The 56,373-nt window shown below is 65.7% G+C and carries 56 protein-coding genes and 1 other RNA gene (2 of these 57 running past the window's edge); 24 read left to right on the forward strand and 33 right to left on the reverse strand.

The features are described 5' to 3' along the window. On the reverse strand, positions 1-1,456 hold the 5' portion of the coding sequence (locus tag SJY41_RS08200) for a replicative DNA helicase (protein WP_056050676.1). It extends 35 nt beyond the left edge of the window; only the first 1,456 of its 1,491 coding nucleotides appear in the window; the start codon lies at positions 1,454-1,456; the stop codon falls past the left edge of the window. 118 nt (positions 1,457-1,574) lie between these two features. On the opposite strand from SJY41_RS08200, the gene SJY41_RS08205 reads away from it, so the two are divergent. From SJY41_RS08205 to SJY41_RS08215, 3 genes are read left to right on the forward strand one after another with little or no spacing between them, the layout of a single operon-like run. After that, positions 1,575-2,057, forward strand: coding sequence for a UPF0262 family protein (locus SJY41_RS08205; protein ID WP_380780692.1), 483 nt, complete (start codon positions 1,575-1,577; stop codon positions 2,055-2,057). A 7-nt stretch (positions 2,058-2,064) separates the two neighbouring features. Further along, positions 2,065-2,742: a glycoside hydrolase family 25 protein gene (locus tag SJY41_RS08210; RefSeq protein WP_380780694.1), complete on the forward strand. Its 678-nt coding sequence runs from the start codon at positions 2,065-2,067 to the stop codon at positions 2,740-2,742. Further along, on the forward strand, positions 2,739-3,188 hold the full coding sequence (locus SJY41_RS08215; protein ID WP_380780697.1) for a cytidine deaminase: 450 nt from the start codon (positions 2,739-2,741) through the stop codon (positions 3,186-3,188). The genes SJY41_RS08210 and SJY41_RS08215 overlap by 4 nt, the downstream gene beginning before the upstream one ends. A 7-nt stretch (positions 3,189-3,195) precedes the next feature. Here the strand turns inward: SJY41_RS08215 and SJY41_RS08220 are convergent, their stop codons facing one another. From SJY41_RS08220 to SJY41_RS08255, 8 genes are all read right to left on the reverse strand, one after another. Continuing rightward, entirely contained in the window at positions 3,196-3,903 is a 708-nt protein-coding gene (locus SJY41_RS08220; RefSeq protein WP_380780700.1) for an HPP family protein, read from the reverse strand. A gap of 105 nt (positions 3,904-4,008) precedes the next feature. After that, the gene (locus tag SJY41_RS08225) at positions 4,009-4,854 is read right to left on the reverse strand and encodes a CheR family methyltransferase (RefSeq protein WP_380780701.1); all 846 of its coding nucleotides are present in this window, start codon (positions 4,852-4,854) and stop codon (positions 4,009-4,011) included. Further along, on the reverse strand, positions 4,851-5,918 hold the full coding sequence (locus SJY41_RS08230) for a chemotaxis protein CheB (protein WP_380784087.1): 1,068 nt from the start codon (positions 5,916-5,918) through the stop codon (positions 4,851-4,853). Before SJY41_RS08230 ends, SJY41_RS08225 begins: the two co-directional genes overlap by 4 nt. Before the next feature lie 76 nt (positions 5,919-5,994). Continuing rightward, positions 5,995-6,360 (reverse strand): response regulator, encoded by a 366-nt coding sequence (locus tag SJY41_RS08235; RefSeq protein WP_380780703.1) that lies wholly within the window; start codon positions 6,358-6,360, stop codon positions 5,995-5,997. An 86-nt stretch (positions 6,361-6,446) separates the two neighbouring features. After that, positions 6,447-6,872 (reverse strand): chemotaxis protein CheW, encoded by a 426-nt coding sequence (locus SJY41_RS08240; RefSeq protein WP_380780705.1) that lies wholly within the window; start codon positions 6,870-6,872, stop codon positions 6,447-6,449. After that, complete coding sequence (locus tag SJY41_RS08245) at positions 6,869-9,169, reverse strand: chemotaxis protein CheA (protein ID WP_380780707.1); 2,301 nt, start codon at positions 9,167-9,169, stop codon at positions 6,869-6,871. Before SJY41_RS08245 ends, SJY41_RS08240 begins: the two co-directional genes overlap by 4 nt. Positions 9,170-9,246: 77 nt before the next feature. Next, entirely contained in the window at positions 9,247-9,891 is a 645-nt protein-coding gene (locus SJY41_RS08250; RefSeq protein WP_380780708.1) for a histidine phosphotransferase family protein, read from the reverse strand. A gap of 183 nt (positions 9,892-10,074) precedes the next feature. Further along, the gene (locus tag SJY41_RS08255) at positions 10,075-10,467 is read right to left on the reverse strand and encodes a M67 family metallopeptidase (protein WP_380780710.1); all 393 of its coding nucleotides are present in this window, start codon (positions 10,465-10,467) and stop codon (positions 10,075-10,077) included. 17 nt (positions 10,468-10,484) lie between these two features. Here SJY41_RS08255 and SJY41_RS08260 point away from each other — a divergent pair, with 17 nt between their 5' ends. Genes SJY41_RS08260 through mtgA form a run of 4 tightly spaced genes read left to right on the forward strand, consistent with a single transcriptional unit; the run spans position 10,485 to position 14,346 of the window. After that, a complete protein-coding gene (locus tag SJY41_RS08260; RefSeq protein ID WP_380780712.1) occupies positions 10,485-11,432 on the forward strand; it encodes an RluA family pseudouridine synthase in 948 nt (315 codons plus the stop codon). A gap of 57 nt (positions 11,433-11,489) precedes the next feature. Then, the gene (rpoH, locus tag SJY41_RS08265) at positions 11,490-12,392 is read left to right on the forward strand and encodes an RNA polymerase sigma factor RpoH (RefSeq protein WP_380780714.1); all 903 of its coding nucleotides are present in this window, start codon (positions 11,490-11,492) and stop codon (positions 12,390-12,392) included. A 1-nt stretch (position 12,393) separates the two neighbouring features. Beyond that, complete coding sequence (locus SJY41_RS08270; RefSeq protein ID WP_380780716.1) at positions 12,394-13,665, forward strand: flavin monoamine oxidase family protein; 1,272 nt, start codon at positions 12,394-12,396, stop codon at positions 13,663-13,665. A 9-nt stretch (positions 13,666-13,674) separates the two neighbouring features. Continuing rightward, positions 13,675-14,346, forward strand: a complete 672-nt coding sequence (gene mtgA, locus SJY41_RS08275; RefSeq protein WP_380780718.1) for a monofunctional biosynthetic peptidoglycan transglycosylase — start codon at positions 13,675-13,677, stop codon at positions 14,344-14,346. A gap of 249 nt (positions 14,347-14,595) precedes the next feature. On the opposite strand, the gene SJY41_RS08280 is transcribed toward mtgA, so the two are convergent. The 9 genes from SJY41_RS08280 to SJY41_RS08320 form a co-directional block, all read right to left on the reverse strand. Next, entirely contained in the window at positions 14,596-14,838 is a 243-nt protein-coding gene (locus tag SJY41_RS08280) for a hypothetical protein (RefSeq protein ID WP_380780720.1), read from the reverse strand. A 152-nt stretch (positions 14,839-14,990) separates the two neighbouring features. Continuing rightward, on the reverse strand, positions 14,991-15,314 hold the full coding sequence (locus SJY41_RS08285) for a YbaB/EbfC family nucleoid-associated protein (protein ID WP_380780722.1): 324 nt from the start codon (positions 15,312-15,314) through the stop codon (positions 14,991-14,993). Beyond that, positions 15,311-17,008, reverse strand: a complete 1,698-nt coding sequence (locus tag SJY41_RS08290) for a DNA polymerase III subunit gamma/tau (protein ID WP_380780724.1) — start codon at positions 17,006-17,008, stop codon at positions 15,311-15,313. The genes SJY41_RS08285 and SJY41_RS08290 overlap by 4 nt, the downstream gene beginning before the upstream one ends. 353 nt (positions 17,009-17,361) lie before the next feature. After that, positions 17,362-17,459, reverse strand: an RNA gene (gene ffs / locus SJY41_RS08295) — signal recognition particle sRNA small type. 51 nt (positions 17,460-17,510) lie between these two features. Continuing rightward, the gene (locus SJY41_RS08300) at positions 17,511-17,750 is read right to left on the reverse strand and encodes a hypothetical protein (RefSeq protein ID WP_380780726.1); all 240 of its coding nucleotides are present in this window, start codon (positions 17,748-17,750) and stop codon (positions 17,511-17,513) included. A gap of 94 nt (positions 17,751-17,844) precedes the next feature. Beyond that, the gene (locus SJY41_RS08305; RefSeq protein WP_380780728.1) at positions 17,845-18,156 is read right to left on the reverse strand and encodes a hypothetical protein; all 312 of its coding nucleotides are present in this window, start codon (positions 18,154-18,156) and stop codon (positions 17,845-17,847) included. Between the two features lie 112 nt (positions 18,157-18,268). Further along, positions 18,269-18,574, reverse strand: coding sequence for a 2Fe-2S iron-sulfur cluster-binding protein (locus SJY41_RS08310; protein WP_380780730.1), 306 nt, complete (start codon positions 18,572-18,574; stop codon positions 18,269-18,271). Continuing rightward, on the reverse strand, positions 18,571-19,656 hold the full coding sequence (locus SJY41_RS08315; protein ID WP_380780732.1) for a cysteine desulfurase family protein: 1,086 nt from the start codon (positions 19,654-19,656) through the stop codon (positions 18,571-18,573). Before SJY41_RS08315 ends, SJY41_RS08310 begins: the two co-directional genes overlap by 4 nt. Then, positions 19,653-20,672 carry a cysteine desulfurase family protein gene (locus SJY41_RS08320; RefSeq protein ID WP_380780734.1) on the reverse strand — a complete coding sequence of 340 codons (1,020 nt, stop codon included), beginning with the start codon at positions 20,670-20,672 and terminating at the stop codon, positions 19,653-19,655. Before SJY41_RS08320 ends, SJY41_RS08315 begins: the two co-directional genes overlap by 4 nt. Before the next feature lie 81 nt (positions 20,673-20,753). Here SJY41_RS08320 and SJY41_RS08325 point away from each other — a divergent pair, with 81 nt between their 5' ends. Continuing rightward, positions 20,754-21,410 carry an alpha/beta hydrolase gene (locus tag SJY41_RS08325; protein ID WP_128453102.1) on the forward strand — a complete coding sequence of 219 codons (657 nt, stop codon included), beginning with the start codon at positions 20,754-20,756 and terminating at the stop codon, positions 21,408-21,410. 146 nt (positions 21,411-21,556) lie between these two features. On the opposite strand, the gene SJY41_RS08330 is transcribed toward SJY41_RS08325, so the two are convergent. Together SJY41_RS08330 and SJY41_RS08335 are read right to left on the reverse strand one after the other, a co-directional pair. Next, a complete protein-coding gene (locus SJY41_RS08330; protein WP_380780736.1) occupies positions 21,557-21,736 on the reverse strand; it encodes a hypothetical protein in 180 nt (59 codons plus the stop codon). After that, the gene (locus tag SJY41_RS08335; protein WP_380780738.1) at positions 21,733-22,695 is read right to left on the reverse strand and encodes a threonine/serine dehydratase; all 963 of its coding nucleotides are present in this window, start codon (positions 22,693-22,695) and stop codon (positions 21,733-21,735) included. Before SJY41_RS08335 ends, SJY41_RS08330 begins: the two co-directional genes overlap by 4 nt. Before the next feature lie 137 nt (positions 22,696-22,832). Here SJY41_RS08335 and SJY41_RS08340 point away from each other — a divergent pair, with 137 nt between their 5' ends. The 4 genes from SJY41_RS08340 (at position 22,833) to SJY41_RS08355 (ending at position 26,999) form a co-directional block, all read left to right on the forward strand. Then, on the forward strand, positions 22,833-24,068 hold the full coding sequence (locus SJY41_RS08340) for a type III PLP-dependent enzyme (protein WP_380780740.1): 1,236 nt from the start codon (positions 22,833-22,835) through the stop codon (positions 24,066-24,068). Between the two features lie 148 nt (positions 24,069-24,216). Then, a complete protein-coding gene (locus tag SJY41_RS08345) occupies positions 24,217-25,272 on the forward strand; it encodes a deoxyhypusine synthase (RefSeq protein ID WP_380780742.1) in 1,056 nt (351 codons plus the stop codon). A gap of 210 nt (positions 25,273-25,482) precedes the next feature. Further along, complete coding sequence (locus tag SJY41_RS08350; protein ID WP_380780744.1) at positions 25,483-25,908, forward strand: MAPEG family protein; 426 nt, start codon at positions 25,483-25,485, stop codon at positions 25,906-25,908. A gap of 86 nt (positions 25,909-25,994) precedes the next feature. Next, positions 25,995-26,999 carry an alpha/beta hydrolase gene (locus tag SJY41_RS08355; RefSeq protein WP_380780747.1) on the forward strand — a complete coding sequence of 335 codons (1,005 nt, stop codon included), beginning with the start codon at positions 25,995-25,997 and terminating at the stop codon, positions 26,997-26,999. 104 nt (positions 27,000-27,103) lie between these two features. Here SJY41_RS08355 and SJY41_RS08360 read toward each other — a convergent pair whose 3' ends face one another. The 3 genes from SJY41_RS08360 to thiS all read right to left on the reverse strand — a co-directional run bounded on the left by SJY41_RS08360 (position 27,104) and on the right by thiS (position 29,332). After that, complete coding sequence (locus tag SJY41_RS08360) at positions 27,104-27,769, reverse strand: HAD-IA family hydrolase (protein ID WP_380780749.1); 666 nt, start codon at positions 27,767-27,769, stop codon at positions 27,104-27,106. A gap of 262 nt (positions 27,770-28,031) precedes the next feature. Then, positions 28,032-28,214, reverse strand: a complete 183-nt coding sequence (locus SJY41_RS08365; protein WP_380780751.1) for a CsbD family protein — start codon at positions 28,212-28,214, stop codon at positions 28,032-28,034. Positions 28,215-28,324: 110 nt separating this feature from the next. Then, positions 28,325-29,332 (reverse strand): sulfur carrier protein ThiS, encoded by a 1,008-nt coding sequence (thiS, locus tag SJY41_RS08370; RefSeq protein ID WP_380780754.1) that lies wholly within the window; start codon positions 29,330-29,332, stop codon positions 28,325-28,327. 117 nt (positions 29,333-29,449) lie between these two features. Here thiS and aroQ point away from each other — a divergent pair, with 117 nt between their 5' ends. The 7 genes from aroQ (at position 29,450) to SJY41_RS08405 (ending at position 36,380) form a co-directional block, all read left to right on the forward strand. After that, entirely contained in the window at positions 29,450-29,884 is a 435-nt protein-coding gene (gene aroQ, locus SJY41_RS08375) for a type II 3-dehydroquinate dehydratase (protein WP_056062978.1), read from the forward strand. Positions 29,885-29,898: 14 nt separating this feature from the next. Continuing rightward, positions 29,899-30,384, forward strand: a complete 486-nt coding sequence (accB, locus tag SJY41_RS08380; protein ID WP_380780757.1) for an acetyl-CoA carboxylase biotin carboxyl carrier protein — start codon at positions 29,899-29,901, stop codon at positions 30,382-30,384. Continuing rightward, entirely contained in the window at positions 30,384-31,736 is a 1,353-nt protein-coding gene (gene accC, locus SJY41_RS08385) for an acetyl-CoA carboxylase biotin carboxylase subunit (protein WP_380780759.1), read from the forward strand. The genes accB and accC overlap by 1 nt, the downstream gene beginning before the upstream one ends. A 102-nt stretch (positions 31,737-31,838) precedes the next feature. Then, positions 31,839-32,174 (forward strand): arsenate reductase family protein, encoded by a 336-nt coding sequence (locus SJY41_RS08390; RefSeq protein WP_380780760.1) that lies wholly within the window; start codon positions 31,839-31,841, stop codon positions 32,172-32,174. Positions 32,175-32,355: 181 nt separating this feature from the next. Further along, positions 32,356-32,694 carry a P-II family nitrogen regulator gene (locus SJY41_RS08395; protein ID WP_055875939.1) on the forward strand — a complete coding sequence of 113 codons (339 nt, stop codon included), beginning with the start codon at positions 32,356-32,358 and terminating at the stop codon, positions 32,692-32,694. A 146-nt stretch (positions 32,695-32,840) separates the two neighbouring features. Continuing rightward, positions 32,841-34,253: a type I glutamate--ammonia ligase gene (glnA, locus tag SJY41_RS08400; protein WP_056062965.1), complete on the forward strand. Its 1,413-nt coding sequence runs from the start codon at positions 32,841-32,843 to the stop codon at positions 34,251-34,253. Between the two features lie 789 nt (positions 34,254-35,042). Further along, positions 35,043-36,380, forward strand: coding sequence for an ABC1 kinase family protein (locus tag SJY41_RS08405; protein WP_380780763.1), 1,338 nt, complete (start codon positions 35,043-35,045; stop codon positions 36,378-36,380). 3 nt (positions 36,381-36,383) lie between these two features. Here SJY41_RS08405 and SJY41_RS08410 read toward each other — a convergent pair whose 3' ends face one another. Both SJY41_RS08410 and SJY41_RS08415 read right to left on the reverse strand, forming a co-directional pair. After that, positions 36,384-37,418 carry a phytase gene (locus tag SJY41_RS08410; protein WP_380780765.1) on the reverse strand — a complete coding sequence of 345 codons (1,035 nt, stop codon included), beginning with the start codon at positions 37,416-37,418 and terminating at the stop codon, positions 36,384-36,386. Continuing rightward, positions 37,418-40,459: a TonB-dependent receptor gene (locus SJY41_RS08415; RefSeq protein WP_380780767.1), complete on the reverse strand. Its 3,042-nt coding sequence runs from the start codon at positions 40,457-40,459 to the stop codon at positions 37,418-37,420. The genes SJY41_RS08410 and SJY41_RS08415 overlap by 1 nt, the downstream gene beginning before the upstream one ends. A 250-nt stretch (positions 40,460-40,709) precedes the next feature. Between SJY41_RS08415 and SJY41_RS08420 the strand changes: the two genes are divergently transcribed. Next, entirely contained in the window at positions 40,710-43,250 is a 2,541-nt protein-coding gene (locus SJY41_RS08420; RefSeq protein WP_380780769.1) for a TonB-dependent receptor, read from the forward strand. 63 nt (positions 43,251-43,313) lie between these two features. On the opposite strand, the gene SJY41_RS08425 is transcribed toward SJY41_RS08420, so the two are convergent. The 3 genes from SJY41_RS08425 to SJY41_RS08435 all read right to left on the reverse strand — a co-directional run bounded on the left by SJY41_RS08425 (position 43,314) and on the right by SJY41_RS08435 (position 46,363). Next, on the reverse strand, positions 43,314-44,639 hold the full coding sequence (locus SJY41_RS08425; RefSeq protein WP_380780771.1) for an ATP-binding protein: 1,326 nt from the start codon (positions 44,637-44,639) through the stop codon (positions 43,314-43,316). Next, positions 44,636-45,316, reverse strand: a complete 681-nt coding sequence (locus SJY41_RS08430; protein ID WP_380780773.1) for a response regulator transcription factor — start codon at positions 45,314-45,316, stop codon at positions 44,636-44,638. The genes SJY41_RS08425 and SJY41_RS08430 overlap by 4 nt, the downstream gene beginning before the upstream one ends. Positions 45,317-45,388: 72 nt before the next feature. Then, positions 45,389-46,363: a quinone oxidoreductase family protein gene (locus SJY41_RS08435; RefSeq protein ID WP_380780775.1), complete on the reverse strand. Its 975-nt coding sequence runs from the start codon at positions 46,361-46,363 to the stop codon at positions 45,389-45,391. 106 nt (positions 46,364-46,469) lie between these two features. On the opposite strand from SJY41_RS08435, the gene SJY41_RS08440 reads away from it, so the two are divergent. Then, positions 46,470-47,930, forward strand: a complete 1,461-nt coding sequence (locus SJY41_RS08440) for an aldehyde dehydrogenase family protein (protein WP_380780776.1) — start codon at positions 46,470-46,472, stop codon at positions 47,928-47,930. A 149-nt stretch (positions 47,931-48,079) separates the two neighbouring features. Here the strand turns inward: SJY41_RS08440 and metH are convergent, their stop codons facing one another. From metH to SJY41_RS08460, 4 genes are all read right to left on the reverse strand, one after another. After that, entirely contained in the window at positions 48,080-50,794 is a 2,715-nt protein-coding gene (metH, locus tag SJY41_RS08445; protein WP_380780778.1) for a methionine synthase, read from the reverse strand. A gap of 122 nt (positions 50,795-50,916) precedes the next feature. Further along, positions 50,917-51,975, reverse strand: a complete 1,059-nt coding sequence (locus SJY41_RS08450; protein ID WP_380780780.1) for a homocysteine S-methyltransferase family protein — start codon at positions 51,973-51,975, stop codon at positions 50,917-50,919. A gap of 115 nt (positions 51,976-52,090) precedes the next feature. Next, entirely contained in the window at positions 52,091-53,032 is a 942-nt protein-coding gene (gene metF, locus SJY41_RS08455) for a methylenetetrahydrofolate reductase (RefSeq protein WP_380780782.1), read from the reverse strand. After that, entirely contained in the window at positions 53,029-53,982 is a 954-nt protein-coding gene (locus SJY41_RS08460; protein ID WP_380780784.1) for an ArsR/SmtB family transcription factor, read from the reverse strand. The genes metF and SJY41_RS08460 overlap by 4 nt, the downstream gene beginning before the upstream one ends. A gap of 194 nt (positions 53,983-54,176) precedes the next feature. Between SJY41_RS08460 and SJY41_RS08465 the strand changes: the two genes are divergently transcribed. The 3 genes from SJY41_RS08465 (at position 54,177) to SJY41_RS08475 (ending at position 55,843) form a co-directional block, all read left to right on the forward strand. Further along, positions 54,177-54,548 (forward strand): hypothetical protein, encoded by a 372-nt coding sequence (locus SJY41_RS08465; RefSeq protein WP_380780785.1) that lies wholly within the window; start codon positions 54,177-54,179, stop codon positions 54,546-54,548. 111 nt (positions 54,549-54,659) lie between these two features. After that, the gene (locus tag SJY41_RS08470) at positions 54,660-54,899 is read left to right on the forward strand and encodes a hypothetical protein (protein ID WP_380780787.1); all 240 of its coding nucleotides are present in this window, start codon (positions 54,660-54,662) and stop codon (positions 54,897-54,899) included. After that, complete coding sequence (locus SJY41_RS08475) at positions 54,896-55,843, forward strand: aldo/keto reductase (protein ID WP_380780788.1); 948 nt, start codon at positions 54,896-54,898, stop codon at positions 55,841-55,843. Before SJY41_RS08470 ends, SJY41_RS08475 begins: the two co-directional genes overlap by 4 nt. A 26-nt stretch (positions 55,844-55,869) precedes the next feature. Here SJY41_RS08475 and SJY41_RS08480 read toward each other — a convergent pair whose 3' ends face one another. Further along, positions 55,870-56,373, reverse strand: the 3' portion of a protein-coding gene (locus SJY41_RS08480; RefSeq protein WP_380780790.1) for a short-chain fatty acyl-CoA regulator family protein. Its footprint extends 894 nt past the window's final position; 504 of the gene's 1,398 nt are visible here — the last part of the coding sequence; its start codon lies beyond the right edge, outside the window; it ends in the stop codon at positions 55,870-55,872.

Consider the following 56,373-nt stretch of genomic DNA (forward strand, 5'->3'; position numbering starts at 1 on the left):
TCGGATCGAACTTCATCCGGACCTTGCCCGTCGCGCCGTGGCGCTGCTTGGCGATGATCAGCTCCGCCAGGCCGTAGACCCGCTCCATCTCCGCCGCCCACGATGCGTGGTCCTCGAAGATCTTCGAGCTGTCACCCTCCGCGGGTCGCTTGGGCTCCTTCGACGCGACGTAATAATCCTCGCGGTACACGAACCAGACCATGTCCGCGTCCTGCTCGATCGACCCCGACTCGCGAAGATCCGACAGCATCGGCGTCTTGTCCTCGCGCGATTCCACCGCACGCGACAGCTGCGACAGCGCCAGCACCGGCACGTTCAAGTCCTTCGCCAGCGTCTTCAGTCCACGCGAAATCTCGGAGATTTCCTGGACGCGGTTGCCGTCCTTGCTCTTGCCCGATCCCGACAGCAGCTGCAGGTAGTCGACCACCACCAGCCCGATCTCGTTGTTATGCCGACGTTGCAACCGGCGCACGCGCGTATGCAGCGCGCCGATCGAGAGACCGCCCGTGTCGTCGATGAACAGCGGCAAATTCTCCAGCTCGGCCGCAGCCGCCGCCAACTGCGCGAACTCGGTCCGGCTGATCTTACCCATGCGGAGCGACTCGGACGAGATCTGCGACTGCTCGGCCAGAATACGCGTCGCCAGCTGATCGGCGGACATTTCCAGCGAGAAGAACGCGACCTTCGCGCCAACCGAATCCTTCGGCGCGATCCCGTCGGCCATGTCGCGCATCCAGCGCCGCGCGGCGTTGAACGCGATATTGGTGGCGAGCGAGGTCTTGCCCATGCCCGGACGACCGGCGAGGATCATGAGATCGCTGTGATGCATGCCGCCGATCTTCGCGTTGATCGAATCGATGCCGGTGGTAACGCCCGACAGATTGCCGCCGGAATTCAGTGCACGTTCGGCCATCTTCACCGCCGCCGTGGTTGCCTGCGCGAACGACTTCACCGTGTTCTCGGAGCCGCCATCCGCCGCGACCTTGAAGAGCTCCTCCTCGGCCAGTTCGATCTGCGCGCGCGGATTGACCTCCTCGGAGGTGTCCATCGCGCGATCAACCAAGGTCCGCCCGACCGACACGAGCGCGCGCAACATTGCCAGGTCATAGATCTGCTGCGCGAACTGGCGCGCGCCGATCAGGCCCGCGCCGCTGCCGGTCAGCCCGGCCAGATACGCCGGGCCGCCGAGCTCGCGCATGCCTTCGTCGGCATCGAACATCGGTCGCAGCGTGACCGGCGTCACCAGCATGTCGTTGCCGCGCAGCGTCTTGATCGCCGCGAAGATGCGTCCGTGCACGGGTTCGAAAAAGTGACCCGGTTCGAGCTTGTCGACGAGATCGTCGGCGAGTCGGTTGTCGATCATCATCGCGCCGAGCATCGCCGCCTCGGCCTCGACGTTGCGGGGAAGCTGCTGTGGTTCGGGAACAGCGGGAACGGGGAATGCGAGAGTTGCCATGGGCGGCGTGTACGCGATGCGGACCGCGCGGTCCAAGCGACGTGCGACGGAATGCTGGGGATAAGTGACGAGACTCACGACAAGTGACAGGCGATACGACCGCCGCTATCGAGCGATGATGGCCGACCCGCGGATCATCGACGTGCAACTCGACGAGACCAGTCTCGGCTGGCGCTCGGCCGATGTCGAGCAGGAGCGGCGGATCGCGATCTTCGACCTGATCGAGGGCAACCATTTCGCGCCGCAGCGCGCCTATGCCGATGGGTATGCAGGGCCGTACCGGATCAAGCTCCAGTCGGAGGAAGGGCGCCTCGGCATCCACATTCACCGCGAAGACGATACCCATCTCGAAACGCTGGTACTCGCGCTCGGACGCTTCCGTCGGCCGATCAAAGACTATTTCGCGATCTGCGACAGCTATTATCAGGCGATCCGGCAATCATCGCCAGCGCAGATCGAGACGGTGGACATGGCGCGGCGCGGCATCCACAACGAAGCGGCAGAGCTTCTGAAAGACCGTCTCGACGGCAAGATCGAGGTCGATTTCGACACCGCGCGGCGGCTGTTCACGCTGATCTGCGTCCTCCACATCCGCAACTAGAAGACACATGGCTTACGGACTTCTGAAATTCGCCGGCGCGCTGGCCGCCGCCGGCTTCGTCGGCATTTGCGGCTGGACCGCCGCGACCGGCTGGCATCCCGACGTGAAGCGCTATCCGCTGCAGGGCATCGACCTTGCCGAGAATGCAGGACCGATCGAATGGGGCACGGTCCGCGCGAGCGGCGCCGACTTCGCCTATATCGTCGCGACCTCGGGCACCGACCGGCGCGATCCCGGGTTCGAGGCGAACTGGGCAGCGCTCCCCGAAGCCGGCCTGCGACGCGGCGCGGTCCACGTCTTTTCGCTGTGCCAGCGCGCGGACGAACAGGCGAACGCGTTCAACACGTTCGTCCCACGAACCTCGGATGCGTTGCCGACCGCCGTGGACATCGCGTTCCATGACGATTGCACCGCGCGACCCGATCGGGCCACACTGATCGCCGAAGTCTCGGAGTTCGTGACGATGGTCGAAACCCACACCGCCCAACCGGTGATGCTGCGAATCAGCAAGGCGGTCGAATCGCGATACGACCTGTCGGGCGCCATTCCGCGGCCGGTATGGGCGGTGGAGAACATCCTGAAGCCCGACTATACGTCGCGGTCGTGGCGAATGTGGCGCGCCAGCGATTTCCGCCGCATCGACGGGATCGAAGGACCGGTTAACTGGGACGTGGTGGCATCATGACTGAACAAGCAACGCGACTCGTGACTGCAGCACGCGAGGCCGCGCGCAACGCCCACGCCCCCTATTCGCGCTTTGCCGTCGGCGCCGCGGTGCTGCTCGACGACGGCACGGTCATAACCGGCGCGAACTTCGAGAATGCGAGCTATGGCCTGTCGCTGTGCGCCGAGACGGTCGCGATCGCCACCGCGAGCGCGGCGGGACGATTGCGCGATATTGTCGCGATCGGCGTGATCGGGGGCGCGATGGACGCGGACGGACGCGCGACGGGCACGCATCCGGTCAGCCCCTGTGGTCGTTGCCGCCAGGTCATCAACGAAGCCGGCCAACTGGGCGGGCGCGATCTTCCGGTTCATTGTGGCGCAGCCGACGGGGATGCGATCCGCACGTATCGCCTGTCCGAGTTGTTGCCCGATGCGTTCGGCCCTGCAGACCTCGGTATCCGCTAGTTCAGAGTCAAACTGGACGGGGACGCTGCCCGGGACGGGCATCGGCCGAGCGGCGTCGTGCAGCGTGATGCTCGATACGCTCCACGAGCATGTCGAGATCCTCGCGACTGACGTCCAGCGTATCGCCGAGATCGATCAACGCGTTATCGAGATCTTCCGGCTCGTGTCCGATGGCCGGGGGCGCCTGCGCAGCAACGACGCGGGTACGATGCGGGTAGCTGTGGCCGGTAAGTTTGTGGAAGAGGACGCCGAGCGTCATCAGGATGACGGCATTCAAAGCTACAGGCACGACGGCGAACGCATAGCCTGCGTGGAGCACCGCAGGCCCACCGACGACCGCCGTCAGCGCGACTGCGCCGGCAGGCGGATGTAGCGACCGCGTTACCGACATTGCGAGGATCGCCGCGGCGACTGCGATTCCGGCTGCGATTTCGGGTGCGGGTACGAGCTTTGCGACGGTGACGCCGACGATCGCGGCGATGACGTTCCCGCCGACCACCGGCCAGGGTTGCGCGAGCGGACTGGCCGGTACGGCGAACACCAGGACGGCTGCCGCTCCCATTGGCGCAGCGATCAACAGAAACGCGCCGTCCGGATGGATCAACGACGCGCTGATCGCACTGGTCAGGCCGATGCCGAACAGCGCCCCGACACAGGCCAGGACGCGATCCCGGAGGTTTCCCCCCGCAAGAATGGGAACGAAGAATGCACGCATGAGAGATCCGATTGGTGAACGCCGTCCATTATGGATGCTGGTTCACAATGTCACTGCGATGGTGCGTGGACGCAGAGAACACTCACGCGTTACGGCCGCGTATCGTTAGCGCGAGAGACCTTTGCCGAGTGGTTCGTAACAGCCTCGGAAGCGCTTGCTTGGCTCGAACAGGCGGGTCTGGCCAATGACGGTTTCGCCGGCGCCCATCACGAACACGCCGTCGGGTTTCAACGCAGCTGCGATCTTCGGAAACACCTCGTTCTTGGTTTCGGCCGACAGGTACAACAAGACGTTGCGGCACAGGACGACATCGAACTGCCCCGGCGGGGGCTGGTCGGCGACCAGGTTCATCCGGCGAAAAGCAACCATCGCCAGCAGATCGGGTTTCGCCACCCAGTCGCTTCCGGTCGTGTCGAACCACTGGACCATGCGCCGCACCGGAAGTCCGCGTTGTATCTCGAACTGCGAGAAACGGCCGGACCGCCCGCGCGCGATCGCGGCGTCGGAAACGTCGGTGGCGATGATTTCCGGTATCGGGGCGCCGGTCGCCTCCTTGCGCTCCGCAAACTGCATCGCCAGCGACAAGGGCTCCTGGCCTGTCGAGCATCCAGCGCACCAGATGCGTGCGCGGCGGCGATCGGACTCGGCTTCGGCAACGACCTCGGCCAGCGTCTGGAATACCTGCGCGTCGCGGAAGAACGAAGTTTCCTGGTTGACGAGCGCATCGACGATGGTGTCGCCGATCGACCTGTCGCTTCCCTGCAGCAATTGGGTCACCAACTGATCGAGCGTATCGAGCTTGCGCGCGCGCAACAGCGGTTTCAGCGCCGTATCCACCCGCCACGAGCGATAGGCACCGATCTGCTGCCCGGTCCGCGCCTCGAGTAACGCGCTCAGTACGTTGATCGCGGTCTGCGACACGCCCAGCGGGGGAACGGGGGCCAGCGTCATGGCCGACGTCGCGTTGCGATCAGCTGCCCGATGGCGTCCGGGGACAGCACCGCGTCCGCAATGCCCAATGCCGCAACCGCACCGGGCATTCCCCATACGACCGAGCTTTGCCGGTCTTGGACGACGACGCAGCCGCCGCTGTCGTGGACGCGCCGTGCGCCTTCCGCGCCATCGCGCCCCATGCCGCTCAGCACGACGGCGAGCAGGCGGGCGCCGTACACATCCGCAAGCGAACTCAGCATCGGATCGACCGACGGCATGCACCCGCTGGCGGCATCCTCGTGCGTCAGTCGCAGCGCGGCACCGCCGTCAGACAGCTTAACGCATTTGAGGTGGGCATCGCCCGGCGCGACGATGATCCGGCCCGGGCGAATACGCAACCGGTCGACGGCGACATCGCACGGGCGCCCGGCAAGCAGAGCAACCTGCGCTGCGAAATACGGCATGAACGACGTCGGCAGATGCTGGGTAATGATCATCGGCAGACGAAACGCCTGTGGCACCGCGCGGAACATCTGGCCGAGCGCGTGGATACCGCCAGTCGATGCGCCGATCGCGACGATGTCATACTCCTCGCTCGCCGAAACCGGGCGAACCAGCGGCCGCTGCTCGATCACCGTCGGAGCCGCCAACGGCCGTACGATCGGTTGTGGCGGCGTCGGCGACGGCGGCGGCGGCGCTGGATACTCGCTGAGCTTTTCGAGTTTGCCGACGAGCGCGGTCGCGAACACCTGCGAAAGCGCGCCGGTCGACGGTTTGATCAGCGTCTCCGCCGCGCCGAGCGCCATCGCCTGGATCGCGGTCGCGCCCCCCTCGTCTGCAGAGGAGGACACGATGAGTATTTTCGCACCCTGCCCTGCCGAAATCAGATCCGGGAGTGCGCTCAACCCGTCGATACCCGGCAGCGCTATGTCGAGCAGGATGAAATCCACGGATGCCCGACCGAGAAACTCGAGGGCCGCAGCGACGTTACCGACGGCACCGACGACCGAGAAACGGTCGCTGCCATCGACCATCCGCGCGATGACCGCCCGAGCGACGACCGAATCGTCGACGATCAGCACACGTGCCGTGTCGACGTCATCGCGGTCGAGGTGCCGCGATACAGGGACGGAGCGAGTCGTCACCGAAGCGTTCGGATCAGACCAGGCCGACGATCTGGAGCTTCGATTCCAGCGTGTCGCGGTCGAACGGCTTCATCACATATTCGTCCGCTCCGGCTTCGATCGCGGCGCGAATATAGGCCATCCCGTTCTCGGTGGTGCAGAACACGACCTTGGGCCGACGCGGCACGTCGGCTTCGCGCAGGGCACGGAGGAAATCCATGCCGCTCATGACCGGCATGTTCCAGTCGAGCAAAATCACATCGGGCATCGACGCGAGACAGGCGGCCAGCGCTTCGCGGCCATCGCAAGCTTCGGTAACGGTGAAGTCTAGCGTCTCCAGGATATGGCGTGCGACCTTGCGGATCACCTTGGAGTCATCGACGACGAGACAGGTCTTCATGAAAAGCCTTCCGGGGGGAAATCGTGCGACGAGTGTACCTTCAAAAGGGTAAGCGACGCGTTAAGCGCCGCCTGGATACGATGGCCTCACGGAACCGCCGTCGTGTGCAGGACAGCCGACAGGTCGATCACCAGCAAGGGTTCACCGTCACGCTCGACGATGCCGGTACCGACCGAGGCCCAGCCGTTGCGCAGGGCCAGCCCCGACGACAATGGCTGGCGTGCGAACGGCGCGACATCCTCAACCGAGTCGACGAGGATGGCGTAATGATGCCCCTCGATGATCGTGATCACGGCGCGGCGAACGCCGTCGGGCGTTGGCGATAGCCCAAGGGCGATACCGGTATCGATGACCGTCACGACTCGGCTGCGGAGCGCTGCGACGCCGCGAACGAACGCTCCGGCGCGCGGCGCTGCGACGATCTCGCCGATATCCACGACCGATTCGACCTGCGACGCATCGATTGCGACGCCGCGGCCGGCAATGTGCGCGACCAGGAACAACTCGGTCACAATCCCCTCCGTGCCGCGATCGCCGCGATCAGCGCGGGGCGATCGTAGCGATAGATGCTCGCGTCGTCGTCACCGCCGGCCGTCAGCGAGCGTCGTAGCGTCACCACTGGCGCCGCTGTATCGCAGGCCGGCGAATCTTCCATCGCCAAGGCGACCGCGGCCGTCTCGCCGGCTGCCAGCACCGTAACGCAGCGATAGCCGGACGCCTCCAGTGCAGGCTTCAGGAACGTCTCCATCCACCCCGACCCATCGACCTGCATCAGGCAGACGGGCGGGCTTGCGATCGTCACCGGTTCGCCAGCGAACAAGGCGTGCGGATCGACCAGTTCGATCTGTTCGCCGGCAATCAGCACGACGCCGGCGATCGGGCCACCGCCACCCTCGACCGATCTGCGCGGCGGGGCGATCTCCGCCGGTAACGTGACGATGTCGATCGCGTCGGCAATCGCATAGGCCATCTCGCTCTCGCCGTCGGTCAGCCGCAGCACCGCGACTTCGGTCCTTTCGCCGAACGTGCCGACCGCGTGCAGCGGAATGATCGCATCGCCGATCGACAGCCGCATTGCGCCCGCGGTCCAGCGGATCGCGCTCGTAGGCACGGGTTCGACCCGATCGATCACCGCCAACGCGATCGCCCGGCGTTGGCCGTCGAGATCGTCGAACAGCAACGCGGACACTCCAGGAACGACGATGTCGTCGTCCTCGCTATCGTCGACGGCGGCCGCGAACCGCAAACCGGCGACGATGGCGATCCCCGCCCCGTCCAACAGCAACATCGGGCGACCATTGTCCGGCAGCGTCATGCCCGCATACACACCCGTCGCCATCAGCGCGGGCGATGCCGGTTTGACGACGAGTTCCTCCGTGTCGATCACGGTATCGACGCCGAGCGCATACGCGCCTTCGCGGGTCGAGACGATCACCAACGTCGGCGGGGCGGCGGTGCCAAGTCCGAACATGCTGGCGAGCGAGACGAGCGGCATGCGGCGCCCCCGCACGAGAACGGCGGCCGCATCGCCGATGGTCTCGATCCGAACCTGGTCACCGCGCACCATGACGATCTCCTCGATCGACTGGCGCGCCACGGCGAAACGCTGAGACCCGACGCCGACGATCAGCGTCGACAGGATCGATAGCGTCAGCGGGACATGCACGACGATCCGCAACCCACGCCCCGGATCGTTGACCAATACGATACGTCCGCCGATCTGCTCGATGTTCGCGCGCACCACGTCCATGCCGACACCGCGCCCCGAGGTTGCGGTCACCGTATCCCGGCTCGACAGGCCTGCTGCGAAGATCAGGTCGAGCTTCGCGGTGTCGCTCATCCCGGCGAGTTCGGCGGCGCTGTGGAGTTTCTGCTCGGCGGCCTTGGCGACGATTCGGGCGACGTCGATACCTTTGCCGTCATCGCTGATCTCGATCAGGATCTGGTTACCCGACTGCCGCGCAGAGATCACCAAGCGCCCGGTTTGCGGCTTGCCGGCCGCACGGCGCGCCATCGGGCTCTCGATCCCGTGATCGATCGCGTTGCGGACGATATGGAGCAGCGGATCGCGCATCAACTCGATCATCTCGCGGTCGAGTTCGACATCGGCGCCCTCGATCACGAGATTGACCGCCTTGCCCAGTTCCGCGCTCGTGTCGCGCACTACCCGCGGCAGTGCGGAAAACAGCGCATCGACCTTCTGCATGCGAGTGCGCGTCACGGTATCGCGCATGTCGGCCACGGTCAGCGACAGCCGTTCGAGCGCCGCCTCGACTTGCGGATCGACGTCGCTATCGCGCAGTCGACGGGCGAGTTCGTTCCGCGCCAGCACCATTTCGGACATGCCGCTCATCATGTGATCGAGCAGGTCGACGTTGAGCCGGACGCTCCGACTGGTGCTACGGCTGACCGGCGAACCCGCGATCGCTGCGATCGGCCGCGCATCCGGGGCCAGCGCTGCGATCAACGCGTCTTCTTCCGAATCGTCGAGCGAGGACCCGGCATCGATCGCCTCGACGATCGCGGCGATTCGGTCGACGATACCGAGCACCGCGTTGACGAGCGCTGTATCCGGCGTCCGCTTGCCGTCGCGTACTGCAGCCAGCACGTCTTCGGCGGCGTGGCTCAGCCGGGCAAGTCGAGGCAGGTCGAGGAACCCGCAGCTACCCTTTACGGTGTGGACAAAGCGGAAGATCGCGTCGAGCCGGGCTCGATCCGTCGGATCAGCTTCCCACGCGACGATCTCGCCGGAGATCGCCTCCAGCGTTTCGCGCGTCTCGGCAATGAATTCCTGTAGCAGATCGTCCATGCCAGCCCCGAGTTCCGGACTTGTCATGCATGGCGGAGGTTAAGGGCGCGTTTAGGTCCAGCGCGGGCGCAAACGCCTTACCGTGCGTTGAACACCGCGCCGAAGATCATGATGCCGTCCGCAGGTTCGGATACGATCACCGTACCACCTGCGTCCTTCACCAGCGTGTTGATCATATACGCCGCCGCGGCGCGCGGCGTGACGTCTTGTACCCCTTCGCCGTCGACCAACGTACGGCGAATCTCCGGGTCCAGGACGATCCGTCCGCCCTCGATCTTCACGACGATTTCGAGCTGGCCGTCATTCTCCTCGCCACCAACCTCCATCGTGCCGCCACGAACCAACGATTCGGTCGCGACCAGCGCGAGGTTCAGCAGGACCTTCACGGCCGACTTGGGCATCGCGGGGGTCTCGACGCCCCAGACGAACGTGATCCGCTTGTTCTCGGCGACCAGTCCCTCGATCGCGTTGCGAGCCTCGTGCGTGTCGACGTGTTCGCCGAACCCGCCGGCCGCGCCAAATGCCAGGCGAAAGAATTTCAACTTGCTGGCGGACGCGCGTGCGCTGTCGGCGAGCAACTGCATGACGCGCTCGCGCATTGCCGGATCGGTCTCGTCGGCGAGCAACTCCAACCCGTTATTGAGCGCACCGACCGGTGACATCAGGTCGTGGCACAGGCGCGAACAGAGCAGGCTCGCGAAGTCGACCGGGCTGACCGTCATGAAAATCCCCTAATTACAGCGCGTCTTCTGGCGGTGGCGCGGCGGCGACGCAAGGGTAGTGGTTTGATCAGGTCACGGCTTGGCTGAAATGCTGTCCGGCTACCTTGTTCTCCGGCGAAGGCGGGAGCGCAGTCTGGGTCCCCGCCTTCGCGGGGAAACAGTCTGAGCCGGCTCGTAATCCGTTCAAATCTGGCTGATCGCCTCTTCGACGAACGCGCCAACTTCCACCGATCGCCATGCCCGCGCGATCCCGCTAGCAAGGATTACCCAGACCGCTCCATCCCCCATCGCCTGCGCCGCGTCTCTTGGGGACGGCACCGGTAAGCCCGACGGATGCGAGTGATAGTGCCCAATCACCGGCGCCCCGCCAACCCGCGCCCGACGGTACGCCGCAAACAACGCTACCGGATCGATCTCGAACGCCCGCGCCGGATCATCCGCCACGTTCGCGCACGCCTCCGCCGCCTCGATCCGCCGCGCCGTCCCGAACAGCAGCCCGCAAACCTCGGCATTTGGCGAGGCGTCCGCCGCTGCGACCAGCCGTGCCAGTAATTCGCTTGAAATCGTCACGCTCATCGCCACATCGCTACGACATGGACCGGGGGGTTTCCATCGTCGAAGCATCGATCACGCCGGCCACGGATGGCTGGAGGCTGGACCGTGCGCTGGCCGAAGTGCTTCCCGACATGTCGCGCGAGCGGCTCAAGGCGCTGATCGCGGCCGGTCAGGTGACTTTAGCGGGCAAGGAATGGCGCGATTCGGCGAAGAAAGCCGCCGCGGGTCAGGTCTTCGCGGTGGCGATCCCGCCGCCGACGCCGCTCCACAACGAAGCGCAGGATATCCCGCTCGTCGTCGCGTACGAGGACGACGACCTGATCGTGATCGACAAACCTGCCGGTCTCGTCGTCCACCCGGCCGCGGGCAATTTCGACGGCACGCTCGTCAACGCGCTACTCCACCACTGCGCCGGCAATCTGTCGGGCATCGGCGGCGTCGCGCGACCCGGCATCGTCCACCGCATCGACAAGGACACGTCGGGGCTGATGATCGCTGCCAAGACCGATCGCGCCCACGAAGGTCTGGCGAAGCAGTTCCACGACCACAGCATCGACCGCCGCTACAAGGCGATTGTCGGCGGCATCCCGCGCCCGCCTAGCGGGACCGTTAACGCGCCGCTCGCCCGCAGTCCGCAGAATCGCAAGAAGATCGCGATCGTCGAGGGCGGCAAACGTGCGGTCACGCACTTCTCGACGATAACGACGCTGCGAAATGCAGCGCTGATCGAATGCCGGCTGGAGACAGGCCGCACGCACCAGGTCCGCGTGCACATGGCGTCGATCGGCCACGCGTTGCTCGGCGACCCGGTCTATGGTAGAACAAAGCAAGTTCAGAAGTCGCTGCTCGATACGCTCGGTTTTCGCCGGCAAGCCTTGCACGCGGCGCATCTGGGGTTCATCCATCCGGTGAAAAGCATCGCTTTGGCGTTCGAAAGCGAAATGCCGGCAGACATGCAGGAACTGTTCACCCAGCTTCACGTATAGATAATCGATCCCATGCCGCAGCGCGGCAATCGGGGTCAGCAGAAAGGGATTACGACCATGGCAGCCCGTTCCAACGTTCCAGCGACGATACCTGCGCTCGGCAGCGAGGCGGGTCTCAATCGCTATCTCGCCGAGATCAAGAAATTTCCGCTCCTGAAGCCCGAGCAGGAATACATGCTCGCCAAGCGCTTCCAGGAGCATGGCGACACCGACGCCGCGGCGCAGCTGGTGACGTCGCATCTTCGTCTCGTGGCGAAGATCGCGATGGGCTATCGCGGCTACGGCCTGCCGACGTCGGAGCTCATCTCCGAGGGCAATATCGGCCTGATGCAGGGCGTGAAGAAGTTCGAGCCCGAGCGTGGCTTCCGCCTCGCCACCTATGCGATGTGGTGGATTCGCGCCTCGATCCAGGAGTACATCCTGCGCTCGTGGAGCCTCGTGAAGATGGGCACCACGGCTGCGCAGAAGAAGCTGTTCTTCAACCTTCGCCGAATGAAGAGCCGCCTCGACGCGTTCGAGGACGGTGATCTGCGCCCCGAGCACGTCACCAAGATCGCGACCGACCTGGGCGTCGCCGAGACCGACGTCGTCAGCATGAACCGCCGCATGGCGATGGGCGGCGATACGTCGCTGAACGTGCCGATGCGTGAGGACGGCGAAGGCCAGTGGCAGGATTGGCTGCAGGACGACGCGCCGTTGCAGGACAAGATCGTCGCCGATGCACAGGAGGCGGACGTTCGCCACTCGATGCTGGTGTCGGCGATGGACGATCTCAACGAGCGTGAGCAGCACATCCTGACCGAGCGTCGCCTGACGGACGACCCGAAGACGCTCGAGGAATTGTCGCAGGTCTACGGCGTCTCGCGCGAGCGCGTGCGGCAGATCGAGGTGCGCGCATTCGAGAAGCTGCAAAAGGGCATGATGCGGATCGCCGGCGAAAAGCGCCTGCTGGCAGCGTAAAGTGACGCGCACCGTCGTCATTGGCGGCGGTGCGGCCGGTATTGCAGCGGCGCGAACGCTGCATGATGCCGGGCAGGAGGTGTTGTTGGTCGAGGCGGGCGATCGCCTAGGCGGCCGAGCCCACAGTCTCCCCCTCGCCTCCCTGTTCCCTCACGAAGGCGGGGGCCCAGACTGGATCCCCGCCTTTGCGGGGAAACATGTCGACGCCGGTTGCGGCTGGCTACACTCAGCCCAACGCAATCCTTGGACTTCAATCGCAGAGGCCACCGGTTTCACCGTCGATCGCTCCGACGCGAACTGGCGCACCCAATGGCGGGACCTCGGCTTCCCGCCCGAAGATCAGGCCGCCTCCTCCGCAGCCTACCAAGCCTGGAACACGCGCGCCCTAGCCGCGCTCGACGGCCCCGACCGCCCCCTCTCCGACTTCATCGACGCTAGCGATCCCTGGCGCGCAAAGATCGACGCGATCTCCGGCTACGCCAACGGCGCGAACCTGACCCAGGTCTCGCTCCACGACTGGGCGGCCTACGAAAACGCATCCACCGACGACAATTGGACCGTCAAGGAAGGCTATGGCACGCTCGTCGCGAGCCACGCCGCCGGCTTGAACATCCGCCTCTTGACCCCGGTCACCCGCATTGACCACGGCGGCCGACAGCTAAGGCTCGACACGCCGGCAGGAACGATCGAAGCGGACCACGTCATCGTCTGCGTCCCAACGACCGTTCTTGCCAAATTGCAGATCGTGTTCGACCCGCCGCTCCCCGACAAGCACGTCGCCGCCGACGCGCTGCCGCTCGGTCTGGCGGACAAGGTGTTCCTCCACGTCGACCGGCCCGAATGGCCGACCAACGCGCATCTCGTCGGCAACCCGTACAGCGCGTGTACCGCCAGCCACCGCCTGTCGCCGTTCGGCTGGCCGATCGTCGAGAGCTTCTTCGGCGGCGATTGCGCGGAAATGCTCGAAGACCGCGACGCCGCACAGTTCGCGATCGACGAACTCGTTGCACTGCTCGGCAGCGACTGGCGCCCGCGCTTCACGCCGCTGGCGGCGACCCGCTGGCGCCACGAACCCTATATCGGCGGCAGCTACAGCCACGCCCGGATCGGTCAGGCCGACCAGCGCGCCGTCCTCGCCGCATCCGTCGACGGCCGCATCCACTTCGCCGGCGAAGCGTGCCACGTATCCGACTTCTCCACCGCCCACGGGGCATACGAGACCGGCGTCGCGGCGGCACGCGCGGTGATTGGCGAGGCCGGCACGATCGCATAAGGAACGCCGATGGGCATCCTCCGCATCTTCGCCAAGATCGTCTTCGCGTTCGTCCTGATCACGGTCGCGTGGGTCGGCATCTACCGCTTCGTGCCGGTGCCGTTCACCTGGACGATGATGGGCGACGTCATCAACGGCCACGGCGTGACCAAGGACTGGATGCCGCTGTCGGAAATGGATCCGGACATGGCGCGCGCCGCGATCGCCGGTGAGGATTCGCGGTTCTGTTCGCATCACGGCTTCGATTTCAAGGCGATGGCGGGGGCGGCGGCGCGCAATGCGCAGGGCGGACGCATCCGCGGCGGCTCGACGATCAGCCAGCAGACCGCGAAGAACGCGTTCCTGTTCCAGGGAGGCGGCTATGTGCGGAAGGCGTTCGAGGCGTACTTCACCGTGTTGATCGAGACGCTATGGGGCAAGCGACGGATCATGGAGGTATACCTAAACATCGCCGAGACCGGGATCGGGACATACGGCGCGAATGCGGGAGCGATCCGGTACTTCAACCACGACGCGTCGACACTGTCGCCGACCGAGGCGGGGCGGATCGCGGCAGTCTTGCCGCTGCCGAAAAAGCGCGCGGCGATCGACCCGCACGGGTTTGTCCGGCAGCACGGAAATACACTGTCGCGGCGGGTCTCGGTGGTGCGGAACGACGGGCTTGATAGCTGCCTGCGGTGATCCCGAGTCGCCCCGGCACCCCGGACTCGTTCAGGGGTCCACTGTCCCTACATCCCCACACCCGTCGCCCCAGCGAAAGCTGGGGTATCCCCGTGACGACGGGTTCGCTCCGTCGAGGAAGATCCCAGCTTTCGCTGGGATGACGTTTGGGCTGGTCGATGTCGGGGCTACGTTTGAGCGGTGCGGGATATCAACGGACCGATCGATGTTGGCGCCGGTCGAACCGCCGCTACGCGCCGCACCGAGCTATTACTGCGTCGACTTCTCGACCGCAGCGCCGGCCTTGTCCGCAGCACCACCGACGCTTTTCGCGGCAGACGTGATCGCAGCATCCTTGCTGTTCTGCGCGCCCTGGCGGCTGAACAGGTAGAAACCGCCGATCAGCACCGCGATCAGCAGCACGACGGCGATCAACGTGCCGCCACCGCCGCCGCGGCGTTCGATCACGGTGGTGTGGGTGGTCGGTGTTTCGACGATGCGCTCTTCGGCCATTTTACTCTCCCTAATTACTGAAGAGCGCAACGCGGACCGAAGAGCGATTGTTCCCGCGCCGAAACGAGCGGAAATGGCCGGGAATTACCTGCGCCACGGGCAAAGCCCGCGTCGGTCGTGGGCAGGGCCCACGCCGGCCGGGCTTGCGCGTCTCAGAACGGCAGCTTGAAGCCCGGGGGCAGCTGCAACCCGCTGGTCATCTTCGACATTTCGGTGCCCGACACAGCATCGGCCTTCGCGCGCGCGTCGTTGAACGCGGCCGTCAGCAAATCTTCGAGCATCTGCTTCTCGCTCACCTGCATCAGCGAATCGTCGATCGCGATGCCGATGATGCGGCCCTTGGCGGATGCCTTCACCTTGACGAGGCCACCGCCGGACGCGCCCTCGACCTCGATCGTGTCGAGATTGGCCTGCGCCTTTTCGAGCTCGCTCTGGACGTTCTGCGCCATCGCGAGGATTTCATCGATATTTTTCATGCGTTGCTCCTTTGGCCGGGCCACGATTCGAGCTGAGCGTCCGGAAACGCAGCCACCGCGGCCTTCATGATCGGGGATTCGAGAATAGCTTGGCGCACCGCGGCGTCGGCGGCGTCCTGCACCTCGCGCAGCGTCGGCTCACCGGGTGCGTCGACGATCGACACTTTCCACGCGGTCCGCGTTACGGTTTTCAACAGCGTGTTGAGTTCGGCCAACGTGTCGGCCGAGACCGGGCGGCTGCCGCTCAGCACGAATTCGGGCGGCGCATAGCTTACGACGCGCGCGCCGTGGCGAAGGCGCGCAGCGATCGCGAGCCCGCCCGATTCGTCGAGCAGATCGACCAGCGCCTCGAACGTCGGCGGCAGGATCGGTCCGGTCGCCGCGGGCTCGGGCGCCTTGATGGCCGATCGGGCGTTCCAGGGCGGTGCTTCGCCGGACGGGGTCGCAGACGACGGCAATGGCGAGGGCGGTGCAGTCGCGGGGGCCGCACCGCTGGCAATCTGACGCGCGAGCTCGCCGGGATCGGGCAACGTCGACGCGTAGATCGCGCGCAGCAGCGCCATCTCCGCCGCCTCGATCGGCAGCGCGGCCTTGGCCACTTCGTCATGACCCTTGAGGAACAGCTGCCACAGGCGGTGTAGCGCGGGATAGCCGAGCGACGTCGCCCATTCCTCGCGCGCCGCGCGTTCCTCCATCGGCTGCGCGGCATCGGCGGGCGTACCGACCTTGGTCAGCGTGATGCCGTGCACGGTTTCGAGCAGCGAGCGGAGCACCGACAGCGGATCGACGCCATAATCATATTGGCGGCGCATCGAGGCGAGCGCCCCTGCCCCGTCGCCCGCCAGGATCAGCGTCAGCAGGTCGCGGACCGCACCGCGATCGGAAAGGCCGAGCATCTGGCGCACCGCGTCCGCGGTCACGCCGCCGCCTTCGAGCCCGGCATGCGCGATCGCCTGGTCGAGGATCGACAGGCCGTCGCGGGCGGAGCCCTCCGCTGCACGGGCGATCAACATCAGTGCTTCGGGGTCGGCCACGACGCCTTCTTCGGCCGAGACCCAGGCGAAATGCTTGGCGAGCTGTTCAGCGGAGATCCGGCGCAGGTCGAATCGCTGGCAGCGCGAGAGGACCGTCACCGGCACCTTGTTCACTTCGGTCGTCGCGAACAGGAATTTCACATGGGGAGGTGGCTCCTCCAGCGTCTTCAGCAGCGCGTTGAATGCGTTCTTCGACAGCATGTGGACTTCGTCGATGATGTAGATCTTGAAGCGCGCGGTGACCGCCGAATAGCGCGACGCATCGATGATCTCGCGGACATCGTCAACGCCGGTGTGGCTCGCGGCGTCCATCTCGATCACGTCGATATGGCGGCCCTCGGCGATAGCGCGGCACGGCTCGCAGACGCCGCAGGGGTCGATCGTCGGGCCGCCCTCGCCGTCGGGACCAATGCAGTTGAGCGCCTTGGCGATCAGGCGTGCGGTCGACGTCTTGCCGACGCCGCGGACGCCGGTCATCAGGAAGGCGTGGGCGAGCCGGTCGCGCTTGATCGCGTTACCGAGCGTCTGGACCATCGCGTCCTGCCCGATGAGCTCGGAAAAGGTCTGCGGCCGGTATTTGCGCGCGAGCACGCGGTAGGCGGGGGCATCCAGTGTTTTAACCGGCTGCGGGGGTTCGCCCAAGTCGAAGGAATCTGACATTGCGGGCTATATAGGCGGTTTGGCGGCGCTGTCGAAGGGGCAGACGCGCGACGAATTGCCTCTTGCACGAGACTGGCCAAGATCAGTCCGTCACCTCGAACTCGTTCCGGGGCCCACCGTCCCGCGTATTCCAAGCCGTCGAGCGTGCGGCAAAGTGGATGCCGGAACGAGCCCGGCATGACGAGGGAGGTAGATCGTCGGGTCGAAACCTCTTCTGCTGCCGCGCGAACGTCAGAGCCCAGGGAGGGGAGCGCTTCGAAGGATTATTGCGTTGAGAAGTGCGCTGCGGCTGAGCCGCATCGTCAGTCGGCGCTTTGCGCCGCTGGCCGCGCTCACATTTGCTTGCAAACGTTCGCGGTGGGAGCCGGGACGACCCGCGGCGAAATCGTTGTGGCTGCTTCCTTCCGGATCTGACCAAGTTGGCGACGACCACGTCCGCCCGACTCCCGCGGCGCATATGGCGGGGTCGGGCGGGATGATCAAGCCTTAGCTTCGATAAGCCTTAGCGGTTGTAGCGGACCGTCCGGCAGACGCGCTGGCGGTGATGGTTGCGGTACACGTTGCGGCAGACCTGGCGGGTGCGGACCGCATGATGGCGATAGCCCGGACGGTTGTCGTTGTGACGAACGACGGTACGCTCATGAACGACGGTACGCTGGGCGGACGCTTCGGCAGCGATGCCGACGGGCGCGAGGCCGGTGAGCGCGACGAGACCGGCGGCGGCGAGGGTGAACAACTTCATGGGACTTCTCCTGCTGGGCGCGGGTCCTGATGGACTCTGCGACCCGGATGATGAAACTCGGACCGCGTCGTTACGGTTCCGTATCAGGGCCAAGTTAGCGGCGGAAACAGCGACGAACCGGGCCATAATAGCCACGCTCGATTCGGCACACGACGCGCGACCGGCCGTAACCGCGCGGTCCGCGATAGCCGTATCCGCCGCCACCATAGCCGCCGCGATACCCACGATAGCCGCGGTCGCCATGGTCGCCGCGATAGCCGTGACGCGGGCCGTTCCAACCGCGATGGCCGTACGCGCCGCCACCACGCTGGCCGTCCCAACCGGGACGCTGCGCGTCCGCGGGCGCCGCGGCAAACGAGGTTCCCGCGGCCAAGGCGCCAGCGGCGAACATTGCGATGATCTTCATGTCCGGTACTCCTCTCAAGGCCTCGTACATTGAGGCGATGAGGGGATAATCCGCTTACGGCCGTGGACGTTCCCTGAACCGGCCGTTGTGATCCTGTAAGGTTTGCTGCCGTTTATTTCGGGATGCGGACCGTCAGGCCGTCGAGTGCTTCGGTAAGGCGTATCTGGCAGGCCAGGCGGCTGGTGCGCGTCGCATTCGGCGCGAGATCGAGCATGTCCTCCTCTTCCTCCGTCGCCGGGGGTAAGCGAGCGAAGTCCGCGGGCTCGACGATGACATGACAGGTGGCGCAGGCGAGTTGCCCTTCGCACGTTCCTTCGAGCGGCTGATTATCGGCTTGTGCTGCGTCTAGCAGGCGGTCGCCGGGGTTGGCAGCGATGCTGCTGGCAGTACCGTCGCGGGCGATGAAGCGGACGATCATGGCCATTGCGTCCCGACTGCGGCGACGATCGCATCGATGGCCTCATTGAGTTCGGTCTCAATTGTGTAGCGGCCGAAGCCCAGACGGATGCTGGAACGCGCCTGCTTCTCGGTGAGGCTGATCGCACGGAGGACGTGGCTCGAGCGACCCGACCCGCTGGCGCAGGCCGAGCCTGCCGAGAAAGCGATATCGCGCAGGTCGGACATCAGGCGGTTCACGTCGAGACCGTCGCGACGAATGTTGAGGTTGCCGTGGTAGCGGTGTTCGGTCGCGCCGTTGATCGTCCAGCCGGGGCCAAGGCAGCCGAGCGCCAGTGCCCAGAGGCGGTCGATGTGCGCTTTGTCCTGCTCGCTGCGATTTGCCATAAGGAAGGCGGCGGCACCGAAGCCTGCGCACAGAGCCGGGGATAGCGTGCCGGATCGACCGGGAGCTTCCTGCCCCCCTCCGTGCATCAGCGGCGCGAGATCGACGCCGTCGCGGATCCAGAGCGCGCCGATGCCCTTCGGGCCATGGAGCTTGTGGGCGGAAATGGCGATGACGTCGACCGTGTCGGGGATCTCCACCCGACCGTAACCCTGGACCGCGTCGCACAGCATCAGCGCACCGGCCGCGTGGGCGATGTCGGCGAGTGCGGCGATCGGCTGGATCACGCCGATCTCGTTGTTCACGAGCATCGCGGCAACGAGACCGGCGCCGGCTGGGATCGCGGCGCGGGCTGCGTCGAGGTCGACCACGCCGTCAGGGCCTACCGAGAGGATCGTTACTTGGCGTCCCCGCACCGCTTCGGCAGCAACTGTATCGAGCACCGCTGCATGCTCGGTCGCAAGCGTCACGATCGGGCCCGTTGTGCCCTTGATTGCCCAGTTGAGCGCCTCGGTCGCGCCGCTGGTGAAGGCAACGCGGCCGTCGGGCGGGAGCAACGCGGCGACCTGATCGCGGGCGACTTCGACCGTGGCTTTGGCGCGGCGGCCTTCGCGGTGGGACGAGTGCGGGTTGGCGTGCTGCGATTCGAGCCACGGCAGCATCGCAGCGAGCGCCTCGGGCGCGAGCGGGGTAGTCGCCTGGTAATCGAGATAGGTCATGCCCCCAGCCTAGTAGGGCGCTTTATATCGGCGGCGATGCGCGTCCATGCCTCGGCGAACTTGGCGACATCGTCGGCCGTCGTCGTCCAGCCGAAGCTGACGCGGACGACTTCGGCCGCGGCTTCGGGCGAGTAGCCCATAGCCGCGAGGACGTGGCTCGGGCGCATGCTTCCCGACGAACAGGCACTGCCGGCGGAAACGGCGAACCCGGACATGTCTAGGCGGATCAACTGTGCGGCGGAGCTTACGCCGGGCATGCGGTAGGAGGCGATCGTTGGAACGCGGGGGGAGTGCCGCGCGACGATCTCGCCGCCGCCCGCGAGAATGGCGGCGTCGAGCGTGGCGCGCAGCTCGGCCGTGCCGGCGAACCAGTCGCGCGGGGCTTCGAGTGCGGCGGCGAGACCCAGCGCGCCGGGAAGGTTTTCGGTGCCGCCACGATAGCCGCGTTCCTGGCCGCCAGTGGGGTCGAGCAGGCCAAGATCGCGGACGAACAGCGCGCCGATGCCTGGGGGGCCGCCTAGTTTGTGGGCGGAGACGATGATGAGATCTGCGTCGGGGAGAGGGAGCTTGCCTGCGGTTTGCGAGCAGTCGGCGATCCAGAACCCGGTGGGTCGCGTCTGGATGACCCCGGTTTCGCTGTTTGCGGACTGCAATGCGACAGCGTCTCCCTGAACGATTCCACCCGCGTCGACCTCCAGCATCACGGGCTGTTCGGCCGCTCGGAGGACAGCGTCGTGCTCGACCGCTGCCACCCCGACGCCGGGCCGTCCTCGCAAAGCGAGCGCCGCGGACTCGCTTGCGCCGCTCGTCAGGATGACGTGATGCGGCCAGTCCAGCGCCTGCGCGATCCGCTTGCGCGCGCCCTCCAGCGCCGCACGCGCCGCGCGCCCCTCGGCATGCGGCGAGGACGGGTTCGCCCAGCGCGCCATGCCCTCGTTCACCGCCGCGACGGCCTCCGGGCGCATCGGCGTGGTGGCGGCGTGATCGAGGTAGATACGGGCCAGGGTCGGTTCCAATTGCGAAAAGGGGCTCCTGCCCTATATAGCGTGCACAGTTCGGCACTCCACCCGAGTGCGTATCCCAGCTCGCGAGTGCCCATGCCAGAAGTCATTTTTCCCGGTCCCGAAGGCCGTCTCGAAGGTCGTTTTGCGCCGGGCCCGCGTCCGCGCGCACCCGTCGCGATGATCCTGCATCCGCATCCGTCGGCCGGTGGCACGATGAACAACGCGATCGTGCAGCAGCTCTACAAGACCTTCCAGCGCCGCGGTTTCGCGACCCTGCGGTTCAACTTCCGCGGGGTCGGCAAGAGCCAGGGCGTGTTCGACAACGGCGTCGGCGAACTCAGCGATGCGGCGAGCGCGCTCGACTGGGTCCAGAGCTTTCATCCCGAAGCGCAGACGACCTGGATCGCAGGTGTAAGCTTCGGTGCTTGGATCGGCATGCAGTTGCTGATGCGCCGTCCGGAGATTCGTGGGTTCATCTCGGTGGCGCCGCCGGCCAACCTGTACGACTTCACGTTCCTCGCGCCGTGCCCGTCGAGCGGGATCATCATCCAGGGCGAGGGTGACGAAGTCGCGACGCCGGGTGCCACGCAGAAGCTGGTCGACAAGCTGCGCACGCAGAAGCACATCACGATCCATCACGACACGATCCCGAAGGCGAACCACTTCTTCGAGCACGAGATGCCAGAGTTGATGGGAAGCGTGGACAAGTATCTCGACATGCGCCTCGACCCGAACTCGCCGATTAGGTGACACTGTCCTTCTCCCCTCGGGGAGAAGGTGGCGCGCCAGCGTCGGATGAGGGGGAGTTGGGGATCGATACGCTCTCCCCAACGCCCCTCTCCCTTCCCACCGCAAGCGCGGCGGGCCCCTTCCCTCTCCCCGCGGGGGCGAGGGAGTCAGAGCGTCCAGATCGCGACGTTGGCCAGCAAAACGGCGGCCATCACCAGCATCAGTACGCCCTTCTTGCGATCACGCCTCTTCACGATCAGAACCACCCCGCCGATCAGGCACGCGAACATGCCCAGCATGGCGACTGCCGGTGCCGCCGCGGCGATCGAGGTCAGTGCGGCGTTCATGCGGCCATCGCCTTTGCATACGCGGCAATGTCGACGTTCCCACCCGACAGGATGACGAGCAGCCCCGGTTCGAGCTTCACCTTGCCGGCCAGCACCGCCGCCAGTCCGACCGCGCCGCCCGGCTCTACCACCAGCCGCAGCTTCTCCGCCGCCCAACGCTGCGCCGCGGCGATCTCCGATTCGCTCACAGCCACGCCGGTCGCATCCCGCCTCGACAGGACGTCGAAGGTCAGCGGCGACACCCGCAACGTCTGCAGCGAATCGCATGCGGTCGGCGGCGGGTTGGGGCCGACCGGTTCGATCCACGACGCTTCCAGGGATCGCCGCATGTCGTCCCAGCCCTCGGGCTCGACCACGGTGATCGCGCTGTCCTTCAAAGCGAGCGCGACACCCGCCGCCAGCCCGCCACCACCACAGGGGATCACGACGCGGCTCGGCACGCCCATGCCCAACGCCGCCATCTGCGCCGCCGCCTCGATTCCTGCGCCCCCCTGCCCCTCGATGATCCACGGATCGTCGAAGCTCGGCACCAAGGTCGCGCCACGCGCCTCTGCCAGCCGCGCGGCGATCGACTCGCGGCTTTCGGTGGCGCGGTCATAGGGCACCACTTCCGCCCCGAGTGCCAGCGTCGACTCGCGCTTCAACCGCGGCGCATCCGCCGGCATGACGATCGTGGCAGCGATCCCTAATCGCTTAGCCGCCCACGCAACCCCCTGCGCATGATTGCCCGACGAGAACGCCACGACTCCCCGCGCCCGCGCCTCATCGTCCAACGCGGTGAGTCGATGCCACGCTCCACGGATCTTGAACGCGCCCACCGGCTGCAGCGATTCCGCCTTGAACGCGACCGATACCCCCTTGATCTCACTGACGAAAAGCGGTGTCGGCGGCAGGATCCGCGCGATCTTTTCCGCGGCATCGCGCACGCCCGCCCGTGTCGGCTGTCGCAAAATCGTCACACGTCGTCTCCTGTGGTGCGGATGCTATTTACATGGGGGGCAAGCGACCCTAAATCGCCCTTCCGCTGCCCCATGGGACTTCCAACCGCAAGGCAGTGTTTTCGTAATTTGTCTCAGGACATTGGAGGTCCCTTGAATTGCACAAGCATCATAACGCGCTGGGGCTAGCGAAAGCCCATTCGACCGCCGTCTCCCCCAACGCAGGGCGCGGCATCAACATCGCTAAGGGGCGCCCGGTTGATCCGGTCACGCTCGTTCGCCCCCACGCCGCCGCGCGTGCCGCCCGCTTCTTCGTCGAGAAGTTTCCGGGCCGCTCGATGTATGCGGTGAAGGCGAACCCTAGCCCCGAGCTCCTGCAGATCCTGTGGGATAACGGCATCACGCATTACGACGTGGCGTCGATCGCCGAAGTGCGCCTGGTCGCGCGAACGCTGCCTGAGGCAACCCTGTGCTTCATGCACCCGGTCAAGGCCGAGGAAGCGATCGCCGAGGCGTATTTCACGCACGGCGTACGGACCTTTAGCCTCGACAGCCTGGAAGAGCTGGACAAGGTCGTCCGCGCGACCCGCGAGGCCACCGACCTGACGCTCTGCGTCCGATTGCGGGTGTCGTCGGAGCATTCGAAGCTGAGCCTCGCGTCGAAGTTCGGCGCGGCCCCGCATGAAGCCAAGGAATTGCTGTTCGCGGCTCGCCAGGCAGCGGACGCGCTCGGCATCTGCTTCCATGTCGGCTCGCAGGCGATGACCCCGGAGGCGTATTCGAACGCAATGGAGCGCGTCCGTGCGGCGATCGTCGAGGCGGCAGTCACGGTCGACGTCATCGACGTCGGCGGCGGCTTTCCGTCTTCGTATCCCGGCATGGAGCCCCCGCCGCTCGAGCATTTCTTCGAAACGATCCACCGTGCGTTCGAATCGCTGCCCGTCAGCTATTCGTCCGAGCTGTGGTGCGAGCCGGGCCGGGCATTGTGCGCGGAATATTCGTCGATCATCGTGCGTGTCGAGAAGCGTCGCGGGACCGAGCTGTACATCAACGACGGTGCGTATGGCGCGCTGTTCGATGCAGCGCATATCGGCTGGCGTTTCCCGGTCGAGCTGCTGCGCGAGCCGGACAGCCGTGCGAAGGACATGGAGTTCAGCTTCTACGGTCCGACGTGCGACGACATGGACTACATGGTCGGCCCGTTCATGCTGCCTGCGGACACGCAGGCCGGCGATTACATCGAGATCGGCATGCTTGGCGCGTACGGCTCGGCGATGCGGACCGCGTTCAACGGGTTCGGATCGGACGAGACGGTGATCGTCACCGACGAGCCGATGGTCTCGTTGTACGGCGAGCGCTTCCAGGACCTCGCGTCGAACGTCGTCAAGCTGTAACTAGGCTTTAGTACCGCGCCCTTCTTCCTCCCCTCCCGTTTACGGGAGGGGTCGGGGGAGGGCTTGTCCGCGAGCGTGGCGTTCGCGGATATTTCAGTCCCTCCCCTAACCCCTCCCGCAAGCGGAAGGGGGATTTATGGAGCATGTTATGACCGAAGACACCCGTATCGACGCACAGCGCAAGGCGGAACTCCTCTCCACCACCGTCGAGCATATCGACATCACCAGCTTCGATGCGCGGCCGATCGTCGACGCGATGAAGAAGATGTCGTTCACCAGCCGCGATCTCGGCCGTGCGACCGACATCTACAACCAGATGCTGGCCGACAAGGACTGCACGATCTTCCTCGTGATCGCAGGCTCGACGAGCGCTGGCGGTTGCATGGACCTGTATGCCGAGCTGCTGCGCAACAACATGATCGACGGCATCGTCGCGACCGGCGCGTCGATCGTCGACATGGATTTCTTCGAAGGCCTCGGCCACAAGCATTACCAGGCGCTCGACGTGCCGCACGACGACGTGCTGCGATCGCTGCTGATCGACCGGATCTACGACACCTATATCGACGAGGAAGAGCTTCAGCACGTCGACCACACGATCTTCGAGATCGCCGAGACGCTCGAGCCACGGCCCTATTCGAGCCGCGAGTTCATCCGCGAGATGGGCAAGTACCTGGTCGAGAACGGCAAGAAGGAGAACAGCCTCGTCAAGCTCGCCTACGAGCATGACGTGCCGATCTTCTGCCCGGCGTTCGTCGATTCGTCGGCGGGCTTCGGTCTGGTCAAGCACCAGGTCGACCGCGCGAAGGCCGGCAAGCCGTACATGGTCCTCGATGCCATCGCAGATTTCCGTGAGCTCACCGAGATCAAGATCAAGGCTGGCGTCACCGGCCTGCTGATGATCGGCGGCGGCGTGCCGAAGAACTTCATCCAGGACACCGTGGTCTGCGCCGAGATCCTCGGCCATGACGACGTTCAGGTCCACAAGTACGCGGTGCAGATCACCGTCGCCGACGTCCGCGACGGTGCCTGCTCGTCCTCGACGCTGCAGGAAGCTGCGTCCTGGGGCAAGGTGAACACGGCGATCGAGCAGATGGTGTTCGCCGAAGCGGGCTCGGTCATGCCGCTGCTGGCGTCGGACGCGTATCACCGCGGCCTGTGGAAGGACCGTCCGGTCCGCAAGTGGGGCGCGTCGTTCGACTGAGGCCTGACTCTACGATCCTCCCCCGCCAGGGGGAGGTGGCAGGCACTTGCCTGACGGAAGGGGAGGACACGGAGCCGACGTTATCGCCGCCTCCCCCTCCGCCGCTTCGCGACACCTCCCCCTAGCGGAGGAGGATCAGATACCGATCGACGTTGCTCGAACCGGGCAATTGATGCAGCCTCCTCCGGGTAACCGGGGGAGGCTTTTTTCATGCACAGTGACATCCTGCGACCGATGGTCGTCCTGATCGCGTGGACGCTCGTGATGCTGGCCTGGACACTGGCGACGCGCCTGCCGGCGATGAAGGCGGCGGGCGTGGACATGGGCAAGCTCGTCGGCACCAAGGCGTCCGATGCCGACCGTGCGCTACCGCCACAGGTTCAATGGAAAGCGCATAACCACAACCACCTGATGGAACAGCCGACGCTGTTCTACGCGGTCTGCGCCGTGCTGGCACTCAGCGGCACGGGCGACGGCGTGAACGCGTGGATTGCGTGGGCCTATGTCGGTCTGCGGATCGTGCACAGCCTCGTCCAGGCAACCAGTAATCGCGTCCGTGCCCGCTTCCTGTTCTTCATGCTTTCGAGCCTCATGCTGGTCGCGCTCACGCTGCATGCCGCGCTCGCGGTATTTTGAGCACGACCAAGAAAAGCCTTGAGAATAATCGTCAGGCTCGCCGCCCGCCCCTCCCCGAACGCGGTCCGATCGGCTAACCTTCCGGCATGACCTTCGATCGCCGTACGCTCATCACGCTTCCCGTCGCCGCCGGCCTTGCACCCGCCGCCTTCGCCCGGGGTGGAGCACAGACTGCCCCCAGTTCGTCTCGCGGATCGGAACTCCCGATCTGGCCGCCCGCAGAGCGATTTGCGCTGTGGCCGGGTATCCCTCAGGGCGCGCCGAACCCGTTGCCGGTGCCGCATCCGAGCATGCCGCGCTATCCCGATGGATACCGCGATTTCCAGATGCGCGGCGTGGTGCGTCCCGAGGTCGGTGTATTCCGCCCGGTACGCACCGACGGTCGCGCGGTGCTGATCGTGCCCGGCGGTGGCTATTCGATCACCTCGCTGCGCAACGAGGGTATCGATGTCGCGCGCGCGCTGAACGCATTCGGGATCACCGCGTTCGTGCTCAGCTATCGCCTGCCGGGCGAAGGCTGGGCCGACCGTGCGGACGTGCCGCTTTCCGACGCACAGCGCGCGATGCGCCTGATCCGCGCCAACGCCCGGGCCTATGGCATTAGGGCGGAGAAGCTTGGCGTGCTCGGCTTCTCGGCCGGCGGCCACCTCGCCGGATCGTTGACCGTGCTGTCGGACTTCAGCGCCTATCGTCCGGTCGACACTGCCGACCGGCATTCGGCACGGCCCGCCTGGGCAGGGCTCATGTACGCCGTCTCGAACATGGATCCGGGCCGCAGTCATGGTGGATCACGCACCAACCTGCTTGGCCCGGATCCATCGCCTGCCGTCCAGGCGCGGTATGCGATCGACCGCCAGCTGAGGCCCGGCGCCCCGCCGCTGTTCCTGGTCCATGCCGAGGACGACAACACGGTGCCCGTCGCCAACAGCGTCGACACGCTCGCGGCCGCACGGCGCGCCGGCATCCCCGCCGAAGCGCACTTCCTGCAACATGGCGGCCACGGCTTCGGTACGCGATTGTCGCCGCGTTCGCCGGGATCGCTGTGGCCACAGTTGTTCGATCGCTGGATGGGCGAACTCGTCTCCGGGTGATCGTTTCGATCAGTGCGGAGACCGTTCGCTTAAGCTCAACGGCTCGGGTCGACGAAACCGGGCTCAACGTACCGGTCGACTGGCCCGACGCGCCGGGACGACGTTCAGCTACGTGTCGTGAGCGCGATTTCGCCGCTGGATGCGACGTTCGCGGAAATACCGAGATAGTTCACGACGTGCGGATGCGAACCTTGTTTGCCATGCCCCGCACGGTGGGTCGCGGTGATGACGAGCACGTCGGCCCCGGCGGCGTCACCCGCCGCGATTCCCGCAGCGGCATCCTCGAAGACGAGGCAGTCGCTTGCTGCCACGCCGAGTCGTCCCGCCGCGACCAGGAAGCAATCGGGTGCCGGCTTGCCACGGGGAATGTCATCGGCGGCGATCATCGTCACCGGGATCGGCAGTCCGGCGGCTTTGAGGCGAACTTCGGCGAGCGCACGGGGCGCGGAGGTCACGATCGTCCAGCGCTCGGTTGGAAGGCTCGCCAGGAACGCGGCGGCGCCCGCAATCGGTTCGACATCTCCGATATCCACCATTTCGGCAGCGGTGATCGCAGCGGCCTCGGCGACGGGGTCGACACCGGGAAGGGCGAGGCGCCGGATCGTCTCGACCGATTGTACCCCGTGGATCGTCGGCACGAACGTCGCGGCGTCGAGACCATGCGCGATCGCCCATTTCGTCCAGGTGCGTTCGGCGGACGCGATCGAGGTGAGGATCGTACCGTCCATGTCGAACAGGAACGCGGCGTAGGTGCGGGTCGGGAGAGTCATGCGGAAGCTCGTGATGGGGTTTGGCGAGTTGGGCAAGTGAGTTTGGCCTAGCCCGCTACACCACCCCGGCGAAGGCCGGGGCCTAATTGGCATGTCCGAGGTAGCGGCGCGCCGCGCTTAATCAGGATCGTCCCCCAATTGGGCCCCGGCCTTCGCCGGGGTGGTGGCAGTTCTGATAGTGGCGACAGCAAAAACCCACCACGCAAAGAAAAGGCCGATCCGGTTTCCCGAAGCGGCCCATATTCTTACAGCAAGCGAAAGCTTAGATATCGTCGCCGAGTGCGCCCTTGACGCTGCCCTTGACGTTCTGCGCAGTGCCCTTGACCTGCTGCGCCTCGCCCTCAGCTACCAACTTGTCGTTGTCGGTTGCCTTGCCGATAGCTTCCTTGACATTGCCTGCGACCTTGTTGCCGGCTGCTGCAACCTTATCGGTGAACTCGCCCATGAAGGCCTCCGTTGTTTGTGCAGACCCGACTGTCGGGCCGCTTGAACTTGCGAGGGTATAACGGCCGTGTTTAGCGAGGGTTCCGTGACGTTTGCGTCATGACTGCTGATTCAGATCAGGCCGGCGAGCGGACTCGAAGGATCGGCATAGCGACGCAGGCCCATCCGGCCGGCACGATACGCCAGCCGCCCCGATTCGACCGCCGCCTTCATCGCCTCTGCCATCATGATGGGGTCCTTCGCCTCGGCAATGGCCGTGTTCATCAGCACGCCGTCGCAGCCGAGCTCCATCGCCACGGCAGCATCCGACGCGGTGCCGACGCCGGCATCGACCAGCACCGGCACCCCGGCCCCCTCGACGATCAGCCGGATCGTCACGCGGTTCTGGATGCCGAGGCCCGAGCCGATCGGCGCGCCCAACGGCATGATCGCGACCGCGCCGGCATTCTCGAGGCGCTTGGTGGCGATCGGATCGTCGACGCAATAGACCATCGGCTTGAAGCCCTCGTTCGCCAGGATCTCGGTCGCGCGCAGCGTCTCGACCATGTCGGGATACAGCGTCTTCGCCTCGCCTAGCACTTCGAGCTTCACCAGTTCCCAGCCGCCCGCCTCGCGCGCCAGTCGGAGCGTACGGATCGCCGATTCGGCATCGAAGCAGCCGGCAGTGTTGGGAAGATAGGTGATCTTCTTCGGGTCGATGAAGTCGGTCAGCATCGGCGCGTTGCGATCCGATACGTTGACGCGGCGGACGGCGACCGTGACGATCTCAGCGCCCGATGCCTCGACGGCGGCGGCGTTCTGCGCAAAATCCTTGTACTTGCCGGTGCCGACGATCAGTCGCGACTTGAAGGTCTGGCCCGCGACCGTCCAGCTGTCCTCATGGTCGCCACCGCCGACGAAATGCACGATCTCGAGGTCGTCGCCGTCCTCGACCATAACTTCGCCCAACGTCGAGCGCGGCACCACCTCGAAGTTCCGCTCGACCGCGATCTTCTCCGGTACCAGCCCCAGTTCGGTCGCGAGCGCCGCAAGGCTGAGCCCAGCGGACACGCGTTTATGTTCGCCATTGACGGTGATGGAGACTGTGCCGTCAGTGTGGGCGCCGCCTGGATGAGTCATGATGTTTCGATCGCCATGCTGGGTGTCTCGACTTCGCGCGACACGAACGGGTATGAAGACCGCGCATATAGGGTCCGGCGCGCCGAGCCCGCAACCGACCCGACTGAAAGGCCGCCCTTGCCCGATACGATATTCGTCCTGAACGGCCCCAACCTCAACCTGCTGGGAACGCGCGAGCCGGAAATCTATGGCGACGAGACGCTCGACGATATCGCCGGGATGCTCGAGGACCGTGCCCGCGAGCTCGATCTGGAGATCGACATGCGCCAGTCGAATCACGAGGGTCACCTCGTCGACTGGATTCAGGAAGCGCAGGCGCGCGGGGCGAAGGCCGTGATCCTCAACGCGGGTGCATTCACGCATACCTCGGTCGCGGTGCATGATGCGATCAAGGGCGTGAAGACGCCGGTGATCGAAGTGCATCTTTCCAATCCCCATAAGCGTGAATCGTTCAGGCATGTGAGCCTGGTCGGTCAGGCGGCGAAGGGCACGATCGCGGGTTTCGGCGCGCTTTCGTATCTGCTCGCGCTTGAAGCCGTCGCACGGTTCTGACAGGAGGCCCCGCCATGAACGATACACCAGAAACAACTGGCGCCATGCAGGTCGACGTGACCCTGGTACGCCAGCTCGCCGAGCTGCTCGACACCACGCAGCTGACCGAGATCGAGGTCGAGGACGGCTCGCGTCGCATCCGCGTCGCGCGCAAGGCCGCCCAGGCTGCCCCCGTCGCGCATTACGCACCCGCCGCTCCCGCCGCGGTCGCACCGCCGCTGGCGATCCCGCAGGCCGAAGTCGGTGCGTCCGCTCCGGCGATCAGCGCGAGCGCGGTCAAGTCGCCGATGGTCGGCACCGTCTATCTCGCCGCCAACCCCGAGGCGAAGCCGTTCTCGACCGTCGGCCAGAAGGTCAATGCGGGCGACACGCTGCTGATCATCGAGGCGATGAAGGTGATGAACACGATCGTCGCGCCGTCGGCCGGCACCGTGACCGCGATCCTGGTCGAGAACGGCCAGCCCGTCGAGTTCGACCAGCCGCTGGTCGTGGTCGAATAATGCCGCAAATCAAGAAACTGCTCATTGCGAATCGCGGCGAGATCGCGCTGCGGATCCACCGTGCCTGCCACGAGATGGGCATCAAGACGGTGGCGGTGCACTCGACCGCCGACGCCGACGCGATGCACGTCCGGCTAGCAGACGAGGCGATCTGCATCGGACCGCCGTCCGCCGCCGACAGCTATCTGAACATCCCGAACATCATCTCGGCCGCCGAAATTTCGGGCGCGGACGCGATCCATCCGGGCTACGGCTTCCTCAGCGAGAACGCGCAGTTCGCCGAGATCGTCGAACTGCACAACATCCTGTTCGTCGGGCCGAAGCCCGAGCACATCCGCACGATGGGCGACAAGGTCCAGGCCAAGCGCACCGCGGGCGCGCTCGGGCTGCCGCTCGTCCCCGGGTCCGACGGCGCGATCAGCGACATCGCCGAGGCCAAGCGCATCGCCGAGGACATCGGCTATCCGGTGATCATCAAGGCGGCATCGGGCGGCGGCGGTCGCGGCATGAAGGTCGTCAACGATCCCGACGATCTCGAAACGCAGATGCAGCAGGCTGGCAGCGAGGCCAAGGCCGCGTTCGGCGACGCCACCGTCTACATGGAAAAATACCTCGGTAATCCGCGGCATATCGAATTCCAGATCTTCGGTGACGGCAACGGCAACGCGATCCACTTGGGCGAGCGCGACTGCTCGTTGCAGCGCCGCCACCAGAAGGTGCTCGAGGAGGCCCCCTCGCCGATCATCACCGCCGAAGAGCGCGAGCGGATGGGCGGGATCGTCGCCAAGGCGATGGCCGACATGGGCTATCGCGGCGCGGGGACGATCGAGTTCCTGTGGGAAGCGGGCGAATTCTACTTCATCGAGATGAACACCCGGCTCCAGGTCGAGCATCCGGTGACCGAGATGATCACCGGGCTGGACCTGGTGCGCGAGCAGATCCGCGTGGCCGAGGGTCATCCGCTGACGCTCCGCCAGGAAGACGTCCAGTTCCGCGGCCATGCGATCGAATGCCGCATCAACGCCGAGGACCCGCGCACGTTCGCGCCGTCGCCGGGGCTGGTGAAGGTGTATCACGCACCGGGCGGGATGCATGTTCGCGTCGATAGCGGGCTATATGCGGGCTACCGCGTGCCGCCATACTACGACTCGATGATCGCCAAGCTGATCGTCTACGGGACTACCCGGCAGGGTGCGCTGCGCCGGTTGCGGCGTGCGCTCGAGGAAATGGTGATCGAGGGCGTCACGACGACGATCCCGCTGCACCGTGCGCTGCTCGACGATCCCGAGTTCCAGGAGGGCGCGTACACGATCAAGTGGCTGGAAGAGTGGTTGGCCAAGCAGGGGGCGTAACTTCCCCACGGTACTAAGCTTGTTCTCCCGCGAAGGCGGGAGAACAAGAGGCGGGTAAGACCTCCGTTCAGGCCGGGGCTAGTTCGAGATGACGGAGCATTCGTGAAGGCGACGATCTACCACAACCCGCGATGCTCCAAGTCCCGCGAAGCGCTCGCCCTGCTGCAAGAGGCCGGGGCGGACGTCACGATCGTCGAATATCTGAAGACCCCACCCTCCCGCGCGGAACTCGTCCGCCTCTACGACCGCGCAGGCATGACCCCGCGCCAAGGCCTGCGCATGGCCGAGGATGGCGCCAAGGCGGTCAAGCATGGCGACGCCGAGGCGATCCTCGACGCGATGGTGATCGATCCATTGCTGATCGAGCGCCCGCTGGTCGAAACCGACAAGGGCGTCCGGCTCGGTCGACCGATCGCGCGACTACACGAGATCCTGTGATCGCCGCCCCTGCCCTTGGATTGCGCACGCGCCGCCCGGGTGCCGCAATTTCGGGCAGTGAAATCAACCACATTCGACAGTTGCCCGAGAGGGCCACGACTGGCACGCTTGGTGCAAGGCGCCCGCAAGGGCGTACAGCTCACCCGCAAGGGCGAGGGTTTCAACAATCGGGGGCGTACCTGTGAAAAAGATCGAAGCCATCATCAAGCCGTTCAAGCTGGATGAGGTGAAGGAAGCGCTGCACGAGATCGGCGTGAGCGGCATCACCGTGACCGAGGCCAAGGGCTTCGGCCGGCAGAAGGGCCACACCGAACTGTACCGCGGCGCAGAATATGTCGTCGACTTCCTGCCCAAGGTGAAGCTCGAGGTCGTCGTCGAAGACGGGCTAGCGCAGCGCGTCGTCGAGGCGATCGCCGCGGCCGCGCAGACCGGCCGGATCGGCGACGGCAAGATCTTCGTCATCCCGGTCGAGAGCGCGCTTCGGATCCGCACCGGCGAACGCGACGACGACGCAATCTAATACTTAAACCACGCATACGCCGTTGACGGCGAGTGACGACATCGTCATTTGACGCGGCGCAACATTGTGTGGAAATCACGATCCATACCGCAATTAGATATGCCCGCGCGGGGCGGGCAGTCTCCTAAAACGAAGGGCAAAGCATCATGGCGAATTCGGCCTCCGACGTTCTCAATATGATCAAGGACCAGGAGATCGAGTGGGTCGATCTGCGGTTCACCGATCCCAAGGGCAAGTGGCAGCATCTGACGATGGTCGCCAGCCTGATCGGCGAAGACGAGCTGACCGACGGCCTGATGTTCGACGGCTCGTCGATCGAGGGCTGGAAGGCGATCAACGAGAGCGACATGACGCTCAAGCCCGATCTCGATGCAGTCTATGTCGATCCGTTCTCGGCGACGCCGATGATGATCCTGATCTGCGACATCAGCGATCCGTCGACCGGCGAGCTGTACGCGCGCGATCCGCGCTCGACCGCCAAGCGCGCCGAGGCGTATCTGCTGACCACCGGCGTCGGCGACACCGTGTATGTCGGCCCCGAAGCCGAATTCTTCATGTTCGACGACGTCCGCTTCGAGAACAGCTATTCGACCAGCTACTACAAGATCGACGACATCGAGCTGCCGGGCAATTCGGGTCGCGAATATGAGGGCGGCAACCTCGGTCACCGGCCGCGCGCCAAGGGCGGTTACTTTCCGGTCGCACCGGTCGACTCGGCCGTCGACATCCGCGGCGAGATGGTCTCGACGATGATCGAGATGGGCCTGCCCTGCGACAAGCATCACCACGAAGTCGCGGCCGCACAGCATGAGCTGGGCCTGACCTTCGGCACGCTGACGCAGACCGCGGATCGCATGCAGATCTACAAGTACGTCGTCCATCAGGTCGCGCATGCGTACGGCAAGACCGCGACGTTCATGCCGAAGCCGATCAAGGAGGACAATGGTTCGGGGATGCACACGCATTTCTCGATCTGGGAAGGCAAGACCCCGCTGTTCGCCGGCAACGGCTATGCGGGCCTCTCCGACATGTGCCTGTATTTCATCGGCGGCATCATCAAGCATGCCAAGGCGGTCAACGCGTTCACCAACCCGTCGACCAACAGCTACAAGCGCCTTGTGCCCGGTTACGAAGCACCGGTGCTGCTCGCCTATTCGGCACGCAACCGCTCGGCATCGTGCCGCATTCCGTACGGCACCGGCCCCAAAGCGAAGCGCGTCGAAGTGCGTTTCCCCGACGCGCTGGCCAACCCGTATCTCGCTTACGCGGCGCTGATGATGGCGGGCATGGACGGCATCCTCAACAAGATCCATCCGGGCGAAGCGATGGACAAGAACCTGTACGACCTGCCACCGGCAGAGCTCGCGCAGGTCCCGACCGTCGCGGGTTCGCTCCGCGAGGCGCTCGAATGCCTGCTCGCGGATCACGACTTCCTGCTGAAGGGCGACGTGTTCTCAAAGGACCAGATCGAGAGCTATGTCGAGATCAAGTACGCTGAAGTCGCGCGCTGGGAGATGACGCCGAGCCCGGTCGAATATGACATGTACTACAGCGGCTGAGCTGCCGTGTCGGCAGCGGTGCGCAAGAGCGCACAGCCGCTGTCGGCCGGCGTCGCGAACAGCGACGACCGATGGCGTGGCTTTGCCACGTCGCTAATTGAAGAAAGGGCGCCCGGAGCAATCCAGGCGCCCTTTTTCTATTGTTGAGCCAAACTCCTCGGGCCGTGTGACTGCTGCACCATGATCTCGCGACCCAGCTATCCCGTCACCCCAGCGAAAGCTGGGGTCTCCCTCATGATGCGCGACGCCTGCCTCACGGTGAGATCCCAGCTTTCGCCGGGATGACGGCGAGAGGAGACTATTGCGGGCAGGTGCCGTCGCGATCGTCACCCCAGCGAAAGCCGGGGTCTCCCTCGTGATGCGCGACGCCTGCCTCACGGTGAGATCCCAGCTTTCGCCGGGATGACGGCGAGAGGAGACTATTGCGCGCAGGTGCCGTCGCGATCGTCACCCCAGCGAAAGCTGGGGTCTCCCGCGTGATGCGCGACGCCTGCCTCACGTTGGGATCCCAGCTTTCGCTGGGATGACGGCCAGGCGGGCGGGGCGCCGGCGAGATGGCGAGACGCGAGAGGCCGAGATCTCTCTCGGTAAGTCTCCGGTTCTCCCGCGAACGCGGGAGTCCAGGAGCCACAGACGATCGCGCTCGAAACCCTGGGCTCCCGCCTTCGCGGGAGAACAAGGTGGGGTAGCTTCGGTTAACTTCGCGCGAGGAGGTTGATTGATCAACCGCGGTTGCCACCCATATCCCGTCCGAGACGCAGTGCCGCGCCGAGCAACCAAGGAACCCCTGTGACCGAAGACAGCGCCAACAGCGCCGGACGCGCGATCCCGAGCGGCCGCCTCGCCCGCCTCGGCGTCTTCGGCAAACTTGCGGGCGGCGTCGCCGGCGGCGTCGTCGCAGAAGGTGCCCGCCGTCTCGCAAACGGCGAACGCCCCAAGATCGGCGACCTGCTTCTAACCCCCGCCAACGCCACCCGCGTCGCCGACCAGCTCTCGCACCTCCGCGGCGCCGCGATGAAGCTGGGGCAGATGATCTCGATGGACGCGGGCGACATGCTCCCGCCCGAACTCGCCACCATCCTCGCCCGCCTGCGCAACAACGCGCACCACATGCCGCCGCAACAGCTCGACCGGGTGCTCGCCGTCGAATGGGGCAAGGACTGGCGCCGCCGCTTCGCGCATTTCCAGGCGCATCCGGTCGCCGCAGCCTCGATCGGCCAGGTCCACCGCGCGCGTCTGCCCGACGGCACCGAACTGGCGATCAAGGTCCAGTATCCCGGCGTGAAGGAGAGCATCGACGCGGATGTCGACAACGTCGCGACGCTGCTGCGCGTATCGGGCATGCTCCCCAAGTCGCTCGACATCGCGCCCCTGCTGGCGGAGGCAAAGAAGCAGCTCCACGAAGAAGCCGATTATCTGCGCGAGGCGCAGATGCTCGCGCGCTACGGGGAGCTGCTCGCCGACCAGCCGCAATTCGTCGTCCCCAAACTTTACCCCGATCTCACGACGCCGCGCGTCCTGGCGATGAGCTTCGTCACCGGCGTGCCCGTCGAGACGCTGGAAACCGCACCCCAGGACGTTCGCGACCGCGTGATGCACGACCTCATCTCACTCGTGCTGCGCGAGCTGTTCGACTGGCGGCTGATGCAGACCGATCCGAACTTCGCGAACTATCGCTGGCAGCCCGAAACCGAAAAGCTCGTCCTGCTCGATTTCGGCGCCGCCCGCCCCCTCCCAGCCGAAACGGGCGAAGGCTATCGCCGCCTGCTTACCGCAGCGCTGGCGGGCGACCGCGACGCGGTGCGCGACGCCGCCATCGCCGCCGGTTTCCTCGGCGAAGCAGCCGTGCTCCAGCATCGCGCACTGGTCGACCGGATGATCGACGTCATCCTCGCCGAGCTCGCCAAGCCCGGCCCGTTCGACTTCGGCGACCGCGCGTTCGTCGGCGTGCTGCGCGAACAGGGCACCGAGATCGCCCGCGACCGCGATACCTGGCACCTGCCCCCGATCGACACGCTGTTCGTCCAGCGCAAGATCAGCGGCACCGCCCTGCTCGCCGCTCGCCTCAAGGCGCGGGTCGATATTCGCACGATGGTCGCCGCCTATTGCGACGGCGCGCCATCGTGAGGATCAGCGCAGTTTCAGTGCCCGCTTCACGCCGGCCCAGCCGACATATTTGAAGTTCTGCGTGGCCGGGGCGTTGTCGCCGTCCTGTGCGACGAACAGGCCCTGGGGGTAGGTGGGGCCGAAGTTGCCGAGCATCAGTTCGATCCCGTCGGTGTCGCTGGTACCGTCGATCGCACCCCCGCCTATCCGGAAGCGACCGGCATAGGTGACGCCCGGCAGGCGGTAGAGCGTGTAGGCGTTGTCGCCCTGGCTCGACACGACGAGATAGCCGCCGTTCCTGCCCGAAGGCGCGAGCGCGAGGCCTTCCGCGTCGGCGACCAGCGTCTTGCCGTCGACCTTGGCGATCGGGGTTGCCGTGACCGGCGCGGATGGGTCGGCGTCGAACCGCCACAAGCCGACATCTTCCTCGGCGACATAGAGCTGCCCGGTGCGATCGTCGACGACGCAGCCTTCGGACTGGGTGCCGAGCTTCATCGAGCGGACGGCCGTGATCTTGGGCGCTGTGCCGGAGAGGTCGATCGCAACCTGGTCGATGCGGCCGTCCTTCAGCACGATGAAGCCGAACAGCGCCTTGTCGCGCGTACGCGTCCACAGGCACATGCCATAGGCTTCACCGGGGCCGACCGGAAAGCGACCCAGCGGCACGAGCTTTGCCCCCGCGGTGTCCAGCGTGAACAGCGAGACATGCGCAGTGGTCACGTCGGCACGATCGCTGGCCGCGGCGATGACGCGCCCTCCAGATTTAGCGCCAAGATCGCGCAGGTCGACATTGTTGAGCCGCTCGGCGGGCGTGAAGCTTAGGCGTTTCCCTGTCAGGCTGTAGACATGGATGCCAGCCTTCTTGTCCGTGCCGATGACCAGGCTCTTCGACGGATCGGCGGCGTTCCTCCAGATCGCAGGATCGTCCGCCGCGTCCGCCGCGGTGTCGACCGGATCGGTCTCGGCCGTCGCAGCGATCATCGGCGCTTCGACCGCGGGCGGGGCCGCGGTCGTTGCACAGCCGGCGAGCAGCAACGCGGCGATGGGTAGCGCGCGCATCAGAAGGTCACCCGGAAGCCGCCGGTGTAGCGACGGCCGAACGTCTCGTGCTCGATCGTGTACGCTGACGAACCAACATAGCGACGGCCGGGCCCGTTCAGGAGGTTGGCGAAATCGCCGTAAATCTCGACATTGTCGCTGATCGCATAGCGCACCGAGGCATCGAGCTCGTCATCCTGTGCCCAGGAGAAATCGCCGCCGTCGATGCCGCGATTGACGCCGTTGACCGCACCGAACGCGCCGATCGCATCAATCCAGGGTGAGCGGTTCTGGTAGGACACTCGCGCGGAGAATCCGTATTTCTCGTAATAGCCGATCAGATTGTAGACCGCATCCGATGCGCCCGGCAGTCGGATCTTACGCCCGTCAGGCGTCTCAGAGCGGCTCTTGTTGAGCGTCGCGTTGAGCTGCACGCCGAAGCCGCCCATCCAGTCCGGCAGGCCGAGATCGGCAGCGAACGGTTCGAGCTGCTGCTGGATCGCCGCTTCGATGCCCATCACATACCCGTCGCCACCATTGGCGATCGTCGAATAGAGATATTGCGAGCGATCGTTGCCGGTGGTGTTCAGCGTGGTGCGACCGAACGTGCCGACGGTGTCGAACAGCACGTCGCTGACGTCCTTGTAGAACGCGCCGATCGACAGGAAGCCGCGCGGCATCGTGTAATATTCGACGTAGAGATCGACGCCCCTGGCCTTCTCGGGCTTCGCATCGGGGTTGCCGCCGGACACTGTTTGGTTCGCGTCGTTATACGTAAGGTTCGGACGCAGCTGATCGTAATCCGGGCGGGCCGCGCCGGTGTTCAACGACAACCGCGCCTTCATCTTGTCGTCGATGTCCCAGTTCAGGTGAAGGCTCGGATAGACGAGCGTCTGGCTCGACTTCACCTCGACCGGCGTTGCCAAGCTGGTGGCCGCGTTGATCGAGAAGGCGCGGGCGTCGTTGCGGATATGCTCGACGCGCGCACCGCCGATGATGCTGCCCCAGTTGGTAGTCGCCGTCGCCATCCCGTACGCCGAATAGACCTTCTCGCCGACTGCGTAGAAATTGGCGTCGACGGGCTGGTAGCGACCGACACTCTTCGCCTGGTCGACGAGCCCGAGGATTTTGTCACGGTCGAAATACTGGAAGGTATAGCCGAGCGGAATCTCGCCCTGGAACGCGCCGCTCTTGGCGATGGCGGCATAATCCGTCGGGATGCCGGCGGCAGCAAATTGTGCGGCGGTATTCAGTTCGAGCAGGCTCTCGTTCGCGGTCTTGGTACGATCGTCATAGCGGACGCCAGCGGCGAACACCGTCTGCGCGCCGAACAGCGAGGCTTCGCGGCTGATGTCGAGCTTGGCGGTATAGGCCTCGGTGACGTCCTTGGCATGAAGCGACCGCAGGCGGTTCAGCGTGCGCGGGAAATCCTCGATCGCGGTGACCTGTGCGCCGCGCGAGAACGTGCCGTCGGCGTTGCGGATGGTGCGGTACAGCAGCACCTTGGCGAGCTGCGGGTCGGTCAGGTCGTAGCCGACCGTCAGGCGGTTCGCCGCATTCGCGCCGTTGGTACCGAACGACGGGCTGTCATAGTTCAGCTGTGCAGGCTGGGTGCGGTCGTCGATCGAGCGCGTGAAGTTGCCGCGCCATGCGACGCGCCAGTCGCCGAGTTCGTGATCGCCGCCGATCGTGTTTGTGAACACCGACTGCTTGTATTTGCGCACCGTGAAGTTGGAATTGAGATCGACGCCGTACACCGTGCCGAGCAGCGGCGTGTTGCCGGTGCAGACGTCGGCATAGCCGGTCGTGCCGGACGCCGGCCGCGCGTTGACGGTGCAGGCCGCCGTGCCGGTCGGCGTACGCGACTGCTGATCGTCGAGATCGAAGATGTAGTTGCTGCGCAGTTCGTCGTCCTGGAACGCCGAATAGATCGTCTCTGCGAACAGCTTGTGACCGGGCGCCGGACGCCAGTCGAGCCGGGTCGACAGCGAGTAGTTCTTCCGCGTCAGGCGGTAGAGCTTGTTCTCGGTCTCGCGCGCCCAGATGCGGTCCTGGAAGCCGGGACGGCGATCCTGATCGACCGCCTCGAAATCGGTTTCGAAATTGTCGGTGACCATGCCGCGACGGTAGAGGCTGGCGGACGAGACGATGCCGAACTCGCCGATGCCGGTGTCGATCCGGTCCGAGACGACCAGCGAGCCTTCATATTCGGTCTTCTTGCCGAGTTCGACATGGCCGAGACCGCCCTTGGCCTGCACCTTCATCCCCGGATAATCGAACGCCGAGCGGGTGATGATGTCGACATTGCCGGCGATCGTCTCGCCCGTCATGTCCGGTGTAACCGCCTTGCGCACGACGATCTGCGAGGCGATGGCCGAGGGAATGGAGTCGAACCGCGCGTCGCGCCCCTCGGGGCTGACGACGTTGATGCCGTCGATCGACAGGGTCGTCCAGTTGATCGGCGACCCGCGCAAGGTGATGTGGCGCGCCTGGCCCTGATCGCGCTGGACGCCGACGCCGGGGAGACGGCTGACCGCCTGGGCGACGTTCTGGTCGGGCAAGCGACCGATCGAATCCGACGCGATGACGGAGACGAGCGACGGGCTGGTCCGCTGGATCTGCAGCGCGGCGGATTCGGATTCCGCGATCGGACGCGAACCGGAGACGACGATCTCGTCGCCCTCGCCGGCGACGGCCATCGCCACATCGAGCGTTACGACCGCGTCGGCGACCGTCACGGTGCGACGCGCGTCAGGGAAACCGATATAGCGAATCACGATGTCATGCGTACCGGCGGGAACGCCGAGGAGTTCGAAGCGGCCGGTCCGATCCGCCGTCGCCGACAGGTCCAGCGCCGGGATCGCGATCGATGCGCCGTCGAGATACTCGCCGCTACCGGTCTGCGAGACGGTACCGACCACAGAGCCCGGCGCGCGCGGTGCGCCGACCGGTTCTGCGGGTGCGGCGTGGGCGGCGACGGTCATCGGCGTCAACGCGCAACCGGCGAGCAGCACGTGCGCGAACAGACGACCGCAGACGCGGCGCGACAGGTTGGATTTCATGATAGTTCCCCGGATGATCCCGGCGTTGTCGCGCCGGCTTGGGAGGCGCGGTAGCGGCCTGCAATGGCACGAACGTTACGCGTGCATGACAGCTTCGTGACACTCGGAACGTCGGGCCGGCGCGAACCAGCGACATTAAACCAACGTTAAAAACGCCGTACACGGGATTCTTATAACCGTAACGGGCCTGCCACGACCGCCGACTATCGCGCCCTTCAAGGCAAGCACTGCCTCAAAAGGGAAATCCTCGATGTTGAATTCAGCAAGCCTGCGCTTGCGGCTGCTGGCCGGCGCCGCCTTGACCGTCGCGATCGCGTCGCCAGCTTTCGCTGCTGCCACGCCGACCGCTGCGAAGGACCCGGCACCGACCGCCGTCTCGACCGACCCCGCGCCGGCCCCCGCCGATCCGACGACAGCCGAACCCGCTTCCGCCGATCCTGCCGATCCGACCGGACTTGGCGAGATCGTCGTGACCGCGACGAAGCGCGAGACCAACCTGCAGAAGACGCCGATCGCGATCAACGTGCTCAGCAGCCAGGCGCTGACCGACCGCCACGTCCAGAGCCTGTACGACCTTGCCGACGGCGCGGTCCCCAGCCTGCGCGTCGCGACGTTCGAGGCACGCCAGTCGGCGCTGACGATCGGTATCCGCGGCATCGTGCCGCTCGACGCCAACCAGCCCGCGCGCGAACAGGGCGTCGGCATCTATATCGACGGGGTCTATCTCGGTCGCCAACATGGCCTGAACGCCGCGCTGTTCGACGTCGACCGGATCGAAGTGCTGAAGGGTCCGCAAGGCACGTTGTTCGGTCGCAACACCGAAGGCGGCGCGCTGAGCATCGTCACCAAGGGACCGACGGGTAAATGGGGCGGCAGCGCGACCGCAGGTATCGCAAATTACGGCGGCTATAACGGTGCGTTGCGGCTCGACCTTCCCGAAGTCTACGGCGTTTCGCTGAAGCTCGACGGTGTCGTCCAGTATCAGGGTGCGACCACCAAGAACCCGCTCGTCGGCCAGACCGGCTTCAATTATTACGATCGTCGCGGCTTCAAGGCCACTGCGCGTATCCACCCGATCGCGGGCATGACCGCGGACTTCAGCTACGATAACGGCTACGATTCGAACAGCCCGTTCTACAGCCAGCTGCTCAACGTGAACCCCAATGGCTGCGTTGCCGGTGCGCAGTCCGCAACATCGGCATGCACGCTTCCCGGCACCAACTACGCGACGCTGACCGGTGCGGTGAAGCCGCTGCCAAGTCAGGTCGTCGTCAACGGCACCAGCCGCATGAAGGTCGCCGACATCGGCGTGCCGCAGCAGCCGAGCATCGACAAGACGCACGGCTTCACCTCGAACATCCGGTGGGAGGTCGCTCCGGAGATCGAACTTCGCTCGATCACCGCATGGCGCGGCGTCAGCGCAACGCAATATGACAATAGCGGCGGCTATCACCGCGTTCCCGTGGTCGCGGCAGGCTGCACCGGCACCGCGTGCAACTTCAGCCGCTACAGCCTTGCCGATCTGTACCAGCACCAGTTCAGCCAGGAATTCCAGGCTGTCGGTACGGTCGGGCAGGTCGATTACGTCGCCGGACTGTATTATTTCAACGAGCATATCGGCGATGATGCGGCGACGCCGAACTCGCTTGCCTTCAACCCGACGCTGTCGACGATCTCGGTGCTCGATCCTTGCACCGGCTCCGGCGGCTTTGGCTCGCAGCCTGGCTGTCGCTCGATCGATCGTGCTTCGGAAGTCTGGTCGAAGAGCTATGCGGCCTATGGGCAGGTCACCTGGAATGCGACCGATCGGGTTCATCTGACCGCAGGCGGACGCTACACCCGGGACGAAAAGCAGGGCGTACTTCACTATTCGCGCAACCTGAATTACGACACCGCCACGACGGCGCAGCTGACCGCAGCGGGTTATGCGCCGCTCGATGCGACCTGGAACCGGTTCAACCCGATGGCAACGCTGGCGTACGACGCGAGCGATGCGGTCCACGTCTACGCCAAATACGCGACCGGCTATCGTGCCGGCGGTGCCAGCTCGCGTACGGCGAACTACCAGACGTTCAACCCGGAGGACGTGAAGTCGTACGAGATCGGCGCGAAGACCGATTTCTGGAACCACCGCGCACGCCTGAACCTTGCCGGCTACATCATGGATCGCAAGAACAGCCAGGTCGACATCAGCTCGATCCAGACGACCGCGACCGGCAGCTTCAACAACCTGGTCACGATCAATGCGCCGGGGATCACCAAGATCCGCGGGATCGAGGCCGATCTGACGGTGCAGCCGGTCAACGGCCTGACGCTGACCGCGGGGTATGCCTACACGTATACCAAGATCCCCCCCGTGCTGATCGCGTCGACGGGCGTGTACCAGAACTTCTACATCGTCTTCACGCCGCGCAACGCTGCCAACGGATCGATCGACTACACGATGCCGGTCGGCGACATGGACGTGAAGTTCCACCTGGACGGCAACTACTCGCAGGCGACGCAGACCTTCGACCAGTTCGCGACCAAGAACGATCCGGCGTTCATCGCCAATGCCCGCATCGCATTGGCTAATATCCAGGTTGGCGGCAGCAACGCGCTGACGATCTCGGCCTGGACGCGCAACCTGTTCAACAAGCAGTATGTGTTCCGCCGCGATCCGTCGAACAGCCTGCCGGGCGCTCCAACGTCGTCGACCGCGACGTCGGGCAGCATCGCCAATGTGCTGGGCGACTACGGCAATTTCAACGCGCCGCGCACCTACGGCATGGAGGCCTCGGTCAAGTTCTGATCGCTCCGCTGTGTGAAGGACCGAGACCCGAGCAGGCGCCACGCCTGTTCGGGTTTCGCCGTTTCAGGCGAGAGGCAGGCCGATGACGATGCGCAGGCCAGGCTCTGCATCTTCGAGCGCGATCGTGCCAGAGTGCAGGCGGACGATCGCCTGGGCGAGGGGCAGGCCCAGACCATGGCCTTCGGCATGTCGGCTCGCGTCGATACGGCCGAACCGGCGCAACGCGAGACCGCGCTGATCGGCGGGGATGCCGGGACCGTCGTCGGCTATCGTCAGCGTATCGGCGACCGCGATGACGATTCGCGTGCCAATCGGCGTATGGCGGATCGCGTTCTCGACGAGGTTGACCAGAAGCTGGCCTAGCAGTTGCCGGTCTCCGACGATCTGCATCGGCGTGGGGGCAGCTACGATCAGCGTCCGACCACTGTCCGTAACGACTGGCGCCATCATCGTGCCGATCTCGTCGGCGAGCGCGGCCAGATCGATCGACGCGAAGGCCGCGCGACGATCGCCGCCCTCGATCTCGGCGATCCGCAGCATCGCGGCGAACATCCCGAGCAGTTCGTCGCTCAAGGCGATCGCGGCCTCGAGGTCGTCACGCTGCGCCTGCGTCTCGACCCGCCGCACCGACAGCGCGAGCTGGCTGCGCAACCGCGCGAGTGGCGTGCGAAGATCATGCGCGATGTCGTTGGAAACGTTGCTGATGCTTGCCATCAGGTCCGAAATCCGATCGAGCATCCGGTTGAACGCGATCGCTTGTTGCGCAAACTCGCCGCCCGATCGATCGATCGGCACCCGTCGCGCCATGTCGCCATCGATGATCGCCTCGACGGTCCGCCGTGTCTCGCCGATCCGCCGCCCGATAGTGACGACGAAGAACACCAGTCCACCTACCACGATCAGTACGATCGAACCGAACCCGATCAGATAGATGCGCGCCCGCGCGGCGTTATAGTTGTCGAACGGCTCGGTCTCGGCGATCGTCGCCAGCGTCATACCGTGCCCGACATCGCGGACTATCGCGCGCCCCGCGGAGAGACCTGCGATCCGCTCGTTCAGGGCGACCGTCGACAGGCCGATCGGCAGGCGGCGCGGCAAGCTAATGTTGCCGCCAAGGCGGCGTCCGTCCGTACCGAGCAGCACGAAGCCGATATCGCCGGTATCGCGCTGGCCGGCAGCTGCGTTTATCCGGCGAACGAGTTCTTCGGGGCTGCGATCGCCGACTGTTCCGGCGACCTCGTCGTTCACCGCCTGGATGCGCCGGTCGACGAGGCGCTCGATCGTCCGCTGCGTTGCCATGTAGATCGCGAACCCGGTACCCAGCGTGGCGACCAGGAACGCGATCAGGAACGCCAGCGTCAACGCGCGCAACGACCGGAAGCGCCTCATCCGCGCAACATGTATCCGACGCCGCGTACCGTCACGATCGGATCGTCGCCTCCTGCTGCGGTCAGCTTGACGCGCAGATGGCGGACATAGACGTCGACGATGTTGGTGGTCGGCGCGAAATCATAGCCCCAGACGCGCTCGACCAGCATCGCGCGCGTCAGGACCGCATCGGCATTCGCGGCGAACTCGGCGAGCAGTTTGAATTCGAGCTTGCCAAGGTCCATCGCGGTACCGGCACGCCAGGCACGGAATTTCGTCGGGCTGACGACGATGTCACCGGCGCGGATCGTGTCGCCGCTGCCCGCAGTCCAGCCCCGGCCACGGACCATCGCCAGCAACCGCGCGTTAAGTTCGGCGGCGGCGATCGGCTTGACCACGTAATCGTCCGCGCCAGCCTCCAGTCCCTCGACCTTCTCGACCGACCGGCCGAGCGCGGTGAGCATGATCACCGGCAGCGTCATGTTGCTGCCGCGCAGCCGCGTAAGCACGGACATCCCGTCGACCTTCGGCAGCATCCGATCGAGCACCACCGCGTCGAACGGCGCGCTGTCGATCGCCGCCAAGGCCTCGCGCCCGTCGACCGCGACGGTCACCCGGTGGTCGAAGCCGCGCAGTTCGTCCGCCATCGCCTGTGCGAATACGGCATCGTCCTCGACCAGCAACAGGTTCAGGCTCATCATGGTCTCACCGAAAGGGGCCCGAGCCCTACCGCGCATTGGCCTTCGCGGAAACCGTTCCGTCAACGGGGATCAGGGAAGCAGGATCGTGCTGCCCGAGGTCTCTCCCGCCTCGATCGCGCGGTGCGCTTCGGCGGCCTCTTCGAGCGGGAAGGTCTGGCCGATCTCGGGCGTGATCGCGCCGCTGTCGAGCATTGCGAACAGGCGGTCGATGCCGGCCTGCTTTTCCTCCGGTGTTACATAGTAATCGAACAGCGTCGGACGCGTGACGAACAGCGAGCCCTTGCGCGCGAGAACGCCGATATTGACGCCGTCGACCACGCCGCCGGCGTTGCCGTAGCTGACGATCAGGCCACGCCGTGCCGCGCTGTCGAGCGAGGCGGCCCAGGTCGCGCCGCCGACGCCGTCGAGGATGACCGGCACGCCCTCGCCGTTGGTGATCTCGTGGACGCGCCTGGCGATATCCTCGGACTTGTGGAGGATGACGTGGTCGGCGCCGGCTTTGCGCGTGCGGTCGGCCTTGTCCTCGCTACCCACGCTCGCGACCACCGTCGCGCCGATCGCCTTTAGCCAACCGACGAGGATATGGCCGACGCCGCCCGCCGCCGCGTGGACGAGGACGGTCTGGCCTGCCTGCACCTTGGCGCAACGCTCGATCAGGAACTCGGCGGTGCAGCCCTTCAGCATGAGCGCTGCCGCCGTCCGGTCGTCGAGCCCGGCGGGCAAATGGAACAGGGTGGCGGCGGGCACATTGCGCTCGCTCGCATAGGCGCCGCGGGTAGGGCCGAACGTGCCGACGCGGTCGCCGGGCGTGAAGCCGGTCACCCCCTCACCGACCGCCATCACCACGCCCGCGGCCTCGCTGCCGAGGCCCGATGGCAGATCGACCGGGTACACGCCGCTGCGATGGTACGTGTCGATATAGTTCAGCCCGACCGCTGTGTTGCGCATCCAGACCTCGCCCTTGCCGGGGGGCGGCAGTTCGACATCGCGCCACTGGATGACTTCCGGGCCGCCGGTCTTCTCGATGAATGCCACTCTCGCCATGCCGGCCTCCCGTTGATCTACGCGGTCAACCTAGCGAACGCGTTTCGGGTTGCAACCGATCTCCGGCGAGCCCATTCCTTGGCAAGACAAGATGCGGAGAGGCACGATGAAAAGCTATCTGAAGCAATATATTGACGGCGCTTGGGTCGAGAGCGAGAGCGGCACCGTCTATCAGGTGATCGACCCGTCGACCGAGCAGCCGTGCACCGAGATCACGCTGGGCACCGCCGCCGACGTCGACAAGGCGGTCGCCGCGGCCCGCTCGGCGTTCGAGAGCTGGAGTCAGACCAGCGTGCAGGAGCGGCTTGACGTGCTCGGCCGCATCATGACTGAGTACAAGGCGCGGATGCCCGATCTGGCGAAGGCCATGTCGCAGGAGATGGGTGCGCCGATGGCGCTCGCCTCGATGGCGCAGGCGCCCACCGGGCTCGCGCATTTTGCCGCGACCGCCAAGGCGCTGGCGGCGTTCGAGTTCTCCGAGGTCATCGGCAAGGCGACCGTCGTGCACGAACCGCTCGGCGTCGTGGCAATGATCACGCCGTGGAACTGGCCGCTGAACCAGATCTGCGCGAAGGTCGCCCCTGCGCTCGCGGCGGGCGACACGATGATCCTGAAGCCGTCCGAGGAAGCGCCGTCCTGCGCGGTGATCCTGGCGGAGATCATGGATGCGGCGGGCGTGCCCGCGGGCGTGTTCAACCTGATCAACGGCGATGGTCCCGGCGTCGGTGCGGCGCTGTGTTCGCACCGCGACGTCGACATGGTGAGTTTCACCGGCTCGACGCGGGCGGGCATCGCGGTCGCGCAGGCGGCAGCGGCAACGGTCAAGCGTGTGCACCAGGAGCTTGGCGGCAAGGCGGCGAACCTCGTGCTGGAGGGTTCGGATCTCGCTACCGTGCTGCCGCCGACGGTCGCGGGCGTGCTCGCCAATTCGGGGCAGAGCTGCATCGCGCCGACGCGGCTGCTGGTGCATGCGAGCCAGGTCGCGGACGCCACCGCGATCGTGAAGTCGATGATGGAGCAGACCAAGGTCGGGGATCCGGCCGAGATGGGCCAGCATATCGGCCCGGTCGTCAACAAGGCGCAGTTCGACAAGATCCAGGGGCTGATCCAGTCCGCGATCGACGAAGGCGCGACCTTGGTGACGGGCGGTGTCGGGCGGCCGGACGGGCGCAATGCGGGGTATTACATCCAGCCGACGCTGTTCACCGACGTGCGCCCGGACATGCGGATCGCGCAGGAGGAAACGTTCGGGCCGGTCGCGACGATCACGTCGTACGCCGATCAGGACGAAGGCATCCGCATCGCCAACGCGACCGAATACGGACTGTCCGCGACGATCTCGGGCGATCCGGTAGCGGCTGCCAAGGTTGCACCACGGTTGCGCGCGGGGCTGGTTACGATCAATTCGTGGAGCCCGGACATCGGCGCGCCGTTCGGTGGGTATAAGCAGTCGGGCAATGGCCGCGAGAACGGGCGCTATGGCCTGACCGACTTCATGGAAGTGAAGACGATCACCGGCCTTCCCGGCGACGTGCGCGAAGGCAAACCGGCCGTAGCGGGCGCTTGAGGGTTACGCCAGCTTCTTGGGGCTCGTCAGGCACGAGCCCCGTCCGTCATCCTGACGAAAGTCAGGACCCAGAGCCCCGAGGGCTGGCTGTGGTAACCCTGGATCCTGACTTTCGTCAGGATGACGGACGGGGTGACGGGTGAGCCAGCCTAGTCGAGGTTTGGCCGCAACCAGCGTTCGGCGGTCTTCAGGTCCGCGCCACGTCGCGCGGCGTAATCCTCAAGCTGGTCGCGACCGACGCGAGCCACACCGAAATACTCCGCCTGCGGGTGGCCGAAATAGAACCCCGACACCGCTGCGGTCGGAAACATCGCGAAACTCTCCGTCAGTTCGAGGCCGGTCGCGGTCGGCGCGTCGAGCAGATCGAACAGGATCGGCTTGAGGCTGTGGTCCGGGCACGCGGGGTAACCCGGCGCCGGGCGGATCCCGCGATACTGCTCCTTGATCATCGCTTCGTTGGTAAGCTGTTCGTTCGGCGCATAGCCCCACAGGTCGGTGCGGACGTGCTTGTGGAGGCGTTCGGCGAAGGCTTCGGCGAAGCGGTCGGCGAGCGCCTTCAGCAGGATGTCGTTGTAATCATCGTTGTCCGCCTTGAAGCGGGCGATGTGGTCGTCGATCCCGTGGATGCCGACCGCGAAGCCGCCGAACCAGTCGTCCTGGGTGTCGACGAAATCGGCGAGACACATGTTAGCGCGGCCCTCGCGCTTGGCGATCTGCTGGCGCAGCATGGGGAGACGGACTTCTTCCTGCTCCCTCTCCCCTGCGGGGAGAGGGTTGGGGTGAGGGGCTGTTCCGGGCGCAGCACTGCTTGGCTGCCCCTCACCCCGACCCTCTCCCCGAAGGGGAGAGGGAGCTAGCACCACCACATCATCGCCCTCGCGGCGAGCAGGCCAGAGGCCTGCGACCCCACGCGGCGTCAGCCACTTCTCCGCAATGATCGTATCGAGCATCGCCTGCGCGTCCGCGTACAGCGAACTCGCACTCTCGCCGACGACCTCGTCGGTCAGGATCGCCGGGAAGTTCCCCGCCAACTCCCACGCGCGGAAGAACGGCGTCCAGTCGATATAGTCGCGCAGATCCGACAGGTCCCAGTCCGCGAACACATGCACGCCCGGCTTCACCGGCGCGGCAGGCTTCATCGCAAAGTCCGCCACGAACCCGCGCTCGCGCGCCGTCGCCAACGGCAGCAACTCGCTCTGCCCCTTGTTCGCCCGCGCGATCCGGACCGCCTCATATTCGTCAGCGGTCTTCGTGACGAACTCGTCGCGGATCGTGTCCGACACCAGCGTCGACGCGACACCCACCGCACGGCTCGCATCGAGCACATGCACCACCGGGCCGTCATAGGCCGGCGCGATGCGCAGCGCGGTGTGCACCTTCGACGTCGTCGCGCCGCCGATCAGCAGCGGCATCGTCATGCCGGCGCGCTTCATCTCCTCGGCGACCGTCACCATCTCGTCGAGCGACGGCGTGATCAAACCTGACAACCCGATCATGTCCGCATCGTTCTCGTTCGCCGCGGCCAGGATCTTCGACCACGGCACCATCACGCCCAGATCGACCACGTCGAAGCCGTTGCACTGGAGCACCACGCCGACGATGTTCTTGCCGATGTCGTGGACGTCGCCCTTGACGGTCGCCATGATGATCTTGCCCTTGCCGCGCGCGCCGGGCTCCTTGGCCGCCTCGATATACGGGAGCAGATGCGCGACCGCCTTCTTCATCACGCGCGCCGACTTCACCACCTGAGGCAGGAACATTTTCCCCGATCCGAACAGGTCACCGACCACATTCATGCCGTCCATCAGCGGGCCTTCGATCACCTCGATCGGCCGCCCGCCATTGCCGGCGATGATCAGCCGCGCTTCCTCGGTATCTTCGACGACGTGGAGGTCGATACCCTTGACCAGCGCATATTCGAGCCGCTTGTTGACGCCGAGCGAGCGCCATTCCGCCGCCGCCTTCTCCGCGACCACGTCGGTGCCGCGATAGCGTTCGGCCAGCGCGACGAGGCGGTCGCCGGCCTCGGGACCGGTGTTGAGCACGACGTCCTCGACCGCCTTGCGCAGCTCGGGATCGATGTCATCGTAGATGTCGAGCTGGCCGGCGTTGACGATCGCCATGTCCATGCCCGCGGGGATCGCGTAGTACAGGAACACGCTGTGCATCGCGCGGCGCACGGGCTCGTTGCCGCGGAACGAGAAGCTGAAGTTCGACAGGCCGCCCGAGATATGGACGTGTGGGCAGCGCGCCTTGATCTCCTTGCACGCCTCGATGAAGTCGACGCCGTAGTTGTTGTGCTCCTCGATCCCCGTCGCGACCGCGAACACATTGGGATCGAAGATGATGTCCTCGGGCGGGAAGCCGATCCCGACGAGCAGCTTGTAGGCGCGCTCGCAGATCTCGACCTTCCGGTCCTTGGTGTCCGCCTGCCCGACCTCGTCGAACGCCATAACGACGACCGCCGCACCGTACGCCATGCACTTGCGGGCCTGAGCGAGGAACTGCTCCTCACCCTCCTTCATGCTGATCGAATTGACGATCGGCTTGCCAGAGACGCACTTCAGCCCGGCCTCGATCACGCTCCATTTCGAGCTGTCGACCATGAACGGGATCCGCGCGATGTCGGGCTCGGCGGCGATCAGCTTCAGGAACGTCGTCATCGCGTGGTGCGCGTCGAGCAGCCCCTCGTCCATGTTGACGTCGAGCACCTGCGCGCCGCTCTCGACCTGCTGGCGCGCGACCTCGACCGCGGCGGGATAGTCGCCCGCCATGATCAGCTTCTTGAAGCGCGCCGAGCCGGTGACGTTGGTGCGCTCGCCGATGTTGACGAAAGACGTGGAGGAGGTCGTGGTCGTGGTCATGATCTTCTTTCCTCCCCTCCCGCTTGCGGGAGGGGTCGGGGGAGGGCCTGTAAGAACCGCGAGCGGAGCGCTGGAGGAAGGTACAGCCCCTCCCCTAGCCCCTCCCGCAAGCGGGAGGGGAACTAAGCCGCCATCGTGAACGGCTCTAGGCCGGCGAGCTTGGTCCGCACCTCCGGCCGCGCTACCGCGCGCGGTTCGAGCCCGCGAACACCATCCGCCATCGCCTTGATATGCGCGGGCGTCGACCCGCAGCAGCCGCCGAGGACGTTGACCTGCTTGGCCACCGCCCATTCGCCGACCAGCCCGGCCGTCGTCTCGGGCTGCTCGTCATACTCGCCGAGTTCGTTCGGAAGCCCCGCGTTCGGATACACCATGATCAGCGTATCCGCGATCGCCGACAGCGTCTTCACATGCGGCCGCAACTGCTCCGCGCCGAACGAGCAGTTGAGCCCGATCGTGATCGGCTTGGCGTGGCGGACCGCATGCCAGAACGCCTCGACCGTATGCCCCGACAGGTTGCGCCCCGAGAGATCGGTCAACGTCATCGACATCATGATCGGCACGTCGCGCCCGAGCGCATCGCCCGCTTCGATCGCCGCCATGATCCCGGCCTTGGCATTGAGCGTATCGAACACCGTCTCGATCAGGATGAAGTCGACCCCGACCCCCTCGCCGCCTTCGAGCAGCGCGTCGATCTGCTCGCGGTACACGCCCTTGAGGTAATCGAAGTCGATCTCGCGAAAGCCGGGATCGTTGACGTCGGGCGAAAGCGACAGCGTCTTGTTGGTCGGCCCGATCGCGCCGGCGACGAAGCGCGGACGGCCGTCCTTCGCCTCGTATTCGGTCGCGAGCGCGCGCGCGATACGGGCGGACTCGACGTTGATCTCGCGCACCAGATGCTCGGCGCCGTAATCGGCCTGCGAGATGATGTTTGCGCTGAACGTGTTGGTCGAGACGATGTCCGACCCGGCCTCGAGATATTCACGCGTGATCGTCTCGGGAACGTCCGGCTTGGTGATCGCCAGGATGTCGTTGTTGCCCTTCTGGTCGTGCGACAGGCCGAGATTGCCCGCATAGGCCGCTTCGTCGAGCTTCCAGTTCTGGATCTCGGTACCGAACGCGCCGTCGGTGATCAGGATGCGCTTGGCGGCTTCCGCGTTGAAACGTTCACGTGGTGTCATCGTCAATCTCCTCCCCTCCCGCTGGCGGGAGGGGTCGGGGGAGGGAAGTGCCGCAAACGAGACGGTCGGATCGGGCCAGCCCCTCCCCTAACCCCTCCCGCAGGCGGGAGGGGAATTACGCCGCGGCGACCTTGTCGACCGGCTTCGCACGCACGCCGAGCATGTGGCAGATCGCGTAGGCCAGTTCCGCGCGGTTGAGCGTGTAGAAGTGGAAATCCTTCACCCCCCCTGCATACAACCGCCGGCACATCTCGGCCGCGATCGTCGCCGCGACGAGCTGTCGCGCGGCGGGGTGGTCGTCGAGGCCTTCGAACAGCCGGTCCATCCACGCCGGGATCTCCGCCCCGCAAAGCCCGGCGAACTTCCGCGTCTGCGCGACGTTCGACACCGGCAGGATACCCGGCAGGATCTGCGCGGTGATCCCTGCCGCCGCAACCCGGTCGCGAAACCGGAAATACGCTTCGGGCGAGAAGAAGAACTGCGTGATCGCCCGGCTCGCACCGGCATCGAGCTTGCGCTTCAGATTGTCGATATCGGCATCATGACCGCCCGATTCCGGATGGCATTCGGGATACGCCGCGACCGAGATCTCGAACGGATGCAGCTTCCGGAGACCAGCAACCAAAGCCGCCGCATTCTCATACCCGCCCGGATGCGCCTGATAGGGCTGACCCAGCGTCGGCATGTCGCCGCGCAGCGCGACGATGTGGCGTACGCCCGCCGCCCAATATTCCTCGGCGACCTGGTCGATCTCGGCCTTGGTCGCCTCGACGCAGGTCAGGTGCGCGGCCGCGTTCATCGACGTCTCGCGCTGAATCCGCGCCACCGTCGCATGCGTCCGCTCACGCGTGGAGCCGCCCGCGCCGTACGTTACGGACACGAAGTCCGGCCCGAGCGGCTCAAGCGTACGGATCGCATCCCATAGCTGCGCCTCCATCTTCTCGCTCTTTGGCGGGAAGAATTCGAAGCTCAGACCGACATCTCCCGCAAGATCCGCGAACAGCGGTTCCTCGAGTGCGCGGCGCGCTTCGGCCAGTTGGGGGATCGAAATGCTCATGCCGCCTTCACCTCACGCAAGCTCGTGCCGATCTTCCGGCCGAGCCATAATTTCACCGTCAACTCGCCGCCCTCGAGCGTTTCCACGCGTGCCGTCTGCAAGCCCGCCGCCTCGAACCACGCCGCCATCTGCTCGTCCGCGAACCCGAGGCGCGTATGCGCATCGCGCAGCCGCAGTTCCTCGCGGTCGTGGCTCGCGAAGTCGGCGATCAGCAACCGCCCGCCCGGCGCCAGCACCCGTGCCGCCTCGCCCACCGCAGCGCCCGGTTGCTGCGCAAAATGCAGGACGTGATGCAGGATTGCGACGTCCGCCGCGGCATCCGCCATCGGCAGTGCGTACAGGTCCGCCTGGCGCAGTTCGGCGTGCGTCATGTCGTGCAGTTTCGCGCGCGCCAGCCGCAGCATCTCCGAACTGCGATCGATGCCGAGCGCAATCGTCGCGCGTCCGCCGAACAGCTCGAGCATCCGCCCGGTGCCCGTGCCGATATCGATCAGCGTGCCCACCGGCGCGTCACCGAGCACGGCAGCCATCGCCGCCTCGACTTCACTATCGGCCACATGCAGCGACCGGATCGCGTCCCATTCGTCGGCATGCCCCTCGAACCACGCCGCCGCACTCGCCGCCCGGTCCGCGCGCACCGCGGCGAGACGCGCCGCATCGGCTACCGCCCAGTGATCCGGCTCGGTCTTCGCCCAGACGTCGAGCGCGCCCGCGACCGGCTCGACCACATCGGGTGCCCCCAGTGCGACGAACACCCAGCTGCCTTCCTTGCGCCGTTCGGCGAGGCCGGCGTCGCACAGGATCTTCACATGCCGTGATACGCGCGGCTGGCTCTGTCCCAGCACCTGCGCGAGCTCGCCGACCGACAATTCCATGCGCCGCAACAACGCAAGAATCCGCAACCTAGTCGCGTCCGCCAATGCACGGAAGATTTCGAGCGCCATCGTCATGAGGTGACATATAAAGAATTCTTTATATGAGGTCAACGCGGCCGTGAGGCCCGGCGGCTTGTCGCATTCAAAGTGATCGTGACGGATCGGAAACGCTTTACCGGCGTTCGATTGCGCTATGGACTGGCCTTCGGCTGGTCCACAAGGCCATGTCCCCCGGGATGGAAGCCACTTTCTCAACGGGAGTAGATAGCATGAAGAAGTTCCTGATCCCCGCCCTGGCCCTGACGGCCGGCCTGGCAGCCTGCAGCAACAACGCGCAGGACCAGACCGCCCAGGCGGCCAACGCGATCGCCGCCGATGCGAGCGCGACCACGTCCAACGCCGTCGACGACGTCAGCGCCGCGAGCGATCGCGCGCTCGGTTCGGCCGAGCGTTCGCTCGACAACGCCGGTGCACGCGTCGACAACTCGACCGACCACCTCGACGCAAAGGCCGACCGCGCCGGTGACCGGATCGAAGCTGGTGCAGACCGCGCGGGCGCGTCGATCAGCAACGGTGCGGACCGCGCCGCCGACGCCACCGGCAACGCGCTGACCCGCGCTGGCAACGCGATCAAGGACTAAGCCTTGCCAAGGCGCCCCCACTTCTCCGTCACCCCAGCGAACGCTGGGCTCTCCCGGTTCGGGTCACGACGACCTCTACGGAAAGATACCAGCGTTCGCTGGCATGACGGCATGATAGTGGGGGCGCTGTTTGCCATTTCGGCGCTCGCGGCGTGCTCACCCACGAGCGAGCCTGGCGCCGTCACCGCCGACGAAGCACATCAGTTGAACGAAGCCGCCGCGATGCTCGATGCCAACAGCGTCGACCTGAACGCGGTCGCTGCCGCTCCTGGCGACACCGACACACCCTCGGATCCCTCCGCGAGTCCTTCCGCGAATCCCTCCTCGAATCAAAGCGATCAGACCCGATGACTCTTCGCCGCCTCGGCTCGACCGATCTCAAGATCGCCCCCCTCGTCCTCGGCGGCAACGTATTCGGCTGGACCGCCGACCGCGCCGCCAGCTTCGCCGTGCTCGATGCGTTCGTCGCGGGCGGCGGCACGATGATCGATACCGCCGACGTCTATTCGGCATGGGTCAACGGGCATGAGGGCGGTGAATCCGAGAGCATGATCGGCGAATGGCTGAAGGCCAGCGGCAAGCGGGACGACGTGCTGATCGCAACCAAGGTCGGCATGCTGCCCGGCGACGGTGGCGAAAAGCTTGCTCCCGCCCGCATCGCCGCGGCCGCGGAAGCGTCGCTCAAGCGCCTCGGCACGGATCGCATCGACCTGTATTACGCGCATCAGGACGATGACGCCGTTCCGCAGGACGCGGTTCTCGAAGCGTTCGGCAAGCTGATCGATGCCGGCAAGGTTCGCGTGCTTGGCGCCTCCAACTTCCACGCCGCCCGACTCAAGTCCGCGGTCGACGCCGCCAAGGAGTCCGGCCTGCCGCGCTATCACGTGCTCCAGCCCGAATATAATCTCGTCAGCCGCCACAAGTTCGAGGGCGAGTTACAGGATTATTGCGTCACCGAGAATATCGGCGTGCTGCCTTATTACGGGCTCGCCGCGGGCTTCCTGACCGGCAAGTACCGCACCAAGGACGACCTGGGCCAGAGCGTCCGCGGCGGTCGGATGAGCGAGTTGCTCGATGGCAAGGGCGAAGCCATGCTCGCCGCAATGGACGCCGTCGTATCGGAGAGCGGCGCGACGCACCCACAGGTCGCGCTCGCCTGGCTGATCGCGCAGCCGGGCATCACCGCCCCGATCGCGAGTGCTACCAGCGTGAAGCAGATCGAGGACCTACTCCCGGCGATGACGCTGGAACTCACCGAGCACCAGCTTGCCGCGCTGACCGACGCAGGCGTCTGACGTCGATCTAGTCTTCGGCGGCCGATCTAGTCCCCGGCGAACGTGAGCGCGGACGTTCGTCGCTCACGTTCGTTTATGAGGAGCGCGCGACCCGCGGGTGCGACCGAACGCTGGGGACAGTCGCTGCGGAAACAGGCACGACATCCGAGACCGATCGGCGTCGCGACACCCGTAAGGTCCAGTCCACTTGCGGCCGAGAGAACGCCGGCCTGCGCCGAGGCCACGCCGAGCCCGATCGAGAACTCCGCGTTGATCGCACCATAACGGCGCCCTTGTGGCGTGACGGTTCGCGCCATCGTGAGCCAGCGTTCGCCATCCTCGAGTTCGACCAGTTGGACGACGAGACTGCCGGGACGATCGAATGCGTGATGGAGACGCCACAAGGGACAGCGGCCATCCGCCTCGACCAGTGCGGCGCCGCTCGCGCCCGGATAGCGCTTCGATGCCTGTCCTGCGCGATCAACTCGGATCATGAAAAACGACAGACCCCGCGCGCCGACGCGTTGCAGCGTCGTCAACCGGTGGGCGAC

The sequence above is a fragment of the Sphingomonas sp. R86520 genome (genome assembly GCF_042466285.1).
Taxonomy (GTDB): Bacteria; Pseudomonadota; Alphaproteobacteria; order Sphingomonadales; family Sphingomonadaceae; genus Sphingomonas.

What these genes read in the sequence shown, in the direction of transcription:
- SJY41_RS08450 (WP_380780780.1), bottom strand. Translation starts at nt 51,975, where the DNA reads ATGACACCACGTGAACGTTTCAACGCGGAAGCCGCCAAGCGCATCCTG.
- SJY41_RS08430 (WP_380780773.1), bottom strand. Translation starts at nt 45,316, where the DNA reads ATGAGCCTGAACCTGTTGCTGGTCGAGGACGATGCCGTATTCGCACAG.
- metF (WP_380780782.1), bottom strand. Translation starts at nt 53,032, where the DNA reads ATGAGCATTTCGATCCCCCAACTGGCCGAAGCGCGCCGCGCACTCGAG.
- SJY41_RS08300 (WP_380780726.1), bottom strand. Translation starts at nt 17,750, where the DNA reads ATGAAGTTGTTCACCCTCGCCGCCGCCGGTCTCGTCGCGCTCACCGGC.
- SJY41_RS08290 (WP_380780724.1), bottom strand. Translation starts at nt 17,008, where the DNA reads ATGTCAGATTCCTTCGACTTGGGCGAACCCCCGCAGCCGGTTAAAACA.
- SJY41_RS08310 (WP_380780730.1), bottom strand. Translation starts at nt 18,574, where the DNA reads ATGATCGTCCGCTTCATCGCCCGCGACGGTACTGCCAGCAGCATCGCT.
- SJY41_RS08440 (WP_380780776.1), top strand. Translation starts at nt 46,470, where the DNA reads ATGAAAAGCTATCTGAAGCAATATATTGACGGCGCTTGGGTCGAGAGC.
- SJY41_RS08415 (WP_380780767.1), bottom strand. Translation starts at nt 40,459, where the DNA reads ATGAAATCCAACCTGTCGCGCCGCGTCTGCGGTCGTCTGTTCGCGCAC.
- SJY41_RS08315 (WP_380780732.1), bottom strand. Translation starts at nt 19,656, where the DNA reads ATGACCTATCTCGATTACCAGGCGACTACCCCGCTCGCGCCCGAGGCG.
- SJY41_RS08255 (WP_380780710.1), bottom strand. Translation starts at nt 10,467, where the DNA reads ATGAGCGTGACGATTTCAAGCGAATTACTGGCACGGCTGGTCGCAGCG.
- SJY41_RS08260 (WP_380780712.1), top strand. Translation starts at nt 10,485, where the DNA reads ATGGACCGGGGGGTTTCCATCGTCGAAGCATCGATCACGCCGGCCACG.
- thiS (WP_380780754.1), bottom strand. Translation starts at nt 29,332, where the DNA reads ATGACTCATCCAGGCGGCGCCCACACTGACGGCACAGTCTCCATCACC.
- metH (WP_380780778.1), bottom strand. Translation starts at nt 50,794, where the DNA reads ATGACCACGACCACGACCTCCTCCACGTCTTTCGTCAACATCGGCGAG.
- SJY41_RS08475 (WP_380780788.1), top strand. Translation starts at nt 54,896, where the DNA reads ATGACTCTTCGCCGCCTCGGCTCGACCGATCTCAAGATCGCCCCCCTC.
- rpoH (WP_380780714.1), top strand. Translation starts at nt 11,490, where the DNA reads ATGGCAGCCCGTTCCAACGTTCCAGCGACGATACCTGCGCTCGGCAGC.
- SJY41_RS08360 (WP_380780749.1), bottom strand. Translation starts at nt 27,769, where the DNA reads ATGACTCTCCCGACCCGCACCTACGCCGCGTTCCTGTTCGACATGGAC.
- SJY41_RS08285 (WP_380780722.1), bottom strand. Translation starts at nt 15,314, where the DNA reads ATGAAAAATATCGATGAAATCCTCGCGATGGCGCAGAACGTCCAGAGC.
- SJY41_RS08420 (WP_380780769.1), top strand. Translation starts at nt 40,710, where the DNA reads ATGTTGAATTCAGCAAGCCTGCGCTTGCGGCTGCTGGCCGGCGCCGCC.
- SJY41_RS08345 (WP_380780742.1), top strand. Translation starts at nt 24,217, where the DNA reads ATGACCGAAGACACCCGTATCGACGCACAGCGCAAGGCGGAACTCCTC.
- SJY41_RS08330 (WP_380780736.1), bottom strand. Translation starts at nt 21,736, where the DNA reads ATGAACGCCGCACTGACCTCGATCGCCGCGGCGGCACCGGCAGTCGCC.
- SJY41_RS08325 (WP_128453102.1), top strand. Translation starts at nt 20,754, where the DNA reads ATGCCAGAAGTCATTTTTCCCGGTCCCGAAGGCCGTCTCGAAGGTCGT.
- SJY41_RS08465 (WP_380780785.1), top strand. Translation starts at nt 54,177, where the DNA reads ATGAAGAAGTTCCTGATCCCCGCCCTGGCCCTGACGGCCGGCCTGGCA.
- accC (WP_380780759.1), top strand. Translation starts at nt 30,384, where the DNA reads ATGCCGCAAATCAAGAAACTGCTCATTGCGAATCGCGGCGAGATCGCG.
- SJY41_RS08215 (WP_380780697.1), top strand. Translation starts at nt 2,739, where the DNA reads ATGACTGAACAAGCAACGCGACTCGTGACTGCAGCACGCGAGGCCGCG.
- SJY41_RS08250 (WP_380780708.1), bottom strand. Translation starts at nt 9,891, where the DNA reads ATGACGGTCAGCCCGGTCGACTTCGCGAGCCTGCTCTGTTCGCGCCTG.
- SJY41_RS08235 (WP_380780703.1), bottom strand. Translation starts at nt 6,360, where the DNA reads ATGAAGACCTGTCTCGTCGTCGATGACTCCAAGGTGATCCGCAAGGTC.
- mtgA (WP_380780718.1), top strand. Translation starts at nt 13,675, where the DNA reads ATGGGCATCCTCCGCATCTTCGCCAAGATCGTCTTCGCGTTCGTCCTG.
- SJY41_RS08220 (WP_380780700.1), bottom strand. Translation starts at nt 3,903, where the DNA reads ATGCGTGCATTCTTCGTTCCCATTCTTGCGGGGGGAAACCTCCGGGAT.
- SJY41_RS08210 (WP_380780694.1), top strand. Translation starts at nt 2,065, where the DNA reads ATGGCTTACGGACTTCTGAAATTCGCCGGCGCGCTGGCCGCCGCCGGC.
- SJY41_RS08305 (WP_380780728.1), bottom strand. Translation starts at nt 18,156, where the DNA reads ATGAAGATCATCGCAATGTTCGCCGCTGGCGCCTTGGCCGCGGGAACC.
- SJY41_RS08350 (WP_380780744.1), top strand. Translation starts at nt 25,483, where the DNA reads ATGCACAGTGACATCCTGCGACCGATGGTCGTCCTGATCGCGTGGACG.
- SJY41_RS08225 (WP_380780701.1), bottom strand. Translation starts at nt 4,854, where the DNA reads ATGACGCTGGCCCCCGTTCCCCCGCTGGGCGTGTCGCAGACCGCGATC.
- glnA (WP_056062965.1), top strand. Translation starts at nt 32,841, where the DNA reads ATGGCGAATTCGGCCTCCGACGTTCTCAATATGATCAAGGACCAGGAG.
- SJY41_RS08280 (WP_380780720.1), bottom strand. Translation starts at nt 14,838, where the DNA reads ATGGCCGAAGAGCGCATCGTCGAAACACCGACCACCCACACCACCGTG.
- SJY41_RS08245 (WP_380780707.1), bottom strand. Translation starts at nt 9,169, where the DNA reads ATGGACGATCTGCTACAGGAATTCATTGCCGAGACGCGCGAAACGCTG.
- SJY41_RS08470 (WP_380780787.1), top strand. Translation starts at nt 54,660, where the DNA reads ATGATAGTGGGGGCGCTGTTTGCCATTTCGGCGCTCGCGGCGTGCTCA.
- SJY41_RS08365 (WP_380780751.1), bottom strand. Translation starts at nt 28,214, where the DNA reads ATGGGCGAGTTCACCGATAAGGTTGCAGCAGCCGGCAACAAGGTCGCA.
- accB (WP_380780757.1), top strand. Translation starts at nt 29,899, where the DNA reads ATGAACGATACACCAGAAACAACTGGCGCCATGCAGGTCGACGTGACC.
- SJY41_RS08460 (WP_380780784.1), bottom strand. Translation starts at nt 53,982, where the DNA reads ATGACGATGGCGCTCGAAATCTTCCGTGCATTGGCGGACGCGACTAGG.
- SJY41_RS08425 (WP_380780771.1), bottom strand. Translation starts at nt 44,639, where the DNA reads ATGAGGCGCTTCCGGTCGTTGCGCGCGTTGACGCTGGCGTTCCTGATC.
- SJY41_RS08410 (WP_380780765.1), bottom strand. Translation starts at nt 37,418, where the DNA reads ATGCGCGCGCTACCCATCGCCGCGTTGCTGCTCGCCGGCTGTGCAACG.
- SJY41_RS08205 (WP_380780692.1), top strand. Translation starts at nt 1,575, where the DNA reads ATGGCCGACCCGCGGATCATCGACGTGCAACTCGACGAGACCAGTCTC.
- SJY41_RS08355 (WP_380780747.1), top strand. Translation starts at nt 25,995, where the DNA reads ATGACCTTCGATCGCCGTACGCTCATCACGCTTCCCGTCGCCGCCGGC.
- SJY41_RS08435 (WP_380780775.1), bottom strand. Translation starts at nt 46,363, where the DNA reads ATGGCGAGAGTGGCATTCATCGAGAAGACCGGCGGCCCGGAAGTCATC.